Source organism: Catenulispora subtropica, from assembly GCF_039531675.1.
In the GTDB taxonomy this organism is placed as follows: Bacteria; Actinomycetota; Actinomycetes; order Streptomycetales; family Catenulisporaceae; genus Catenulispora; species Catenulispora subtropica.
The window spans coordinates 57,672-111,656 of the sequence record NZ_BAAAQM010000033.1 but is presented as its reverse complement, the minus strand read 5'-3'; the positions used below and the strand labels follow the sequence as shown (position 1 = coordinate 111,656).

Genomic DNA, 53,985 nt, shown 5'->3' with positions numbered 1-53,985 from the left:
GCACCAACCCCGCACCCACCACCTTCACCGTCAACGGCACCGTCTGCAACGGCGCCACGCCGCCGCCCACGACACCCAGCAGCACGCCGACCACGACGCCGACGACCACACCGAGCACGACACCGAGCACGACGCCGAGCACGACCCCCTCCACCACGCCGACCTCCACGCCCCCGCCGACCGGCGCCCCGGCGCTGCATGTCTCCGGCAACCAGCTCCTCGACAGCACCGGCACGGTCTTCACCCCTCATGGCGTGAACCGCTCCGGCGCCGAGTTCGCCTGCGTGCAGGGCAAGGGCATCTTCGACGGGCCGGTCGACGACACCTCGGTCGCGGCCATCGCCGCCTGGAAGGTGAACACGGTGCGGGTGCCGCTGAACGAGGACTGCTGGCTCGGCGCGTCGAACGTGCCGTCCCAGTACGGCGGCGCGACGTATCAGAACGCGATCAAAAGCTTCGTCAGCACCCTGCACAAGCACGGCATGGTCGTCATCCTCGACCTGCACTGGACCGACGGCGTCTACACCGGGCAGTCCTCGGCGTGCTCCGCGGCCACCGCGACCTGCCAGAAGCCGATGCCGGACGCCGCGAACACGCCGGCCTTCTGGTCCTCGGTGGCCGGCGCGTTCAAGGACGACCAGTCCACCGTCTTCGACCTCTTCAACGAGCCCTACCCGGACTTCGCCGCCGGCTTCGACAGCACGGCGGGGTGGACGTGCTGGCAGAACGGCGGCACCTGCAAGGGGATCGACTACCAGGTCGCCGGGATGCAGTCGCTGGTGAACGCGGTGCGGGCCGCCGGAGCGGACAACGTGCTGATGCTCGGCGGCGTGGCGTACTCCAACGACCTGAGCCAATGGCTCCAGCACAAGCCGACCGACCCGCGGAACAACCTGGTGGCGTCGATGCACTCGTACAACTTCAACTCGTGCTCGTCCTCCTCATGCTGGGACTCCCAGGTGGCACCGGTGATCGCACAGGTGCCCGTCGTCGCCGGGGAGATCGGCGAGAACGACTGCGGGCACTCGTACATCGACACCCTGATGGCGTGGCTCGACGCCCACCACACCGGGTACGCGGGGTGGACGTGGAACACGTGGGACTGCTCGCAGGGCCCGTCCCTGATCAGCGCCTATGACGGGACCCCCACGAACTTCGGCGCCGGCTACAAGGCGCACCTGGCGACGTTCTGACCGTCGCGCCCGGAGCGGTACCCCAACCCACGGCGCCGGGTCCACGGCGACCCGGGGCTGTGGGTGGGGTCGCCTAGAGTGCGTCCGGTCGATCAAGTGCCTCTGGTACGGGTGTGGGCACGAACGGACCGTCGATCGCCACTTTCGTGGTGTTCCCGAGACGTTCCAGGTAGCGGACGGGAACGGTCCAGCCAGGCTGCGGCGGGTGCTCGAAAGCCGTCACCCCGGCAACGAATTCGGTGCCGTCCGGACGCAGGATGGCCAGCTGTATCACGTAGAACACATCGGATCTGCGCAAACGGAGACCCCTATGGACTTCCACGCTCAGGACGGAGGCCTGCGCGGATACGCCCTTGCCGCGGATGTGGTGCCGGTTCAGCGCTCGGACAGCCAGGCCCAAGAGAATGACCGCGCCGATGAGAAGCTTTATCCAAGGATCTTGGTTGTTCCCCACAGCGCCCCCTCATGTGCTGTCGCTCGACATTCTCACATCATCCGTACCAGCCCGACGCGACTGAGTCTGTGCCGGCCTTCGGATCTGAGACGTGACAGCCCACTGTTGTGTGACAAGGGCGCTCGGCAGGACCGGTCCTAGTCCGACATAGCAAGCGCGGTCAGCGCGTCGCCGGTCAGCCGCATGGTCGTCCACTCGTCCTGCGAGATCGCGCCGATCGACTTGTAGAAGCCGATCGACGGCTCGTTCCAGTCCAGGACGCTCCACTCCACGCGCGCGTAGCCCCGCTCGTGGGCGATGCGGGCGAGCTCGCGCAGCAGCGCGGAGCCGTGGCCGCCGCCGCGCGCGGTGGGACGGACGAACAGGTCCTCGAGGTAGATCCCGTGGACCCCGTTCCACGTGGAGAAGTTCAGGAAGTACACCGCGAACCCGACGACCTCACCGGTGACGTCGTCCTCGGCCATCAGCGCGTACACCGCGGGCCGCTCGCCGAACAACGCGTCCTGCAGCTGCTGCTCGGTGGCCTTGGCCGCCTCCGGCTCGCGCTCGTAGTCGGCGAGTTCGGCGATCAGCGTGCGGATCATCGGGACGTCGGTCGGGACCGCGGTTCGGATCATGGGGACAGGATAGGCGGACCGGTGCCGAAGCCGTCGGCTCAGCCCTCACCCACACGTGCCACCAGCTCACCCAGCGCGACCCCGAGCGGCGCCTCGATCCGCGCCGCGGCATACCGGTCCCCGCGGGTCGGCCCCTGGTTGACGATCACGACCGGTTTGCCGGCCTCCGCGGCCCGGCGGACGAACCGCAGTCCGGACATGACGGTCAGGGACGAGCCCAGGACCAGCAGGGCCCTGGCCTCGTCGACGAGGGCGCGGCAGCGCTCGACGCGGGGTTTGGGCACGTTCTCGCCGAAGAACACCACGTCCGGCTTCAGGACACCGGTGCCGCAGGCGGTGCAGGCGACCGGCTGGAAGGCGCGGACCGCGCTGTCGGCCAGGTCCACGTCGCCGTCGGGGTTGACCCGGTCCGCGACAGCGGTGAAGGACGGGTTGGCCTCGGTCAGGCGCCGCTCCAACTCGGTGCGGGCGCTGAGGTCGCCGCAGGTCAGGCAGATGACGCGGTCCAGGCTGCCGTGCAGATCGACGACCTCCGGGGCGGTGCCCGCGCGCTGGTGCAGCCCGTCGACGTTCTGGGTGATCACACCGGCCACGTGGCCGGAGGCGCGCAGCGCGGCCACGGCGCGGTGGCCGTCGTTGGGGTGGGCGTCGGACATCGTGCGCCAGCCGAGGTGGCTGCGGGCCCAGTAGCGCTGACGCGCCTCGGCGCTTCCGGCGAAGTCGTCGTAGGTCATCGGCGTGTGCTTGCGGAGGGCCCCGGACGCGCCGCGGTAGTCGGGGATCCCCGACTCGGTCGAGATGCCGGCCCCGCTGAGCACCACGACGCCGCCGTCCGCCACCAGGTCGACCATGGGCTCCAAGCTGGTCGTCCGGGGGAAGTGCTCACCGGTCGGCTCCCAGGTCAGGGTAGGTCTCATGCGCACCACACCACAGTAAGCACCGAACGGCGCCGGTTTCATCCCGTGGCGGAGCGCCATGCCGCAGCTCGACGAAGTAGAAGCGCTCGGTGCCTTCGAGGATGCGGCGGAACAGTCCGGTGCCGATCCGGCGGGGACGGTTGTACGCGGCTCCCGCGGCTCGGGGCCGGGTGGCTAAGCTCCCGCCATGACCTGGCGTCTTCTGGTGGTGGACGATGATCCGGCCGTGCGTCGCGGGCTGCGGCGGGCGCTCGGACTGTCGGGGTTCGCGGTGGAGACGGCCGCCGAGGGCGAGGCCGCGCTGACACTGCTGGCCCAGGGCGGGGTGGACGCGGTGGTGCTGGACGTGTCGATGCCCGGGATGTCGGGAGTCGAGGTCGTGCAGCGGCTGCGCCGGCGCGGTGACGATGTCCCGGTGCTGATCCTGTCCGCCCTCGACGATGTCGCCGATCGGATCGCCGGCCTGGCTGCGGGCGCTGACGACTATGTGGTGAAACCGTTCTCGACCGCGGAGCTCGAACTGCGCCTGCGGGCGTTGCTGCGGCGGGGGCGGCCGGTTCCGCATGGGGTGGCCGCGGCCTGCGGGATCGTGATGGACACGGAGGCCCGCACGGTCACGGCCGGCGGACAGGCGCTGGAACTGACGCGGCGCGAGTTCGACGTCCTGGAGGTCCTGGTGCGCAATGCCGGTGCCGTGCTGACGCGGGACCAGCTGCTGGACCGGGTGTGGGGGTACGACTTCCAGGTGCGCTCCGACGCGGTGGACACCGTGGTCAGCTACTTGCGACGGAAGCTGGAAGGAGACGGGCGGCCACGGGTCCTGCAGACCGTGCGGGGCGTCGGGTTCGCGCTCCGAGGCGATGTGGGCGAGAACCTCGGCGACGGCTCGGCGGAGGGCTGACCATGAAGCTGTCGACCCGCTTCGCCTGGATGTCCGCGGCGACGCTGCCCGTGCTGGTTCTCGCTGCGGGCGCCGCACTGGTCCCGTGGGAGACCGCCGACCTGCGTGCCGAACGCGACGCCCACCTGCACGCGCGCGCCGAGTTGCTCGTGCCGCAGGCCGGGTCGCTGGCCGCGCAGAGCACGGACCCGGGTTCCCGGGTGCGGCAGGCGTTGCAGGCTCCCGACGACTCGGTCGTCATCGCGGCGCGCGGCTCGGACGTCGCCGTCGGCGACACTCCCCCGGCCGCCCGGCTGCCCCTCGCCGACGGCGCGTTCTCGGTCCGGGACGGCGTGCGGACGTGGCGTGGATACTCGGCGTCCGACGCGGCGGCCGGAACCCGGGTCTGGGTCGTCGAGCCGGAGACGGTGCTCACGGCGAAGGTCCGGAAGCTGCGGGGGCGCGTGTGGCTGATGGCGCTCATCGTCTCGCCGGTCACGTTCGGGGTCGGCGCCCTGCTCGGGCGGCGCACCATCAGGCCGCTGACCATCCTTCGCAACCGAGCCGGACTGGTCAGCGCGGGAACCGGCGCGCGCATCGCCTTGCGGACACGGGTCGAGGAAGTCGACGAGGTCGCCGCCGTCCTGGACGAGGCGTTGGCCCGGCGCGACGACCAGGAGCGGCAGACGGTCGAGGCGTGGCAGGCCGCGCGGTCGTTCGCGGCGACGGCGGCGCATGAGCTGCGGACACCGTTGACGGCCGTGCAGGTGGCGCTGGACGTGCTGGAGCACCCGGGAGCCGGGGAGGAGGATCGCGCAGCGGCGCTCGCCGATCTGCGGGAGGCGCACGGTCGGGTGCTGGGCCTGCTCGACGTGCTGCGAGCCCTGTCGCGCGTGGAGCTGACGCGCGCCGAATCGTTCACGGCGGTGGACCTCGCCGAAATCGCGGAAGCCGCGCTGCACGCTGCGCGGGGGCGCCATGCGGAGGTGCGGTATGAGATGCGGGTGGAGGGGGTCGTGGGGGCGGCCGTGATGGTCGGTTGGGGCGACGGCCTGCGGATGGTCGTGGACAACCTGCTGGACAACGCGGCGGTGCACGGCGGCGGGACGGTGACGCTGGGGGTGTGGCAGCGAGGCGACGCCTTCGCTTTGACGGTGGAGGACGAAGGGCCGGGCATCCCCCCGGAGCTGCGGACGCGGGTGTTCGAGCGGTTCAGCAAGGCCGGGTCGAGCCGTGGCTTCGGGCTGGGGCTCACCATAGTGGCGCAGGTCGTCGCGCTGCACGGCGGCAGCGTGGAGGCCGGCGCGACGCCGACGGGACGCGGGGCTCGCTTCACGGTTCGGCTGCCGGCCGGGCCGGTGGGTCCAGCAACGCCGGTGGGTCCGGCAGGCGCGGTGGGTCCGGCAGGACCGGTGCGGCCGTCACAAGGTTTTCCCAAAGTCTCCGCTTAGCGTCGGTCGCGATTCGACCACTGCGAAGGGGGACCACCGTGTCACGCCTGACCGCGACCGCTGCCACGCTGTCGCTGACGTTCATGTTGTTCGCCGGCCAGACCGGTGCCGCCGGCGCCGCCGACGCCTCCGGCACCGGAGACCTGCGCACCGCGGCCGCACACGACTGCCAGCTCATCAAGGATCTGCAGCCCGTCGTCGCCGACCTGCTGGCGACCGTCGACGGGGATGCCACGACGCCGGGTTCGTCCGCGTGGCTGAACGCGCAGGCGGCGCGGGCGAAGGCTGCCGGGCGCACGCAGCTGGCGACGTGGCTGAGTGAGCGTGCGACGCTCCGGCAGGAGCAGGGGACGGTGCTGAAGACGAGGCAGGAGCTGCTCGGCACCGGGTTGTCCTGGTGCACGGCGCACGGGTTCGGGGCGGGGGCGTGATCCCGGTGAAGGGCGCCGTGCGCGGTGCTGCTGTCCTGTGCACCGTCGCTGTGGTGGCAGCTGGGGCGAGCGGGTGTCGGCAGCGGATGGCCGATCGCGGACCCGCGCTGCCTCCTCCGGCGGCCGGGTCGACGGGCCCGGTGGTGTCGTCGGTGCCGACGTCCGCCGGCGCGACCGGCGCGACCGGCTCGACCGGCTCGACCGGCTCGACCGGCTCGGCCCGCTCGACCGGCGCGACCGGCTCGATCAGCCAGCAGGACCTCGACACCCTCAACGGCATCCTCTCCAGCGTCGGCGGGGCCGCCAGCTCGGTGCGCTCGGCCGTCGCGGGCGACTCCGCGTCTCCCCAGGGCTGAGAGGATCGACGTGCGCAAAAGCATCGCCGCCGTGCTCGCCTTCGTGATCCTGTTCACGGTCGCCGGCTGCCGGGCGAAATCGGACGCGTCCTCGGACCAGTCGATCCTGGTCGGTGGCCGCACCCGGACTTTCCACCTCTACCGACCGCGCGACCTGCCGAACCCCGCCCCACTCGTCGTGATGCTCCACGGCGGCTTCGGCACCGGCTCCCAGGCCGAGCAGTACTACGGCTGGGACGCCGAGGCGGATCGGAACCACTTCGCGGTGCTGTATCCGGACGGGCAGAACCACGCCTGGAACACCGGCGGCGGTTGCTGCGGCGATCCGGGACGGCAGGGCACGGACGACGTCGCCTTCATCACGGCGGCGGTGCGGGCGGTCGAGGCCGAGGTCCCGATCGATCCGGGCCGCGTCTACGCCACCGGGATCTCCAACGGCGGGATCATGGCCTACCGGCTGGCGTGCGACTCCGACCTGTTCGCGGCGATCGGCCCCGACTCGGCCACCCAGCTGGGCCCGTGCCCGGCCCCGAAGCCGCTGAGCGTACTGCACATCCACGGCAGCGCCGACACGCGGATCCGCTATAACGGCGGCGAAGGGGACGGCACCGCGCACATCGACGGGCCGCCGGTCCCGACCGTGATCGCGGACTGGCGCACGACCGACGCGTGCGCCCCGCCGACGGTCGCCGTCTCCGGTCCGGTCACCACCTCCGCCGCGGCCTGCGCGGACGGCCGCGCCGTGCAGCTGATCACGATCGCGGGCGCGGGACACCAGTGGCCGGGCAGTCCGCGGCGGCCGGGGCTGGAGGCATTGCTCGGGACGGACGCGCCGTCGACGGCACTGGACGCGACCGACGTGTTCTGGCAGTTCTTCGCCGCCCACCCGAAGGGGGGATGATAGGCCCCTCATCTGCGGGACCACACCCCGGGGGGCCTGCCCGCGGGCCCGTCTCGACCAGGCACAATGGCTCCATGCTCCCCGTCGACGCGGACACGATCCGCCTCTTCCTGCACGTGCTCGCCGCCACCATCTGGGTCGGCGGGCAGGTGACCCTGGCCGCGCTGGTGCCGGCGCTGCGCGCGGCCGGGTCGGAGGTGCCCAAGGCCGCCGCCAACGCCTTCAACCGGATCGCCTGGCCGGCCTTCGCGGTGCTGCTCCTGACCGGGGTCTGGAACATCACGGCCGAACACGACAAGGAGCACGGGGCTTACCAGACGACGCTCATCGTGAAGATGGTGATCGTCGCCGCGTCCGGAGTGACCGCCTACCTGCATGCCCAGGCGACGAGCAAGCGGGCGATGGCGGTGTTCGGGGCGCTGACCGGTCTGACGGCCTTGGGGGCCTTGTTCGTCGGGATCATGCTCGCGGGTTAACCGGCGAGCGCACCCGCCAGCCGGAACACGGCCACCTCCACCTGGTTCTGGGCCTCATCCCAGGCGGCGATCACCGAGCAGCCTTCCTTCTCCAGGCCCCAGAAGGTGAGGGTGTCGGCGCCGACGTAGTACAGGGATGCTTCGCCGGCCTCCTGACAGCCGAAGCCCAGGTGCGCGCGCAGCCCCGGATGCGCGACGCGGGAGAGGTCCTCCTCCCACTCCTCGTCGGGCTCGCCGTCGAACGGGATGAGCGTGCCCGGCCCGTCCCCGGCGCCAGTGGCCGCGCGCATCGCGTCCAGCAGCGAGCCGTCGGAGGCTATGCGCGGGTAGAGCACGTACCAGGAACCCGCCAAGGCCTCGTCGGTCAGGTCCACCGGGTGCCGCGCCAGCAGCGCGCCCAACTCCCGGCCGAGAACCAGCCCCTCCCCCGGCTCACTGGAGGAGAAAGCTGCCGCGCTCAACCCGGCGGCGAACTCGGCCGGCAGAACCGCCGCGCCGTCGAACACGAAGACCGACCCGCTGGCGTCGAAACGCAGCGGAGCCTCACCCTCGTCGTACATGACGACGTTCGCGTCCTCGACCATGAGGCGCCCAGCGAGCGCCTCGGGGTCGACCCACGCGGCATCGGTGGCGAAACCGGTCTCCTTGAGGAAGTTACCCGCCCAGAAGTAGGCGCCGTACACCGCGTCCGGATCGTCCTTGTCCAGCGGACGTCCCAGGAAGGCGCCAAAGCCGTCGGCGAGCACCTGCCGCCAGCTCTCGGTATCGGTCGTGCCGACCGACGCATCACGTGTCATGGCGATGGAAGATATACGACTCGTCCGACAGGGCCGGTGAAGACTGTGTGAACCGTCCTCCGCTCGTGGCCTCGGCCGCGATGGCTCTGGCGCAGACGCTGATCCTCTACGGAGGTATCGCCTTCAGCGTCTCCATGGGCTCTTTCGACTGCGCACGCAGCGATCCCGGCTGGAAACCCCACGGCGACGACCCGGTCCACGACCGGACCACCTTCGTGCGATGAAACGGCGTGAAGCCCCTGGTAGAAGTAGGTCTTGTCTAAGGATCAACTTCATACCGCGGGGCTTTACGTGGACTCTATGGTGACATACGCCGCCGTGCTCGACGTCCGGGAGGAGACGGTGTTCTTCCTGGCCCGACTGCTGTGGCTGCGGCGGGCTGAGCTGGGCACCCGCCGGGGACGGCGGGCTCTTGGCTGTTACCGGCAGGCGGTGCTGGTCCTGCGCTGGTATCTGGACGGCACCCGGATCGCGCAGCTGGCCTGCGACAACGGGATCGGGAAGTCCACGGCCTACCGGGCGCTGCACGAGGGCATCGACGCCCTTGCCGCGGCCGCCCCGGGCTTGCCCGAGGCCATCGCCGCAGCCAAAGCTGCAGGCCACACCCACCTGAACCTGGATGGCACCGTGATCCGCATCGACCGGTGCGCCGCCCCCGGCCCGAACGGCGCGGACCTGTGGTGGTCCGGCAAGCACAAGCACCACGGCGGCAACCTGCAGGTGCTCTCCGACACCGACGGCTGGCCGCTATGGATCTCCGCCGTCCAGCCCGGCCGGGAACACGACACCACCTGCGCCAAGGCCGCGGCCGGTCTGATGCCGGCGCTGGAGCAGGCCGCCGCCGAGCAGATGCCGACGCTGACCGACCTGGGCTACCAGGGCCTGGCCGGACCCGCCCTGCGGATGCCGATCAAGAAGCTCAAAGGCATCGAGCTCAAGGAGGACCAGCGGCAGTACAACCTGCTCGTCCGCGGCGTCCACGCCATCGCCGAGCGCGCGAACTCGCTGCTCAAAACCACCTTCGAAGCCCTGCGACGGGTCAGTGTGTGCCCATGGCGGATCGGCGCGATCGCCAAGGCCGCAATCGTCCTGCTCCCCTCGAACACGGCCGACCACTACCCGCCCGTCACACAACGTGAGACGCAGTTACCGGGAATGGCTCACTGACCGCTGAGTCATCGAGCCCAACCCGGTTGTAGGACACAAACTACGAATATTGATGTGCAACGCAGGGCGTGACCGCGGACCGAGCAGCGCACCGAGGCGGGTGCATTATTGCGCCGCTCGCCCAGATGCACCAGAACACCTCGCGTGAGAAGCTGAAAGTGAGCATTCTCGACGATCGGGGACAGAGATGACCTACGATAACGGCGTCAACTCTCAACATGTCGAGGGTGACGGGACATCTGCGCTGGACACCTCAAAGTACAACCCCAGGAAAATGACGTCCGATGAGCGTACATCGGTCATCAAAGCCGGCGCCCAGTTCACCCGCAAGAGCGACGAACCGTGGCTGCTCATAAGCGGCAGATTCGACTCGGGGGGTGAGCACAGCACAGAGGATTACGTTAAGAACAGCCTTTACGCGGCGTTCGGCTACCCCGCCGAGCGGGATCCTTACCTGACTATAAACGTCGTCCTCGACTCTCCCGGCGGCAGCTTGGACAGCGCTTACACGACCGCCCTGTACCTCTCCGCATACGCCGGAAAGATAGATCTTTACGTCCCCGACAGGGCAAAAAGCGCCAGCACGCTGTTGGCACTGGCTGCCAATACCGTCTACCTATCGCCGTTCGGGCAATTGGGGCCGCTGGACACCCAGATACCGGACCCGCGAAATCCAACCGTTTCCGTGTCCGCGTTGGATTGCTATCAAAGCGTCGACTACGTGCGAACCTTCGGCGCGATGACGATCCAGACCGTCTTCAATGCCCTACTCCACGAGACGAATCGACGACTTCTCGCCATCGATCTCCTGCAGAAGGCATGCTCCTTTGCCGAGAACGCGGTCTCCCCCATGCTCTCGCAGGTCACTGCACTCGACTTCGGGGGATGGGGCCGAAGCCTGAGAATCGGTGAGCATTACGGCAGGAAGCTACTGGAAGCACGAGGAGTGCCACCCGAAGAAGCCGAACACATAGCCAACACCCTAGTGTTCAAATACACTCACCACTTCTTCCCCATCGATTTACGCGAGGCCACGGACATAGGCCTCGACAACGTGGAGCCGATGGAGAAGGAGGTATACGACGGAACGCTGGAAATAGTCCGGCTCTGCAACAACAAAGACTTCGTCGGTTTCATCAGCCCGGAGGAGTCCGACAAGGAGAAGCGCGGCTCCCTGGCCCGAAGAAACCGCGACGGACTCCGGTCGGCTCGAGATGAGACGTTCAGCGATCGATACGAGCTCAGCGATCGATACGAGCACGCACAAGCGGAAGTTCACGTCGGCGAATACTGACCGGACTGGCGAGGTTGGCGATGCAGATGAAGGCGTTCGCGGCCAAAATTGTCGACTCTCTACGACCCAGCCGTCTTCGGCGAAACATGCGCCACAACTGGCCGTATCTTGCGCTCTTCGTGGTCGTCGTGATCCCGCTTCTGTGGATGGCCCTCGCCATTGCCGTCCGCGGCCACATGTTCTCGTTTACCGGCGGCGCGCCGACGCCTGACGAACTCAAGATATTCTTGACGTTCATCGGCGGTGGGCTCGCGACGGCGGTGACCATGTTCGGAGCTCTGCTGACGCGCACGCACAATGCGCGAGAGCGCCGTAGGATGCAGCTCGAAGCCGTGTTGAAAGCTTTTGACTACATGCCGAAGAGGCCCGCCGACCGAATCTCTGGAGCTTTGTCGGCCATGGTGATGCTGGGTCAAAAGCAGGTGGCGCTGAGAGTCCTTGAGGCTGCTTGGAAGAGGGGCGAGGTGGACTCCGAGGCGGCAACATGGGTCTTGGGCCAGATAATGCGTGAGGATCTGGATAGCGACGCCTTCGACCGAGAATATCTTGATCCCAGCGCGGTAGAAGAAGCCTCAGCCCTCCTGCTGATACACGCGGACGAGCTCACCGACCGGAGCCGAGAGCTTACCTATAGTTTCCCAGGCGATATGGATACGAACTGGCAAAGGCAGCTTCCACGGGGAGCCAAGAATAATGTGCTGAAGGCCTCCGCCCGTGTGCTGCTTTCACAGAATCGACAGTGGTGGAGCCCTAAGGGGAGAATGCCATCCTTCCCCACTCGGGTCTGGCTGGACTGCATCAATCACGAATATGACCCGGTTATCCGCTCGTCTGCCGCCGTACTGCTCAAAGCGCTTCGATCCTGTTTCCCGGAGGCGGAGGTGGCAGGCGCGCCCGAGCTTGCGCAGAAGGTGGACGTCGCCTTGCAAAGCCAAAAGGCGCTATCTCGCCATGAAGAAGTTCCGGAAGGGTACACCGTTTTGGCGCAACAGATCCTGAAGAAGTTTAATGCGGATACCGCATGGCAGCAAGAAGCTGGCTACAGGTTTTCGTTGAGCATCTCCTCTTGACCGATGTGTCATTGCGCCCCGACCGAAAGTCGATGTACGCGTTACTCGACACCTATACGGCGGGCAGGGCTACGGCTACGCCGGGGGTGGGAACCTACCGGTGCCGCGCCGCCAGCTCGCTGCGCGACCGCACCCCCAGCTTGCGATACACCGACGCCAAGTGGGTCTCCACCGTGCGAATGCTGATGAACAACCGCGCCGCCACCTCGCGGTTGGTGTGCCCCGCCGCCACCAGATCCGCCACCTGTTGCTCCGTCGGCGTCAGGGCCTCGCCCCCGGCGCCGCGGCGGCCCTTCCCCAGCTCGCCGCGTGCCAGGTCCGCGAACGGCACCGCGCCGGCCGCCTCGAAGCAGTCCAGCGCCGCGCGCAGTGCCTCCCCCGCGCGCGGCCCGTCCTTGCGGCGGCGCTGGATCTGGCCCAGGGCCAGCAGGCTGCGGCCGAGCTCCACAGGGAACTGCGACGCCCGATGAGAGGCGACCGCCTCCTCCAGCGCCCGGGCGGCCGCGTCGAGGTCGCCCTCGGCGCCGAGGGACAGGCCCTCGATGCGCCGGCCGATCCCGAGCAGTGTGGGACGGTTGCCGGCGGTGCCGAGCCGCGTCAGCTCGGCGGCCAGCTCGCGGGCCTCGTCCAGGCGGCCGAGGTTGACCAGGGCCTGGGCCAGGTTGCCCTCGAAGCGGCCGCGGCGGCCGGGTTCGTGGACGCCGGCTTGGCGGGCCTTGGCGAGGGCGGAGCCGAGGATCTCGGCGGCGGCCTCGTCGTCGTTGTCGAGGAGGGCGGCCAGGCCGGTGAGGCTGGCGGTCATGATGCCGCCGCCGGGCAGTCTCTCGATCTGCGGGCGGGTGGTGCCGATGCTGTCGGAGAAGAGGGTGAGGGTGGCCTCGGCGGCGCCCATGCCGACGGGTTTTCCGGCGTCGCTGGAGATGAGCGGGGCGCCGCGGTCGAGGGCGTCGCGGGCGGCGGAGGGGCGGCCGGCCCAGATCTCGGTCAGGGCCAGATGGCCGTAGAGGGAGGCGAGCATGGGTTCGTCGCCGAGGTCCTGGTTGGCGGCGATGGCGGTGTGCAGGGCCACCCGGGAGCGGTCCAGGTCGTCGACGTCCTTGTACCAGGACGCGATGACGTTGTCGGCCCGGTTGCTGGAGACGACGTAGGGCAGCTCGCGTTGGAGCTCGCCGATGCGGTTCATGCGGTCGAAGGCGATGCCCCGTCCGGCTTCCAGGTCGGCGAGCGCCGAGTAGAGCAGGGCGGTGGCCAGAGCGGCGCCGTCGGCTTCGTCCCCGACCTGGTCGAACAGTTCCAGGGAGCGGCGGGCGAGTTCGGCGCGCGGGGTGCCGAGACCGTCGCCGACGTCGGCGGCCAGGGCCAGCACGACGGCGCGCGTGTGGGTGTCCAGTTCGGTGTTGGCGACCAGGGGCGCGACGAAGCCCTCGGCCTTGTGGCGGCCGTCGGCCCACCACGTGGCCTCGACCAGGACCGGCAGGGCCCGCCGACGGTCCTCGACTCCGGTGCGCCACACCTTCTCGGCGCAGGTGCGCGCCTGCTGGTAGTCGCCCGCGCGCAGGTGCAGTTCGCCGGCCACGCGCAGGCGGCGGCAGCGATCGTCCCGGTCGCCGGCGGGCGTGCAGTCGGCGGCGCGCTCGGCCAGTTCGGCCGCCGACCGGACGGCTCCGCGGGCCGCCGCGGAGGTGGAGCCCGCTTCCAGGTAGGCGGCGATCTCGGCGTCCGGTTCGCCCTGCCAGGCCCGCAGGACGTGCCGGGCCCGCAGCTCGGGGTCTTCGACGACGGCCGCGAGCCGCCGGTGCAGAGCCCCGCGGGCGAGCGGCGGCGTGGCGTCCACGACCGCCGCGCTCAGCAGCGGATGGGCGACGCGCAGCCGGCCGGACAGCGCGGCGACGACGCCGGCCGCGACCGCCCGGTCGATCGCCGCGTCCGGGTCGGCCACCGCCGGGGCCAGCACGCGACGGGTCAGGGCGATCGTCGGCTGGTCGAGCATCGCCACGGTGAGCAGCACTTCGTGGACTTCGCGCTCCAGATTGCCCAGGCGGCGTCGCACCAGAGCCGACAGGGAGGCGGGGATCGGCAGCTCGGAGGCGGCGACGGCGCGGGCCCGCCAGGGACCGGGTTCGGCGGCCAGCGCAGCCCCGACCTCCAGCGCCCAGAAGGGATTCCCGCCGGTCTGCTCGGCGATGCGGTCGGCGGCTCCGGTGGGCAGCACCGTCGAGAAGCGGTCGCTGATCAGCTGCCTGATGGGTTCGGAGCCGAGCGGCCCGACGGTGAGGCGTTCGACGGCTTCGAGCGGGATGTCGTCGGCGGCGATGTACTTACGGACGTACGACTCGTCGTCTGCGACACCGGCGGTGCGGTAGGCGGTGAGGATGCGCAGCGCGGCGGAGCCCAGGCGGCGCACGGCGAACCACAGCGCGTCGGTGGTGGGCTCGTCCAGCCACTGCAGGTCGTCCACCGCCACCAGCACCGGCCGCTCCCGGCACAGCCCGCGCAGCAGGGCGAGCGTCCCGGCGCCGACCTCCAGCGGGCCGATGGCGGTGGTGGGCGCGGCCCGCAGGAGCGCGGCCTCGACCGCTGCCCGCTGGATCTGCGGCAGCGCCGCCAGAGTGCTGTCGGGCAGCGATTCCATCAGGTCCATGAGCCCGGCGAAGGACAGCCCGCTCTCCTCGGGGGCGCCGCGCGCCGTCAGCACGGTCCAGCCCGCACCTCTCGCCGCCTCGACCCCGGCCGACCACAGTGTGGTCTTGCCGATGCCCGCCTCCCCGACCAGCACCAGCGCCCGCGCGCCGGCGTCGGGATCGGCGAAAAGGCCGCGCACGGCGGCCAGCTCAGCATCGCGGCTGTAGACGGTGGCGTCCGCCGTCCGCGGTGATTCGGGGCGGGCAGCGGACTGCATGGAAATACTCTACGCAGCGCGGGGCCCCGAATCTCCGTGTTTCCACGGATCCACCCGGGAGGTCTACCTACCCACGGCCGGGCGGTCCGTTTCAGGGGTTTCCCTCAGTGTGCCGTATTGCCCTGCCAAAGCGTGGGACCTGTGCTGTCTTGAGTACCAGATTCCCGTTCGCGTGCAGCTCGTCGGCCGCTGTCACGCCAGCAGCGCCTCGAGCTCCGGAAGCCTGCCGAACAGGTCGGGAAGGCCGCGCACGCCGTTGCGTACGGACTCGTGCGACAGCGCGAGGTCAGGGCCGGTGCTCGCCTCGACACCCGCCAGACACCGGAGGATGTTCCACCTCGTGTGCCCCAGCCAGCCGCCGATCATGAACACGAACCAACTGGGACCCGGGGGCGGCAGCGCTCCGCCCCCTGCGACATAGCCGTCGAGGACTGAGCGGAAGATGGTGGGCTTGACGCCGTCGAAGCCAGGTCCCTTCGCGAGGCTCAGAGCGGTCGAGCCGAGCTCACCGGACAGGTCGAGCAGGCCCGAGAGCTCCCAGTCGAGGATCACCGGCCGACCCTCTCGAGTGAGCAGGTTCCACGGCTGGATGTCCTTGTGGGTCAGTACGACGGGGCCCGGCCGTTCGCAGGTGTCGACGAAGTGCGCGATCGCGAGGAACGTGTCGACCTGAGAGGTGAGGTCGTCGGCCCAGGGCTGTCCGGTCGCCACCGCTCGCGCGGCGAGCTCCGGCCAATCCCGTGGCGTCGGGTCCTCGGCCGGCGCAGGGGGCCACGCGACGTCGAGCGCGTGGAGGCGCGCGAGGATCTCACCGATCTCGAACGCGTACGCCTCCGGCACCGGTGCTTCGGGCACCTTCTCTCCCTCGACCCATCGGTGAACCAGCGTGTCGCGGGCGGCCGAGATCGGCTCCGGCATCGGGATGCCGGCGGCGAAGGCCGCCCGCTCGAACCTGAACACGTCCTCGACACGATAGGGCCAGCGGCGGTCGACGAGGTTCATCTCCTTCACCGCGAACGACCCCTGGTCGGTGTCGAGCCGGTACATCCGGTTGGCGAACCCGCCGTGGACGCGGGTCATCGGCCTGATCGGCGTGCCGAGGTGCGAAAGGTCCATCCGCCACACGCTAGGGGCTGGCAGGTCGTCGACGCACCGGACTTTTCGCCGGGCCTGCCCGCAGAGGCCTGAGCAGTGCCGGGGCCGTATCCAGCTTTCGGAACGTGCAGACAGCCGCCGGAGGAGGTGGTGACGATGGCGCCGATGGTGGGGATGCGCTCGATGGCGTGCGGGTTGCCGCCCGGCACGGCCGACCACAGCAGGCTGCCTGTGCCCTGCGTGCCGGAGGCGGCCTTGTCGATGATGCCGACGTTGCCGCCGGACGCCGCGACCAGCGCCACCTCGCCGAACGCGGCGGTGTTGCGGAACTTGATGTCGGACAGGTTGCTCCACCCGCCGCCGCCCGGCGACCACGCCCACGACGGTGTCCCCCAGGTGGAGGACGGGTTCGAGTAGGGCGGATCGCCGGAATCAGCCTACGCCGACCGCACCGCTCTCACTCCCCGTGCCTCCCGGCCAGCCACACCACGGCATAGGGCCCCACGGTCACGCACCCCGAATCCGGGAGCCAGTCCCATCCGTGCCCGGCATCGGCCGTGACGGCACCCAGGTTCCCGCTCCCGGCGCCGTCGTACTCCGGAGCGTCGGTGTTCAGCACCTCCCGCCACGTCCCGGCCCACGGCAGCCCGACCCGCCAGTCCCGGATCTCGTTCCCCGAGAAGTTCGCGACGCAGACCACCGCGTCCCCGTCGCGGCCGTAGCGGACGAACGAGATCATGTTCGCATCGGCATGAGCCCCTCCCCAGTGCGTCCCGGCGGGGTCGTCCTCGCGCGACCACAAGGGCGCCAGTTCCTGGTAACGCCGGTTCATGTCGACCATCAGGCGCGCCACCCCGTCGCCTTCCTTGGCGCCGTCCCAGTCCAGGCCCCACTGTTCGCTCCACTCCCCCCGCTGGCCGAACTCCCCGCCCATGAACAGAAGCTTCTTGCCGGGGAACGCCCACTGGTACGCGAGCAATCCGCGCAGACCCGCCAACTGCTGCCACCGCGTTCCGGGGAGCTTCCCGGCCAGCGAGCCCTTGCCGTGCACCACCTCGTCGTGTGACAGCGGCAGCAGGTCGTGCTCCATGAACGCGTACGACGAAGGGCGGCGCAGCTCGTCGAAGTGGTACCGGCGGAACACCGGCTCGATGGTCAGGCAGCGCAGGGTGTTGTTCATCCACCCCAGGTTCCACTTCAGGTCGAAGCCCAGCCCGTCGTCCGGCACCGGACGCGTGACGCCGGGCCAGGCCGCCGACTCCTCGGCCGCCAGCACCACCGAGGGGTGCAACCGGTGCAGCTCCATCGTCAGGATCTTGACGAAGTCGACGGCCTCCAGGTTCGTCGTGCCGCCGAAGACGTTCGGCTCCCAGGCGCCGGGCTGCCGCGAGTAGTCCAGGAACAGCATCGAGGACACCGCGTCGACCCGGATCCCGTCGGCGTGGAACTCCTCGATCCAGTACAGCGCGCTGCCGATCAGGAAGTTGCGCACGTGCGGGTGCCCGAAGTCGAAGATGAGGCTGCCCCAGTCGGGATGCTCGCCACGGCGCGGATCAGGGTGCTCATACAGCGGCTCCCCGTCGTAACGCGCCAGGGCCCAGTCGTCCCGGGGGAAGTGCGCCGGCACCCAGTCCAGGATCACCGCGATGCCCGCCCGGTGGAAGGCGTCGATCAGCCGCCGCAGGCCGTCCGGGTCGCCCAGCCGCGCGGTCGGCGCGAAGAACCCCGTCGGCTGATAGCCCCACGAGCCGCCGAAGGGGTGCTCCATCACCGGCAGGAACTCGACATGGGTGAACCCGAGCCCCGCCACGTGCGCGACCAACTGCTCGGCGAGGTCGTCATAGGACAGTCCCGGACGCCACGACTGCAGGTGCACCTCGTACACCGCCATCGGGCGGTTCGGCGACACCCGCCGCCCGTCCCGGTGCCGCGCCATCCACTCCCCGTCGGTCCACGTGTGTGTGGACTCGAACACCACCGACGCGGTCGCCGGCGGAGTCTCGCAGGCGAACGCCACCGGGTCCGCCTTGAGCCGCCAGACCCCGTCGCTGCCGAGGATCTTGTACTTGTAGCGATCACCCGGACGGGCGTCGGGCGAGAACCCGAACCAGTTCCCGTTCTCGTCCCGGGTCAGCTCGACCCCGCGGTGCGGGTCCCAGCCGTTGAAGTCGCCTTCGACGTTCACTTGCCGGGCGTGCGGCGCCCACACGCCGAAGCGGACCCCCTCCGGCTCCACGTGCGCCCCGTACCCGTGCCAGTAGCGCATCTCCCCGGACCCGCCCGCCGACCCGGCGTAGTCCTCGGCGGGCCGTACGGGCGCGCCGATGAAGGCCCTCTCGCCCGGACCGCCCGGACCGCCCAGACCGCCCGGACCACCAGTTCCGCCCGGACCACTCGTTCCGCCCGTTACGCCCACGTCCCGGCCCGCGTTCCAGCTCACGGCAGCAGCCCCGCCGACTCCAACAGGTTCCCCTCGGGGATCAGGATCGGTTCCCGTTCCGGCGCCAGCCGCGTCATGCCGGCCACCTTGCGGTGCCTGGCCTCGGCCGTCACCGCCGCGTACACGCCGGCGGTGGCGTCGGCGACGCTGCTCCAGCCGTACCGGTCGCGCACCATCGCGTGCGCCGCGGTCGCCATGCTCTGCGCCGACGCCCGGTCGCTGATCAGGCTGCTGACGGACTCGGCGAGCGCCTCGGTGTCCCGGGCCCGGAACCTCAGGCCGGTGACGCCCGGCTCGACGATCTCGGCCAGGCCGCCGGTCTCGGACACCGCCAGCGGCGCCCCGGCCGCGGCGGCCTCCAGCGCCACCAGGCCGAAGGGCTCGTAGATGCTGGGCACGACCATCGCGTCGGTGGAGGCCATGGTCGAGGACAGCCCGGGGGCCGGGACGAAGCCGGTGAAGCTGACCTCGCGGTGCAGGCCGAGCTGGCCGGCGGTGGCCTCCAGCTCGCCGCGCTGCGGTCCGTCGCCGGCGATCACGACGCGCAGCCCGGGGTGCCGCCGCCGCAGCTCCGGCACCGCGTGCAGCAGGTGCTGCACGCCCTTCTCGTAGACCAGCCGGCCGGCGAAGCCGATCAGCGGCCCGGAGTCGGCGTAGCGGGAGCGGGACGCGGCGACCTCGGCCGGATCGGGGCGCCAGCGGGGCATGTCGACGCCGTTGGGGATGATCGCGGTCTTGGCCTCGGGCACTCCGAGCAGCGCGTCGACCTCGCGGCCCATGTAGCGGGAGCAGACCAGCACCCGTTCGGCCTCGGAGCCGAGCCAGCACTCGACGGAGTGGATGGCGCGGTTCAGGTCGCCGGGCAGCCAGCCCTGGTGCCGTCCGGCCTCGGTGGCGTGCACGGTGGCCACCAGCGGCACCCGCAGATGGTCCTTCATGGTGACGGCGGTGTGGGTGACCAGCCAGTCGTGCGCGTGCACGAGGTCGAACTCGCCGCCTTCGGCGGCGCTCAGGGCGGCGCGGGTCAGGGTGTGGTTGAAGGCCATGGTCCAGGCCAGCAGGTGCGGGGTGTCGAACGGGATGGCCGGCGGGTCCTCAGGGGCCCGGACCACGCGCACCCCCTCCACGACCTCCTCCAGCGGCGCGCCGGGGGCGTGCCGGGTGGCCACGGTGACCTGGTGTCCGGCCCGGGCCAGGTTCCGCGCCAGCGCGTGCACGTGCCGGCCCAGTCCGCCCACCACGACCGGCGGGTACTCCCAGGACAGCATCAGCACCCGCATCCCGCGGCCGGTGGTGCGGGGTGGACCCGGACGCGCCGCCCGGACCATCGCCATCCCGCGGTTGTCCCTGCTGGTCATGGTCATCTCGCGCGCCGATCCGGACATCAGCCTTGCTCCCCTGTGCTTGTGCGTGGTGGTTCTTGGTGCGTCATGGCGATCTCGGTCCAGCCGCGCAGCGCTTCGGCCACCGACCAGGCCTGGAACGGGCAGCCGGTGGTGGCGTGCGGCGCGGCCCCCTCGCAGGTCTCGGACACCGAGCCGAGGCCGGCCTCGCCGAGGTGGCCGGGCAGGGCGCCGAACACGGCGCGTTCGGTCTCTTTCGGGGCGCCCGCCGCGGCGAGCGCGTCGCGGTAGGGACCGAGCAGCCACGGCCACACGGTCCCTTGGTGGTAGGCCGCGTCCCTTTGCTGCGGGGTGCCTCGGTGGTGCGGTCGGTAGGCCGGGTCGTCGGGCGACAGCGTGCGGAGCCCGAGCGGTGTCGGCAGCTTGCGGCCGAGCACGGCGGCGGGCAGCTGCCCGCGCAGCGGGCCGTACGGGAGGCTGTAGGCGAGCAGTTGGTTGGGGCGCAGCGCGCCGTCGTCGCCGGTGGGGCCGTCGACGATGTCGTAGAGCCCGCCGCCGTCCGGGTTCGGGAACCGGCGCCGGAACGAGGTGACGGCGGCTTCGTAACGCTGCCGGACCGCGGTGGCGTCTCTGCCGATCGCCTTCCACAGGTCGCCGACGGTGCCCAGGGCGTTGATCCACAGGGCGTTGATCTCGACCGCCTTGCCGCCGCGCCCGGTCACCGGGTTCCCGTCGATCCGGGCGTCCATCCAGGTCAGCGCGCAGTGGTCGGCACCCTGGACGAGCAGCGAGTCCGCGGGGTCCACCCGGATGCCGTAGCGGGTGCCGTCCAGATGGGCCCGCAGGATCCGGTCGAGGTCCGGCGCGAGCTCGGCGGCGAGGTCGGCGTCTCCGGCGGCGGCGACGTGGCGCCCGACGGCGTGGACGAACCACAGGGTGGCGTCGGCGGTGTTGTACTCGACCGAGCCGGTGTCGGCGGTGTTGGCGAGCATGCCCTCCGACAGGGTCGCGGCGTAGGCGCTCAGCAGGCGGCGGCCTTCGGCGGCGCGGTCGGCGGCGAGGAACAGGCCTTCGTAGGAGAGCATCGTGTCCCGCGACCAGGTGCCGAACCACGGATAGCCGGCGATCACGTCGGGGGCGGCGGCGCCGGCGACCACGAAGGCGTCGGCGGCCAGCAGAAGCCGGGCGGCGACGGTGTCGGCGCCCTTGGCCTCGATCGCGCGGGCCCGCTCGCGCGCGGCGGCGACGATCCGCGCGGCCGGGGGCGGCACGGCTTCGAGGTCGTCGGCCCAGGCCGTGATCTCCAGGGTCTGGCCGGGCCGGGCCAGATCGGCGGAGAACGATCCCGCGCACCACAGGTCCTCGCGGGCGCCGAGGCCGCGGGCGGCTTCCTCCCGGAGGTGGACGTCGCGGTACCACTGGCCGGCGGCGTGCCATCCGGGGCCGGCGACCCGGTAGGCCTCGTCGATGATCACACCGTCGGCCGTCGCCCGTATGGCCGGATCACCGCCGGCGGCGAAGCGCTCACCGTGCTGATCGCGCCATGTGGCCAGGGCTTCCACGCGCAGCGTCACTGGACCGCCGCTGACCAGGCGGTACACGTAGCCGTACGCCGGACGGCCGGGTACCGCGGCGAGCTCGGCCTCCAGGACCACGTCCCCGGTCCGCCAGCGCCAGCGCGGCAGGCCCTGCTCCAGGTGGAAGCTCTCCAGCAGGGTGTTTCCTGCCGGGGAGACCGCCCCGGAAGCCCATTCGTGGGTCGCCAGGCGGACGTCGGCCCCGGACTCGGCGACCAGCACCGGGTCCAGGGCCGCCAGGCCGACGCGGCGCGCGCTCCCGCCGTTCGCGGCCGCCACTAACAGAGCGTGATACCTGCGGGTCCGCAGGCCGCTGACGGTGCCCATCGCGTAGCCCCCGACGCCGTCGGGGACAAGCCACTCGCGGGCGGCGCCCTCGGACAGGTCGCCGCACAGCCGGGTACCGAAGATGTAAGGGTCGGGGATGGCCACGAGCGCCATGCTCGCAGCCGAGTTGGTCGCGCGCATTTCGTGGACCCTGCTTAGGGTCGAAACGCAAGCGGTCGCCGAGAGGCCTGAGAGACGCGAGGACACGGTGAGCACAGCAGAGCAGGCGCGCCTGGACCAGTGTGGCGACGGGGGCGGCGAGCCATGGCAGGCATGGGGGCCGTACCTGTCGGAACGGGCTTGGGGGACGGTGCGCGAGGATTACTCGCCCGGCGGAACGGCCTGGGACTACGTCCCGCACGACCACGCCCGCTCCCGCGCGTTCCGGTGGAGCGAGGACGGCATGGCGGGCATCTGCGACCTCGAGCAGTTGTTCTGCTTCTCGCTGGCGTTCTGGAACGGCCGCGACCCGATCCTGAAGGAACGTGCGTTCGGGCTGACCGGCGGTGAGGGGAACCACGGCGAGGACGTGAAGGAGTACTGGTGGTACCTGGACTCCACGCCGACGCACTCGTGGATGCGGTGGCGCTATCACTACCCGCAGGACGAGTTCCCGTACAACGACCTGGTGCACACCAACCAGGCGCGGGGCGTCCACGAACCGGAGTACGAACTCGTCGACACCGGGGTGTTCGACGACGACCGGTACTGGCGGATCACGGCCGACTACGCCAAGGCCGGGCCGCGGGACATGTGCATCCGGATCCACGTGGAGAACAAGGGGCCTGACGAGGAGACGCTGCATGTGCTGCCGCACCTGTGGTTCCGCAACAGGTGGTCGTGGGACCTGTCCGGCGGGCGGGAGCCGAAGCCGGCCCTGATCGGCGAGGCCGGGCGGCTGGTCGGCGAGCACCACTCCCTCGGGCGCATCGTGCTGGACGGCGCCGGGGCGCCGGAAGCCCTGGTCTGCGACAACGATACGAACACGCGGCGGCTGTTCGGCATCGACGGCCCGCGCTACCCCAAGGACGGGATCAACGACCACGTCGTGAACGGCGCCGACACGGTCAACCCGGAGCACCGCGGGACCAAGGGCGCGCTGCACTACGTGCTCACGGTGCCGGCCGGCGGGACGGCCGAGATCCGGCTGCGGATGCGGACCGAGGGCCCGGCCGAGACGCCGGTGGGCTCCGCGTTCGCCATGCACCTCGGCAGCGAGTTCGACGAGGCGATGGCGCAGCGCGAGGCCGAGGCGGACGAGTACTTCCGGGAGCTGACACCGGCGGCGTGCACGCCCGACGAGGCGAACGTCCTGCGCCAGGCCGTGGCCGGGATGATGTGGTCGAAGCAGTTCTACCACTACAACGTCTCGCGCTGGCTGGAGGGCGACCCGGCGCAGCCGCCGCCGCCCGAGGGCCGGCGGCACGGGCGCAACGCGCACTGGTGGACGCTGTCGGCGCGCGACGTGATCGTGATGCCGGACCCGTGGGAGTACCCGTGGTTCGCGGCCTGGGACCTGGCGTTCCACTGCGTGGCGCTGGCCCCGGTGGACCCGGCGCTGGCCAAGCGGCAGCTGCTGTTGCTGCTCCAGGAGTGGTACCTGCACCCCAGCGGGCAGATCCCGGCCTACGAGTGGGCGTTCAGCGACGACAACCCGCCGGTGCAGGCGTGGGCGGCGCTGCAGATCTTCCGCATGGACGGCGGATGGGACTACGAGTTCCTGAAGCGGGTGTTCCACAAGCTGCTGATGAACTTCACCTGGTGGGTGAACCGCGTCGACCACGACGGCAACAACGTCTTCGAAGGCGGCTTCCTGGGCCTGGACAACATCGGGCCGTTCGACCGCGACGCCGGCGTGCCGGTCGGCGACCTGCTGGAGCAGAGCGACGGCACGGCGTGGATGGCGATGTACGCGCTGAACCTGATGGACATCTCGCTGGTGCTGGCCGAGCACGACGCGGTGTACCGCGAGATGGTCATGAAGTTCTTCGAGCACTTCGGCCTGATCGCGGCCGCGGCCAACGCGATCGGGCTGTGGAACGAGGAGGACGGGTTCTTCTACGACGTGCTGCGCACCAGGCACGGGAACCACATCCCGATGAAGGTGCGCTCCGTCGTCGGCCTGCTGCCGCTGGTCGCCACCACGTCGGTGCGGGCGGACGCCATGCAGGCGGTGCCGGAGCTGACCAAGCGGGTGCAGTGGTTCTTCGAGAACCAGAGCGACAAGGCCAACCTGCTGATGGGCTGCGTCGACATGAACCAGTCGCACCGGCTGCTGACGATGGTGACGTTCGACCAGCGTCCGCGGATCCTGGCGCGGATGCTGGACGAGGGCGAGTTCCTGTCGGAGCACGGCCTGCGGGCGCTGTCGCGGGTGCACAAGGAGCAGCCGTACCGGCTGAACGTGAACGGCACCGACTACAGCGTCGACTATCAGCCGGGCGAGTCGAACATGTCCATGTTCGGCGGGAACTCCAACTGGCGCGGGCCGGTGTGGTTCCCGGTGAACTACCTGCTGATCGACGCGCTGGACACCCATCAGGACTTCTTCGGGGACGCGATCACGATTCCGTACCCGAGCGGCGCCGAGCGGCAGGCCACGTACGGCGAGATCGCGGACGACCTGGCCGGGCGGCTGGTCGGCATCTTCCTGAACGACAGAACGGGACGACGCCCGGTGTTCGGCGACGTGAAGATCTTCCAGGAGGACCCGGCCTGGCACGACCACATCCCGTTCCACGAGTACTTCCACGGCGACACGGGCGTCGGCCTCGGGGCCGCGCACCAGACCGGGTGGACGGCGCTGGCGATCAACCTTCTGCTGCGCAAGGGCCGGGTCCGGGACAAGCAGGCGTGACAGCGGAGTGGGCATAGACGAGACTCCGCTGCGATCATCAGCCCATGGGGATGATCAACGCACCGGAGTTCGTCGACCGCTGGGCCGCCGCCTGGAACGCGCACGACCTCGAAGCCGTGCTGGCGCACTTCACCGACGACGCCGAGTTCGCCTCGCCGGTGGCGGTGCAGCTGCTGCCGGACAGCGACGGGGTCGTGCGCGGGAAGGAGGCGCTGCGCGCGTACTGGGCGGAGGGGCTGCGGCGGATTCCGGACCTGCGGTTCGAGGTGCTCGGGTACTACGTCGGCGTCGACATGCTGGTCATCAACTACCGGAACCAGATCGGCCGGCTGGTCAACGAGGTTCTGATCCTCGGTGAGGACGGGCTGGTGACGCGGGGGTACGGGACGTACCTGGACGCCGATGGCAATCCGGCGGGCGCGCGTCCCTGACGCGCGCCCGGCTGTCCTGCGAGGTAACCACTTGCGCACGTCGGCAGCCGCGCCCGGGCCTCACCCGCGCCGGTATGGCCTCCGGACACCTCCGCAAGGCCAACGCCGTGCGGCGACCACATTGCTGCTGCGTTAACTCCTTCATACCGTCACCACGACACGTGACCGGCGACACAACGGACCGGCAGATTCCTGATACAGGGAGGTCACAGTGGTGCGAACAAGAAGGTTCACGGGAGCGCGGGGATGGCGCAGACGGCTCGCGGCGGTGGCGGGAAGCACCCTGCTGCTGGCTTCGGTGGGGATCGCGGTGAGTGCCGAGCCTGCTGTGGCGGCGCCGACGCTGACGCAGGTGTCGAACTTCGGGAGCAATCCCGGCGGGTTGAACATGTACAGCTACCTGCCGACGAATCTCGCTGCGAAGCCGGCCGTGGTGCTCGCGCTGCACGGCTGCACGCAGTCGGCGAACGACTACTACGCCGATTCCGGGTGGTCCAAGTACGCCGACCTCTACGGTTTCGCCGTCGTCTACGCCGAGCAGCCGTCCGGGACGGGACTCACCGCCAAGTGCTTCGACTGGGGTGACACGAGCAACGACACTCGGGGCAACGGGCAGGCGCTGTCCGTCTACCAGATGGTGCAGTACGCCGAGGCGCACTACAACGCCGATCCGGCACGTGTCTTCATCACCGGGCTGTCGGCCGGCGGAGGCATGACCGCTGATCTGCTCGCCGACTATCCGGACGTCTTCGCGGCGGGGGCCATCGACTCGGGGCCGCCGGCGCAGTGCACCACCGCCGGGATCACCGACTCGAACTGCACGTCGAACAACAGCAACACCAAGACGCCGCAGCAGTGGGGCGACCTGGTGCGGGCGTCGAATCCCGGATACACCGGGCCCTGGCCACGGGTTCAGGTGTGGAACGGCGCGGCGGACTATCTCGTCAAGCCCGTCGCGATGGACGAGTCCCGCGACCAGTGGACCAACGTGTGGGGCATCAGTCAGACGCCGTCGAGTACGACCACACTCACCGGCAGCACCGCTGAGAGCATCTACAACGACTCCACGGGCAAGCCGGCGGTCGAGACGTTCTCGATCCCGAACATGGGCCACGGCCTGGCGGTGCATCCCGGATCGGCGATCGACAACTGTGGAACGACCGGCGCCTACTTCCTCGACTACATCTGCTCCAGTTACTACTCGATGAAGTTCTTCGGCCTGGACAGCCAGTCGCAGACGCCCCTGCCCGCCCCGACCGGGCTGTCCGTGACCGGTACGACCGACAACTCGGCGTCCCTGTCGTGGAACGCGGTCAGCGGTGCGGCGTCGTACAACGTCTACCGAGGCGGCACCAAGGTCAACACGGCCGCGGTCACGGCCACCTCGTTCACGGATACCGGCTTGGCGGCGGGGACTTCGTACTCGTACACGGTCGCCGCGGTCGACGGCTCCGGGAACGTCGGCAGCCAGTCCGGCGCGGTCACCGCCACGACGAGTGGAACGCCCTCCCAGCTCCCCGCGCCGACCGGGCTCAGCGTCACGGGGACCACGAGCAGCTCGGTGACGCTGGGCTGGAACGCCGTGAGCGGCGCCGCGTCGTACAACGTCTACCGGGGCGGCACCAAGGTCAACGGAGCACCGGTGACCTCGGCCTCTTACACCGACACCGGCTTGACCTCGGGAACGTCGTACTCCTACACCGTCGCGGCCGTCGACTCCGCCGGCACCGTCGGCGCCCAGTCGGCCACAGTCACCGGCACTCCGAGCGCTCCGCTGCCCAACTGCTTCACGACCGACAACGTGTCCCAGAACCTCGCGGGCCGCTCCTACTTCTTCTACGGAGGCGACAGTTACGCCATCGGCTCGAACCAGGACATGGGAAAGTACAGCTCGACCGTCATCAGCAGCCTGCAACAGACGTCCCCCGGCTACTGGATCGTCGTGCCGCACTGCTGACGCGATGAACAGCGAGTTCAGGGCTGACTGACTGGCGGATCCAGGGGGAACGCATGGGCGACGGCGACGACGCCGAAGAACTCCGCCAGCGATTCGACGACGGCGAACCGGGCCTGGATCACACCCAGGCTCGGTTCGCCGGGAAGCCTCTCGGCGTCGTCGCCCGCTCCGGCTATGCCGCGGTGTCCCGCACGGACCTGGCCGACCCCTGGGCCCGCGGCATCTCGGCCGCGAGGGCGTCACGTCGGGAATCTCGACAGCACCTCGACGTTCGTGGTGTAGCCCTCCAGGACGTCCGGGATCGGCTCCAGGCCCAGGCCGGGGGCGTCCGGGACCGCGATGCGGCCGTCGTGCATGGTGATCGGCTGGGTGACGTCGGTCGTGAAGTAGCGTTCCGAGGGGGCGATGTCGGCGGGCAGGGTGAAGCCGGGCAGGGAGGCCAGGGCCAGGTTCGCGGCCTGGCCGAGGCCGGTCTCCAGCATGCCGCCGCACCAGACGGGGATGCTGTGGGCGGTGCAGACGTCGTGGATGCGGCGGGCTTCGAGGTAGCCGCCGACGCGGCCGGCCTTGATGTTGACGACGGCGCAGGCGCCGAGGGCGATGGCGTCGACGGCGGAGCGGGCCGAGGTGATGGACTCGTCGAGGCAGATCGGGGTGCGCAGCATGCGGGCCAGGGTGGCGTGGTCGCGCAGGTCGGCGGCGCTGAGCGGCTGTTCGAGCATGACGAGGTCGAAGGCGTCGAGGGCGGCCAGGTGGCGGGCGTCGGCGAGGGTGTAGGCGGCGTTGGCGTCGGCCTGGAGGGCGACGGTGGGGAAGCGTTCGCGGATCGCGCGCACCGGGGCGAGGTCCCAGCCCGGTTCGATCTTCAGCTTGATGCGGCGGTAGCCCTCGTCGACGTAGGCGCTGACCTCGTCGACCAGCTCGTCGAGCGAGTCGGCGATGCCGACGGACACGCCGCAGTCGACGGCGTCGCGGACCGCGCCCAGGTGGTCCGCGTAGGAGGTGCCGTTGGCGCGCAGCCAGGCGTCCGTCACCGCCATCTCGACGGTGGCCTTCGCCATCGGGTTGCCGGGGACGGCGGCCATCGCCGCGGCGGCCTTGGCCGGGGTGAGGTCGTCGACCGCGGCCACCAGCGGGAGCAGGAAGCGTTTGATGACGTCGGCGCAGCCGTCGAGGTACTCCTCGCAGTAGCCGGGTTCGGGGAGCGCGACGCACTCGCCCCAGCCGTGGCCCTCGGAGGTCTCGGCCCGCAGCAGCAAGATGTCGCGGCGGAGCTCCAGGCCCAGCGAGGTGCGGAACGGCGTCCGCAGGGGCATGTCGATCCGGCGGAGTTCCACGCGCTCGAACTTCATGGCCTCATTCTGTCGCGAACCAGCGCTCCAGTGTGGCAGCACTCTGTATTACGGCGGTACGTGCCGCGTCGACGGAGTCCAGCATGGTGAAGAACCCGTGCACCATTCCCGGGTATCGGGTGATTTCGACGTCGACCCCGGCGTCGGCGAGCCGGGCGGCGTACTCCTCCCCCTGATCGCGCAGCGGGTCGTACTCGGCGGTGATGACGAGCGCCGGCGGCAGGCCGGTGAGATCGGGGGCGCGCAGCGGGGAGGCGAGGGGGTCGGCGGCGTCGGCGTCGTCGGCGAGGTAGTGGCCGCGGTACCAGCCGACGGACCGGTGGTTGAAGAGCCACGGGTCGTCGTGGGCGCGCAGGGACTCGTCGTCGGCGAGCTGGTCGGTGTTGGGGTAGACCAGCAGCTGGCCGGCGAGCCGGACCGCGGGCTCGGTGCGGGTCAGCAGGGCGACGGCGGCGGCGAGGTTGCCGCCCGCGCTGTCGCCGCCGACCGCCAGGCGGGAGGGGTCGGCGCCGAACTCGGCGGCGTGGGCGGCGACGTAGGCGACGGCCTCGTGGCAGTCCTCGACGGCGGCCGGGAAGCGGTGCTCGGGAGCGAGACGGTAGCCGACGGAGATGACCAGGCACCCGGCGGTGTTGGCCAGGCTGCGGCAGACGGCGTCGCAGGTCTCGAGGCTGCCCAGGGTCCAGCCGCCGCCGAAGAAGTACAGCAGGGCCGGGAGCGGCTGCTCGGCGCGCGGCCGGTAGACCCGGACCGGGATCTTGCGGTCGGTGAGGGGCAGCAGGTGGTCGGTGACCTCGTGCACGGGCTCGGGCTCGCCGGCCTCGGCCTGGATCGAGGCGAGGTCGGCGGCGCGCGCCTCGGCGAGGCTGAGGGTGTAGAGCTGCGGGGCGCCGGCGCGGACGCGGCGTTCGCGCATGGCTTGGATCTGGGGATCGAGCGGCATCAGGGCTCCCGGCTGTGGAGGGTGGTGGACGGGGGAGAAAGCAGGGCTCCCAGAGCCCTGATCGTCTCGGTGGCGGCGACGGTTTGGGCGCGGGCGTTGCCGTGGAGGCCGTCGGTGCTGGTGGAGTCCATGGCGGAGGCGATGGGGTGGCGGGCGAGGTCGACGTGGACGGTGCCGAGGTCCGCGGCGATCGCCGCGGTGCGGGCGCCGAGGGCGGCCATCCGTTCGGTGCCGCTGGGGCGCAGCCAGGCCGGCAGGCTGGGGTAGGCGGGGCGGACGAAGATGGAGACGGTGACCACCAGGACGCCTCGGCCTTGGAGGGCGCTGATGATGGCGGCCTTGTCGGCGTCCACGTCGTCGGCGCGGGTCTCGTAGCCGGGCCGGAGGGCGTCGTTCGCGCCGCAGGCGACGAGGGCGAGGTCGGGTGCCCAGGCCAGCGCGGCGTCGAGTTGGCCGGCGCGGACTTCGTGCGCGCGCAGGCCGCGTCGGCCGAGGTTGAGGTACTGGAGGTCGGGCTGGACGGCCGCGAGTTCGGCGGCGACACGGTCGGCGAACGGGAGAGGGCTGTAGCCGGGCACCGGTTCGCTGACGCCCTCGGCGATGCTGTCGCCGAGGACGGCGAACCGGCGCCACGGGTGGCCGTCGAGCAGCTTCCCGGCCTCCCCGGGGTCCAGGCAGTACGGGTCGGCGGCTTCGAGGGCGAAGTCGGTCATGGCCGCCACGGGACCAGGTCGACGCTGAACGGGGCCCGGCCCTCGCAGGCGACGGCCGCCCGGAAGCCCGCGGGGATCCCGGTCCCGAGGTCGAGGACCCGGTAGGCCGACGAGGGGGTCTCGACGACCGCGTGGTCCGTCGTGGGCAGCGGCAGGATCTGGGTCAGCCGCCCGCCGGCAGCCTTCGAGACCGCTTCCTTCCGGGCCCAGAGCCGGGCGAACGTCTCCACCGGGTCGTCGGCTTCGGCCACGCTCTCAGCCTCCTGCGGAGCGAAGTACCTGCGTGCCATGGCGACCACGGCCAGCCCGGGCACGTGGCGCTGCACGTCGACCCCGACGGCACGCTTGTCGGACAAGGCGATCAAGCAGAGCCCCCCGGAGTGCGAGAGATTCACCTCGACCCCGGTCCACCTGCCGTCGAGCTCCGGTTTCCCATGCCGCCCGATCCGCCATGTCAGCTCACCGGGCGGCGCGCCCAGGTACTCCCCCGCGATCCGCCGCACCGCCCCGTGCGCCACGACGAACCGCCGCCGGCCGTCCTCCGTGTCCTTGCAGTCCGCACGCCGCCGCTCGTCGTGGTCCAGCAGCGCGTAGAGGTCCGCGACCCCCCGCGTCGTGACCCGGTCGTCGACCAGCCATGCGGTGACCTCGTTCACGACACCCGGTCCCGCACGAACTTCCCGAGCCGCGCCACGCCCTCCTCGACCTGGTCCGGATCGAGCACGCTGCACGACAGCCGGATCGCGCGCTCGCCCCCGTCCGCCGCGTAGAAGTACCGCATGGGCGTCCACAGCACGCCGTACTCGCGCGCCGACACCTCCAGCAGCGCCTCGTCGGCTTCGAACGGCACGTTCAGCACCGCGAAGAACCCGCCTTCGGGTGCGTTCCAGGTGATCCGCGGGTCGTCGCCGAACTCCCGCGCCAGTGCGGCCAGCAGGGTCCGCAGGTTCCCGCGGTAGTGCTCGGCCTTGCCGCGGTTGGCGGCGCGCAGGCTGCAGCCGGAGTCGATCAGCATGCCGCCGACCACCGCCTGGGCGATCGGCGAGGTGTTGACCGTCAGCATGCTCTTCACGGTGGAGAGCTCGTCGGCCAGCAGCGTGCGGCGGCCGGAGGCGTCGACCACCGGCTGGTCGGCGACCAGGAAGCCCACGCGCGCGCCGGGGAACACCGACTTCGCGAAGGAGCCCAGGTAGATCACGCGGTGGTCGGTGTCCAGCGCTTTGAGAGCCGGCCTCGGCTCGTCGTCGAGCCCGAACAGGCCGTAGGGGTCGTCCTCCAGGATCAGCAGGTCGGCCTCGCGGGCGGCGTCGAGCAGTCGCCGCCGGACCGGGACCGGCATGGACACGCCGGAGGGGTTGGCGAAGTTCGGGACGACGTACAGCGCCCGCGCGCGCCGGCCCGAGGCCCGCACCTCGTGGGCGACCCGCAGCACCGCCTCGGGGTCCAGGCCGCCGGCTGCCTCGGGGACCGAGACGACGTCGACGCCGAGGATCCGGGCCGCGCCGGTGAAGCCGACGTAGCAGGGTTCGACGGCCAGGACCACGTCGTCCGGGCCGGCGCACAGGCCGCGCAGGGCGATGACCATGGCCTCCTGGCAGCCGGCGGTGACCATCACGGCGTCGGCCGGGACCTCGACGCCCTCGTCGGCGGCCAGCATCCGGGCGATCAGGCCGCCGATGACCCCGTTGGTGCGGCCGTACTGCAGCAGCGTCCGGTCGACCTGGGCCGGGGTCAGGCCGCGGCCGGTCAGGTGGTCGCGGTACACGGCCAGGAATCGGTCGATGTCCTGGGCGGTGTAGAACCCGTCGTAGGGCCGTCCCGCCGCCAGCGAGACGGCGTCCGGGAAGCGGGCCGCGACCTCGTTGAGGAAGTTCATCGAGGCCGCCGCCGGGTCGTGGACCGCCACGTGCAGGTCTTCGCGCCGCAGGGAACGCGTTGCCGGCACCGTCTCCACAGCCGTCTTCACAGCCGTCTTCACCACTGTCTCCGCCGCCGTCGCCGCCGTCTCCGCCACCGTCAGGGCTCCATCCGCTCGTCGAACCGCAGCGCACTGCCGTCGATGACGTCCAGGGCCGGCCGTCCGGCCAGCGCCATCGTGTGCGCCAGTTCCTCGGTGGCCAAGTCCAGCACACCGGCCACGCCCCGCGCGCCGCCGACCGCGAGCCCCCACAGCACCGGGCGGCCGAGGAACACCGCCCCGGCGCCCAGGGCCAGCGCCGCGAAGGCGTCGCCGCCGCTGCGCACCCCGCCGTCGAACAGCACCGGGCAGGCGTCGCCGGCCGCGGCCACCACCTCCGGCAGCGCCACCAGGCTCGGCACGGCGCCGTCGAGCTGCCGTCCGCCGTGGTTGGAGACGATCACGGCGTCGGCGCCGTTCTCGACGGCGAGGCGGGCGTCCTCGGCGGTGAGGATCCCCTTCAGGACGATCGGCAGCCGGCTGCGCGAGCGCAGCCACGCCAGGTCCGACCAGGTCGCGGTGGGGTCGATGGACTCCGCCGTGTGGGTGGCCAGGGCCGAGGTGCCGGCCGGGCCGCGGGTGTGGGCCGAGGCCATCAGGGCGGCGTCGAGGTTGACGGCCGCGCAGTCCGGGCGGACGGAGAACCTGTTGCGCAGGTCGCGCCGGCGCCGTCCCATGCGCTGGAGGTCGACGGTGAGGACGAGCGCGCGGTAGCCGGCCGCGGCGGCCCGGTCGATCAGGGCGCTGAGCGCGTCGCGCTGCCGCAGCCAGTAGAGCTGGAGCCACAGCGGACCGGTGGCGGCCTCGGCGATGTCCTCCAGGGTGCGGCTGGCGAAGATGCTGACGGTGTAGAGGGCGTCGGCGGCGCCGGCGCCCCGGGCGGTCGCGACCTCGCCTTCGGGGTGCACCAGGCGGTGGTAGGCGGTGGGGGCGATCGCCAGCGGCGTGCCCACCGACACTCCGAGAAGGCTGGTGCGGGTGTCGCAGACCTCGGTGTCGACCAGGGCTCGGGGGCGCAGCTGGACGCGGGTGAAGGCACGGCGGTTGGCCGCCACGGTGCGCTCGGTCTCGGCGCCGCCGTCGATGAAGTCCCAGACTTCCGGGGTGACCCGCTCCTGAGCGGCGGTCCGATAGTCGTCCAGGCACAGCAGGATCTCAGGGGGCTCGGTCTCCCGTTCGATCCCGGGCCGCGTCGCGGACCGGGTCCGGCCGCCGTGCAGGTCGATCGCCGCTGTGCACAGGAAGCCGAGGTCCGGGTCGGCGTCGGCCAGGACGATGCGGCGGCCCTGGTCCGGGGGCCGGGCGGCATCCCGTTCCAGCACTCCGGCCAGCTCCCACCACACCCCGGTGGTGGGACGGCCGGGCGAGGCGAACGTGACATCGGTGCACGCCGAAAGGCTCTCGGCGTCGCTCTTCAGCACCGAGCCGAGGATCACGGCCTGGGCGTCGTCGAAGTCGTCGAGTTCGGCGCCCGGCCAGGCCTCGGCGGACCCGGCGCGGACCCGGACCGGGCCCGGGCGCGCGACCGCCTCGTGCGCCGCGCCGTCCCCGAACAGCAGCGCGACGCCGGTGTGCCCGGCCGGGACGGCGGCCGGCACGCCGGGGTCGTAGGCGAGCCAGGCCTGCTCCACCACGATCAGCAGCGCGCGCCGGAAGCCGCCGGTGCGCGCGTACTCGCGCACCAGCCGCAGGCCGGTGAACCCGGCGGCGGTGCCCTGGTCGCTGACCGCGAACGCCAGCGGGCCGCCGGGGCACACGTGGCTGAGGTAGGTGGTGGTGGCGCGGCCCGGGGTGATGTCCGGGATCGCGTACGCCATGATCAACAGGTCGACGCCCTCGCCGGCGGGCACCGCCAGCTCGATCAGGGCCTCGGCCATCTCGCCGTAGGACTGGCCGCGCGGGACCAGCGAGCCGGGCCCGAGGGCCAGGCCGTAGGGCTGGAGCAGGTCGGTCAGGTAGGTGTCGAGCCGGGCGGTGTGCTCGTCGTCCAGGGCCAGGCTGGCCGGGCCGGGGAAGGCCAGGCGCACGGCGCGCCGGATGCCCCAGCCGGCGACGGGGTCGGCGGCCGGGCCGGCCGGATCGGTCAGGCCGGTCGGGTCGGCCGGGTCGCTCGGGGCGGCTGGGCCGGTCGGGGCGGTCCGGACGTCCGGCGGAACCGTGGTGTGCACGATGTCGCTACCTCAGCCTCAGTCTTCGTCGATCACGTTGCCGGCGACGTAGTCGGCCAGGGTGCCGACCGTCTCGAAGTGCTCGCGGCCCAGGTCCTCGACGCTGATCTCGATCTCGAGGTTCTCCTCGAGCAGCAGCACGATCTCCAGGGCGCCGGTGGAGCTCATCCCGAGGTCCTCCATCAGGGTGGTGGCCTCGCCGGCGCCGTCGACGTCGCGCTTGAGGACGTCGGGCAGCAGCAGGCAGACGGTGTCCACGACGCGTTCGCGGAACTGCGGGTCGACGGCGAGACTCTGCTCCGTCATGACGGTCCTTTCCCAGGGTTCTGAGGGGTCAGTGTTCGAAGACCATGGCCGAGAACGTCGCCCCGCGGCCGGCGCCGGCCGCGGCGACCACGTAGCGCTCCCCCGGCCGCAGCAGGCCGCGCTCGCCGGCGGTCCGGTAGTTGAGGAAGGCGTCGGCGCAGAACACGTGGCCGTCCGGGGTCACGTTGTCCAGCACCACCTTGGCCAGCGGGAAGCCGATGCGCTTGCAGACCCGCTGCCAGGCCACGATGTTGACGTTGTGCGGGAGCACCAGGCTGACGCGCTCCATGGTCAGCCCGGCTCCGGCGACCGCGGCCAGGATCGCCTCGCCGAGGGCGTCGGAGTAGACCCGCTGGAACTCCATGGCCTGCTCCATCGAGTCGCCGTCGAACTCGCCGTGCAGGTCGACGCTGTAGGAGAGCAGCCGGTCCCGGTCGCCGGACGCGCTGACCAGGCAGGCGGCCGCGCCCTCGCCGAAGAACGAGGTCTCGGGCACCATCTGCGCCTCGCCGGTGAAGGCCTTCTCGCCGGTCATGATCAGGGCCAGGGCGTCGGGGTGGCGCTCGGCGTCGGCGGCCAGCAGCCGGCCGGCGACGTCGATGGCGAGCAGGCCGGAGGCGCAGGCGTGGTGGCCGACGGCGAAGGTCTCGGCGTGCTCCAGCCCGCGCTCCCGGCACAGCTCGCGCAGCGGGTTCAGCGGGTAGGGGGTGACGACCGGGAAGGTGCGCGCGTGGATCACGTAGCGCACGCGGTGCTCGTTGCCCTCCAGGCAGTCCAGGTCGTCGAGGGCGCCGCGGAGCAGGTCCAGCAGGGTGCCGGCGGAGTCGCGGCTGACCGAGCCGAGCTTGTGGTAGCGGCGGAAGACCTTGGTCTGCATGGCGGTCAGGCCGAACCGGTCGGCCAGGTCCTCGATCGGCACGCGTTCCTTGGGCAGGTAGGTGCCGACGGCGGTGAGGGCGGTCACGAGGTCCTGCCTTCCCGGGTCGCGCCGGAGACGGCCTCGGGGGAGGCTCCGTTCTCGGCGGCGTGCCGTTGCCGCATCAGGAACTTGCGGACCTTGCCGGTCGGGCCGAGGATCAGCCGCTCCGGTCCGATCACCAGCACGTCGCGCAGCGTCGCGGCCGCGGCCGCGCTGAGGACGCCGCGCACCGCCTCGGTCCGGTCGGCGTCCGTGTCGGCCCACGGGTGCAGCGTGAGCAGCACGTCGGTGACCACGCCGCCGTCGCCGGGCATGGCCACGACGGTGCAGTCCAGGACGTCGGGGCAGGCCTTGAGGATCTTCTCCTCGGACATCGCCGTGTAGAGCCACTTGCCGTCGCCCAGCGGGACCGCGTCGACCATGCGGTCCACGTGGTAGTAGTAGCCCTCCTCGTCCCGGTAGAGCAGGTCGCCGGTGAGGTAGTACCCGTTCATGCGGTTGCGGTGGGTGGCCACGGAGTCGTTCCAGTAGCCCGGCGACAGCGTCGCGGACTTCATCCCGCACAGTCCCACCTCGCCGACGGGCACCTCGTCGCCCGTGGCCGGGTCGAGGAGTTTGATCTCGGCGAAGTCGTGGGTGCGGCCGACACAGCGGCCGTAGCGCTCGGTGCCGGGGGCGTGGGTGATGTGGAACGCCGAGTGGCCCATCTCGCTGGAGCCGAGTCCGTCGACGAACATCGAGCCGGGCATCCGGCGGGCGCCCTGAGCCGTCGCCCGGTCGTGGGAGCCGGCGGCCACCAGGTGGCGGATGTGCGGCTCGTGGGCGCAGTCGCCGGTGTTGAACCACAGCGACACCGAGTCCACGGCGCGCTTGCTCAGGTCGATGCGGGCCAGCTCGGCCCAGGTGACGGCGAACCCGAACACGCCGCTGGGCCGCCAGCTCTCGATGGCCGCCACCACCGCCTCGCCGTCGTCGGGGCGGGACAGGTAGAGCAGATCCGCGCCGTTGCACAGAGCGTGGTTGAGCGACATGATCCCGGCGGCGTGCGGGGCCGGCAGGGCGTTGAGGATCCGCTCGGTGCCGCGGGCGCGCGGCTTGTTCAGGCGCAGGACCCGGGTGCCGACGAACAGGTTGCCGTGGGTCTGCGTCACCGCGGCCGGCATGCGGGTGGTGCCCGAGGAGTGGGTGATGGCGATCGGGTCCTCGTCGTGGTGCCGGTACGGGGCCGGCGCGTCCGCCGGGTCGCCCGCCCCGGTCCGCGCGGCGTCGTACACGGCGTCCGGGCCGAAGCCCAGCTCCAGGCCGCGGTCGGCCGCGGCGAGCCGCCGCCGGTGCTCGTCGTCTGTGAGCAGCCCGACGGCCCGCAGACGGCGGATGTACTCGGCGGCGACGTCGCCGGGGATGTTCGGGTTCATCAGCGCCGGAATGGCGCCGAGCCAGGTCAGGGCCATGAAGTGGAGCATGCAGTCGGCGGCGGTGCGGACGTACACGGCCACCGGGTCGCGCGGCCCGACGCCGCGCGCGGCGAACCAGGCGGCGCGCGCCGCCACCGCGGTGCGCAGCTCGCCGAGGGTGAGGCCGGCGAAGGCGGGATGGCCGTCGACCTCGGTGTCGAAGGCCATGCCGGGGCCGCCGAGCGGCGCGCCGTGCTCGATGAGCTTGTGCAGGACGTTGCCCGCGCCGAGGGCGGGGTCGGCGGCCAGCGCGGCCCGCAGGCCGGAGACGGTCATGGGGTGCTCTCCTTCGGGGCGCTCAGGAAGGGCCGGAACCGTGCCTCGGTCCCGTCCGGCAGCAGCGTGGCCGGCAGGGGCGGGAAGGCGAACGGAGCCGGGGGGCGGCCGGCGACGACGGTCCAGACCTGTCCGCCGCCGGCGTCGGCGAGGACGGTCAGGGCGGCGTCGGCGACGGTGTCGGGGGTCAGCAGCGGGAAGCGCTGCTTGCGGATCAGGAGCTTGGTGACGCCGAGGATGGCGGTGTCGGTGAAGCCGGGGCACAGGGCGTTGATCCGGACGCCGCGCCGGGCCAGCGTGGGCGCGATGGCGCGGACGTAGGCGAGGACGGCGCCCTTGGTGAGGGCGTAGACCGGGTTGGCCTGCTCGGGGGCGAGGCCGGCGAGCGAGGCGGTGACGAGGATCCGGCCGCCGTGCCGGGCCAGCTCGGCGGTGGCGGCGTCGACGCCGAAGACGACGCCGTCGACGTTCACGGCGAGCACACGCCGGTAGCGGGCCGGGTCCAGCGGCAGGTCCGGCGGCTGGCCGGACTCCACGCCGGCGTTGAGGACCACGGTGTCCAGGCGGCCGAAGTGGTCGACGGCGTGCTCGACCATCGCCTGGTTCTGCTTCAGGTCCGCGACGTCGGCCTCCAGCGCGAGGCCGCCGCAGGCGCGGGCGGTCCGCTCGGCCGCCTCGCCGTCCACGTCGACGGCGACCACGCGGTGGCCGCGGGCGGCGAGCTTGGCCGCCAGCGCGGCGCCGATGCCGTGGCCGGCGCCGGTGACGAGGGCGACGGGGCGGTCCGGGCCGGTGCCGGGAGCCGGGGCCGAGTCGCTCATCGGAACCCTCCCGCCTTGGCCACGGTCTGGATCGCCGTGCGCAGCTGCTCGCGGCTGGGCTGCAGGGCGCGGTCGAGCTCCTCGGCGAACGGCAGCACCGCGCCGTCGGGCCGGGTGACCCGCTTGGGCGGGGCGACCAGGCGCATCTCTTCGGCGGCGGTGGCGAGGATCTCGCCGCCGATGCCGCAGGAGCGGTTGCTGTCGTCGACGACGACCAGGCGGCCGGTGCGTTCCAGCGAGGCCGCCAGCCCCTGCCAGTCGAAGGGGTGCAGGGTGCGGGGGTCGAAGACCTCGACGCTGACGGTGTCCCGCAGTTCCTCGGCGACTTCGAGGGCGTCGTGGACGAGGTGCCCCACCGCCACCACGGTGACGTCGGTGCCCGGCCGGTGGATCCGCCCGACGCCGAGCGGCACCGGGCCGAGCGCCGCCAGGTCGACGTCCTCGCGGCGGCCCATGGCGCCGGCCGGGGCGAAGACCACCACCGGGTCGTCGTCGCGCAGGGCGGTGACCAGCAGGCCGTAGGCGTCGGCCGGAGTGGCCGGGACCGCGGTCTTGACGCCGACGTGCGCGAACAGGCTGTAGGGGTGGTCGGAGTGCTGGCCGGCCCAGCCGTCGCGGGAGCCGGAGCTGGGCACCAGGTAGGTCACCGGCACCCGGGTCTGGCCGCCGGTCATCAGCGAGAACTTGTGCGCCTGGTTGGCGATCTGTTCGAAGGCCAGGAACAGCAGCGCGGGGATCTGGTACTCGATCAGCGGGCGCTGCCCGGACAGCGCCGCGCCGGTGGCGACGCCGGTGAACGCCTGCTCGGAGATCGGCATGTCGAGGACGCGCTCGGCGCCGAAGCGCTTGACCAGGCCCGCGGTCACGTTGGTGACCGCGGCGTGGACGTCCTCGCCGAACACGCAGACCGTGGGGTCGCGGTCCATCTCGTCGGTGATCGCCCGGTTCAGGGCCTTGAGATAGGACAGGATGGTCATCAGGCCACTCCGGCTCGGACGCGGGTGCCGTCGGCGTACAGGTGGTCGAGCGCCGTGGCGGGGTCGGGCAGCGGGGCGTCGAGCGCGAAGCGCACCGCGGCCTCGACCAGCTCCTCGATCTCGGTGTCGATCCGGGCGCGGGTCGCGACCGGGACCCGCGCGCCCTGGATCTCCAGCGGATCGCGGGACCGGCCCTGCTCCACCTCCTCGGGGCTGCGGTAGCGGGGACGCGCGGTGTGCTCCCAGGTGTGGTGCGCGTCGAAGCGGTAGGTGACGCACTCCAGCAGCGTCGGGCCGAAGCCGCCGCGGGCCCGGGCGACGGCCTCGGCGGCGGCGGCGAGCACCGCCTCCGGGTCCATGCCGTCGACGCGCGCGGCCGGGATGCCGAACGCCTCGGCGCGGCCGGTGATCGTCCCGGCCACCGAGTCCTCGGTGCGGGTGGTGGTCGCCCAGCCGTTGTTCTCGCAGACGAAGATCACCGGGGCCGTCCAGAGCGCGGCCAGGTTGAACGCCTCCAGCACCACGCCCTGGCTGACCGCGCCGTCCCCGAAGTAGGTCAGGGCGACGCGGTCGGAGCCGGCGCGCCGGGCCGCCCACGCCGCCCCGGTGGCGATCGGGGCCGCGGCGCCGACGATGGCGTTGGCGCCGAGGATGCCGGCGGAGAAGTCCGCGGCGTGCATCGAGCCGCCGCGGCCGCGGTTCAGGCCGGTGGCCCGGCCCAGCAGCTCGGCCATCATCCGCGCCGGGTCCGCGCCCTTGGCCAGGACGTGCCCGTGGCCGCGGTGGGTGCTGGTGATGACGTCGTCGCGACGCAGCGCCGCGCACGTGCCGGCGGCGATCGCCTCCTGGCCGGTGTAGGGATGGATCCCGCCGAAGATCTGCTTGGCGCGGACCAGCTCCACGGCCCGCTCCTCGAAGCGCCGGATCAGCCGGACCGTGCGGTACAGAGCGGCGGAATCAGGCACGGCCGCTCCCGCTCGGCGCCGCCGCGCGCTCGCCGATCGCCGCGAGGATGCCGTCCCACAGCTTGGTGCGCGCGGCCAGCGCCCGGATGACGGTGGCGGCGCACTCCTCCCACTTGGTGTCGTCGTCGCCGCACAGGTCGGCCAGCATCTGCATGGCCATCGGCGTGTGCTCCTCGCCGTCGACCTCGATGTGCCGGGCCAGGTAGTCGACGAAGGTGTCGAGCCCGCCGACCTCCTCGTTGACCGTGACGACCTGCTGGAACATGTCCGGGATCAGGTCCTCGCGGCCGAAGGCGAACGCGGCGGCCTGGCAGTGCACCGGCGCGGCGGCGATGATGTCCCAGGTCAGGGTGACGAACTCGGCCGACGGCCCGGGCACCCCGGCCTTGGCGATCGCGTGCTCCACCTTCATGCCGGTCCGCAGCAGGGCGATGAACTCCTCCACCACGGCGGTGTCGGCGCCGGCCTGCTCCATGCCGGCGATGTAGAGCTCGAAGTGGCTGATGAAGCCGCCGCGCAGCTCGTCGCTCTCCTCGACCAGGACGATGTCGTTGATCAGGCGGCGGCTGCCGGTAGGGCCGGTCGGCACCCAGGGCAGCTCGACGCAGGTCAGGCTGCGCTGCAGCGACTTGAGCAGGGACATGAAGTCCCAGACCGCGAACACGTGGTGCTCCTGGAAGGTGCGGATCGCCTCCCGGTCGCGCAGCCGCGCGTACAGCGGGTGGCCGACGACCTCGGCGCGCGCCGCGCCGATCCGCTCCTCCAGCCGGTCGATGCCGGGATGGCGCTGTCCCCAGTCGTAACGGGTGGCGGCCATGTCAGTTCCTCCAGAGAACGGGGCAGATGTCGGGGTCGGCGTAGTCGGGGCGGCCGTCAGGGGTCTGACGCACCACCACGTCGTGGTTGTAGGCGGCGAAGCTGCCGTCGCTGAGCGCGAAGCGCTGGAACTCGTTGGCGCCGTCCTGCAGGTGGAAGGAGATCGCCTGGCGCGGCCGGGGGCTCAGGTTCGGGCCGCTGCCGTGGTAGGTGCGGCAGTGGTGGAAGCTCATGTGCCCCTTGGGGATGATCATCGGGATCTTGTGCACCTCGGCGCCGTTGTGCGCCGCGTTCTTGGCCAGCACCCGCTCCAGGTCGGCCTTGTCCCGCTCGGCGAAGTGCTTCACCATCGAGTCCTCGCGGCCGACCTCCTCCCAGAGGTGGCTGCCGTCGACCATGGTGATCGTGCCCATCTCCTCGTCGCAGTCGTGGAACGGGATGAAGGCGGTGAGCATCCGCTCGGAGGTGCACGAGGCCCAGTAGTGCCGGTCGAAGTGCCAGGGCACGACGTTGGTCGGCTCGCCGGCCACCGGCGGCTTGTAGATCAGGGTGCTCTGGAAGACCCGGATCTCCTCGGCCCGCGCGAGCCGGGCGGCGACCGCGCCGATCAGCGGCTTGCACAGGATCTCGGCGATGGCGTCGCTCTCGTAGTGCACGTAGTCGTTGTGGCGCTGCACCGGCCCGTCCTCGGGCTTCCAGGCGGCCAGCTTCGGCGGCCGCACCGGCAGCCGCCGGCTGCGCTCGCCGCCGTAGTAGCGGTCGACCGCGGCGGTCAAGGTGTCGATCTCCTCGTCGGAGAACAGCTTGCCGGTGAGGTACCACCCGCGCTCGGCGTAGGCCTGGACCTCGGCGTCGGTGGGCAGCAGCGCCGCCTCGTCGTCGGTGAGGGCGAACCGCCCCCGCAGCGCGTCGGTTGTCTCGGCTGTCATCTCTGTCCTGCCACTCCCATGTCGACGGATTCGCGCACGTCGGCGAGCTCGCGTTCCTTGGCCGCGTAGAGCGCGGGGATGTTGCTGGTCCCGAAGGTCTTGGCGCCGTGGCGCTCGATGAGTTCCCAGAAGTAGGTCCGCCGGATGTGCATCGACTTGGAGAAGATCTGGTACATCTGGCCCCAGTGGTCGCGGTCGACCAGGATGCCCAGCGGCCGCAGCCGGTCGACCGGCAGGTCGGTGGCGCCGACGCGCTCGCCGAGCACGTCGTAGTAGGCGGCCGGGGTCTCGGCGAAGCCGGCGCCGTTGCCGCTGAAGGTGCGGACCGCGGAGACGATGTCGTCGGTGCTCAGCGCCAGGTGCTGCACGCCGGGGCCGCCGTGCCAGGCCAGGAAGTCGTCGATCTGGCCGCGGTCGCGGCTCATGTCCGGCTGGATGATGGTGAACGTCGCGGCCCCCGACGGGCTCTGCACCACCTGCGAGTACATGCCCTGGGTGCCGACCTCGACGTACTCCTCGAAGATCAGCTTGAAGCCGAAGACCCGCTGGTAGTGCTCGACGGTCGCCTCCAGCTCCCCGGCCGGGACGCAGAACGCCGCGTGGTCGATGGCGCGGACCAGGTCCGGCCCGGTCCCCTCGGCCGAGGCCGGCACCTGCGGCTCGATCGCGCCGGGCCAGAACGCGGTGCCTTCGCGCTGTACGAAGCGGTGCACCACGTCGCCGAAGCCCTCGACGACCGCGGTGGTCACGGTGCCGCCAGGGTTGTCAAGAGCGGCGCGACGCGCGCCGGCGTTGTCTGCGACTGTGCTCTTGGCGACCCGGGGCGGCTCCACCGACCGGGCGCCGGCGGCGACGGCCTGCTCGTAGCAGGCGACCGCGTCCTGGACCGCGAAGGCGATCACCGCGACGCCGTCCCCGTGGCGGGAGACGTAGCCGTCGGCCGGGTGCCCGCCGTTGAGCGCGGAGGTCAGCAGGACGTGGCTGTCCCCGTGGCGCAGCAGCAGGGTGCGCTGGGCGTCCAGGCCGGTCTCCGGGCCTCCGTGGCCGACCACGTGGAACCCGAACGCGGTACAGAGGAAGAACGCGGACTGGCGCGCGTCCCCCACGTAGAACTCGACATGGTCGATGCCGAGGATGTCCATTCCTTCTCGCCTTCCGCTATGCCGTGTGGGTCCGGCGGGTACTGGGCCGGCCATAGACGACGCTGACGTTGTGGCCGCCGAACCCGAAGGAGTTGGACATGACGTGCTCGACGCGGGCCGCGCGGGGGTCCTTGCGGATGTGGTCGAGCTCGCAGTCGGGGTCGGGGTCGTCGAGGTTGTGCGTGGGCGGCAGCCGCCCGGTGTGCAGGGCCTGGATCGCGACCGCGGACTCCACCACGCCGGAGGCGCCGAGCATGTGGCCGGTCACCGCCTTGGTGGAGCTGACCGGCGGGCCGTCCGCGCCGAACAGGGTCCTGATGGCCAGCGCCTCGGCGGCGTCGCCGAGCTTGGTGCTGGTGCCGTGCGCGTTCAGGTAGCCGATGTCGGCCGGCTCCAGTCCGGCGTCCCGCAGCGCCTGCCGCATGCACTCGCGGGCGCCCTCGCCGTCCGGGCGGGGGGTGGTCGGGTGGTGCGCGTCGTTGGTGACGCCCCAGCCCAGGACGTCGGCGTGGGCCGCGGCGCCGCGGGCGTCGGCGAAGTCCTTGCGTTCCAGGACGAACACGCCGGCGCCCTCACCGAGGACCAGGCCGTTGCGGCGGCGGTCGAACGGCCGCGAGGCGCCGGCCGGGTCGTCGGCCCAGCCGCGGGCCAGGGCCCGGGCGTTGCCGAAGGTGTCGGCCAGGGTCGGGAACAGCGGCGCCTCGCTGCAACCGGCGACCACGACGTCGGCCTCGCCGCCGCGCAGCAGCCGCAGCGCCTCGCCGATGGCCTGGCCGCCGGCCGCGCAGGCGGTGCCGCTGGAGGAGACGTAGCCGCGGATGCCGTACTTGATGGCGACGCGGGCCGCGCCCATGTTCGGCAGCATGCCGGGCAGCAGGTAGGGGCTGACGCCCAGGCGGCCCTTCGCGGTGCGCAGCACGACCTGCGCCTCCAGTGTGGCCAGGCCGCCGGTGCCGGACAGGATGACGGCGACGCGGTAGGGGTCGACGTCCCGCTCGATGTCGAGGCCGGCGTCGGCGAAGGCGTCGGCGGCGGCCTGCAGGGCCAGCACGATGTAGCGGTCGACGACCCGCGCCTCGGTGGCCGGCAGCAGGCTCGCGGGGTCGATCGGCGGGCCGAAGCCGCCGACCTCGAGCGAGTCCCCGGCCGGGTGGCCCTCGGGCGGGCGGCGCAGGCCGGAGCGGCCCTCGCACATGGCGGCGTGCACCTCGACGGCGCTGGTGCCGACCGGCGTCACCATGCCCATGCCGGTGACGACGACCTCTGTGTTGGACGTCCCTGTACGGGTCATGGCTGCTGGTCTCCTGGAGATTCCGCACGGAGCAGGACGGCGTGGGCGGCCCCGTCGATGTGCAGGACGAGGGCTTCGTCCGCGTCGCCGTCCTCGATGAGCAGGGCCGCGGCTTCGAGGGCTGAGGCGCGGTCGGCCACGCAGACCACCGGGCCGGTGAGGTTCCAGCGGGCGGCGATGTGGCCGGCGACGGCGTTCGGGACGCTCTGGAAGAACAGCAGCGGGCCGAGGGTGCCGGAGGAGTCGACGGCTTCCGCGACGTGGGCCGCGCTCTCCAGGTCGCCGCGCGCGCTGGCGATGATCACCGCGGTGGCGGAACCGTCGCCTGAGCCGGTGGGACGGCGGCTCAGACAGCGGGCGGCGGTCTCGGCGGCGATCGGGCTGAAGGAGGACACGATGAAGCCGGGCAGCGCGGGCGGAGTCTGATCGCGTTCTGATTCCGGCCACCGGGCCTCGGCGACGACGGCCAGGCCCGCTTCGGTCGCCGGGGCGACCGGGATGACGGCGACCGTGTCGGTCACCGGGGCGACGGCTATCACGGCCGGCGGCTGCGGGGCCGCGACCGTCGAGACCACGGCGGCGTGGTCCATCGTGCTCACGGCGCACCCGCCAGCAGGGCGGTCTCGGTGTCCCCGGAGGCGACGTTCGCGCCGGGCGAGGCGTGGCGGGCCGGCCCCCAGGCGGGGCGGCGGTTCGGGACCTCCGACGGGGCGCAGACGACGTTCGGGTCCGGCGTCTCGCGGGACGACTTCGTGTTCTTGCTCATGGCGCACCTACCAGGAGTGCGGTGTTCGCGCCGCCGAAGGCGACGTTCAGGGTCAGGGCGTGCGTGACGGGGACGGCGGCCGGTTCCAGGACGAGGTCCAGGCGGCAGTCGTCGTCGGCGCCGAGGAACCCGGCGTTGACCGGGAGGCGGCCGGCGCGCAGGGCGGCGATGGTGACGATGAGCTCCAGCAGGGCGCCGGCTTCCAGGGCCTGGCCGTGGATCGACTTGGTGGAACTCACCGGGATCTCGCCGGCGACGGTGCCGAGCGCGGCGTACAGGGCGGCGGTCTCGGCCGCGTCGCTCTGCTTGGTGCCGGAGCCGTGGGCGTTGACGTAGCCGATGTCAGAGGGCTGGAGGCCGCCGCGGTGCAGGGCGTCGGTGATGGCGCGGGCCAGGCCGAGGCCGTCCGGGCGGGGTTTGCAGACGTGGTACGCGTCGCCGCCGCGGCCCCAGCCGGCCAGCCGGGCGAGCGGCTCGGCGGCGCGGGGCGCGCCCGCCGCTTCGAGGACGACGGCCCCGACCGCGTCGCCGAGCAGGAGGCCGCCGCGTCCGGTGCTGAAGGGGCGGACCCGGCCGTCGACGGCCAGCGCGCGGCCGGCGTCGAACAGAGCGTACTGATCCGGCTCGACGAGGTAGCCCGCCGCGACGACGACCCGCTCGGCGCGACCGTGCGCGATGAGCGCGGCGGCGTCGGCGACGGCGGTGCTCGCCGCGACGCACGCCGAGGTGTAGGCGCGGGCCCCGGCCAGGCCGCACCGCGCGGCGATCCGCGCGGCGAAGGCTTCGGTGCCCCCCGACGCGGGCTGCCGGGCGAGGGCGGGGTCGCCGTGGATCGCGAGGAACAGCCGGGTGCCGCCGCGCTCGAAGTCGCAGACCTCGTCGATGACGCGTATCAGCTCCCGCTCGAGATCCGGCGAGCCGAGCGCGGCGGCGGCCACCTTGGCCCGCCGCGTCCCGACGTCGAACCGCTCGACCGGCGCGAACCCGGGCGTGCCCGCGGCCACCGCGGTCAGCAGGGGCTCGACGCCCGCGCCGAACGCGCTGAACACCGCCATCGCGCCGACGACCACCTCGCGGGGGCCGCGCCGCACCCGGGTGCCGCCGATGTTCACGCCGCCGCCCCGTACCCGAGCTCCCGCAGCACCTCGCAGGCGCCGGTCACCGTCGTCATCCGGGCCAGGACGTCGTCGTCCACGCCGAACGGCTTGCCGTAGCGCTCCTCGATCTGGTGGATGAGCCAGGCCAGCTCCAGGGAGTCCACGCTCTCCGGGACCTCCTCGGGGCGGCGCTCGCCGTAGGTCGCGAGCATCTCGACGACCTGCGCGCGGTAGGGCTCGGACACGTCTGCCACGGGTCAGCCCGAGGTGGTGGCGGTGGCGAGCCGGGCTGCGACGGTGGCGCAGAACTCGTCGATGGTCAGGGCGGCGATCTCGTCGAGCTCGTCGTCGCTGAAGCGGATGCCGAACCGCTCCTCCAGCCGGACGCCCAGCTCGGCCAGGGCCAGCGACTCCAGGTCGACGCCGGCCGGGCCCAGCAGGGTGTCGCCGTCGAAGCCGGAGATGTCGTAGTTCATCTCCTTCAGGGCCTCGAACGCGAACGCCTTGATCTCGTCATGCGACGTCATGGGACTCCTCAGTTCCTTCCGTTGCTGGGGACACCGGCGAGCACGCCCTGGTCCCGCACGAGCTTTCCGGTGGCGGTGCGGGGCAGCTTGTCCACCACGTGCCAGGCGCGCGGCCGCTTGTACGCGGCCACCCGCTCGAACAGCCGCTCCTGGACGGCGTCCAGGTCCGCGGACTCCTCCAGGACCACGTAGGCCTCGATCGCCTTGCCGTACACGACAACCGCGCCGGCCACGCCGGGCAGGCCGGCCAGGGTGTGCTCGACCTCGCTCAGGTCGACCTTCAGGCCGCCGACCGAGACCTGCGAGTCGCGGCGGCCTCGGACCCGGACCAGGCCGGTGCCCGCATCGACGCTCCCGGCGTCCTTGGTGTGCAGCCAGCCGTCGGACCAGCGCGCCGGGTCGACCAGGCCGACGTACGGCGAGTGCTCCATCGCGATGTGCAGCTCGCCGTCCTGCTCGCGCACCGTGACGCCGGGCGCCGGGGCGACGGCCGGCCGGTGGGCGCCGAACAGGTCGGTGCCGATGACCCCGAGCTCGGTCATCCCGTACATGTTCCCCAGGCGGATGCCGTAGCGGTCGACGAACGCGTCGTGCACCTGCGCCCGGACCAGCTCGCCGCCGGTGGTCATGCCGGTCAGCTGGGGCAGCCGCGGCGGTTCGGCGACCGCGGCGAGCAGCTCGATGTGGAACGGCACGCCGAGCAGCGTGGTGGGCTCGGGGCCGGCGGCGACCGCGGCCAGGATGGCCTCGGCGGTCATCCGCTCCGGCAGCACCAGCTGCACGCCGGCGTGCAGGCCGTAGAGCAGGCCGCCGACCAGGCCGAGCACGTGCACCATCGAGGCCATCGAGACGATGCGCTCGCCGCCGCGCGGCACGCCGTCGATCTTCAGGTAGCGGTCGATCTCGGCGATCAGGTCCGAGGCGCTGCGCCCGATGGCCTTGGACGGGCCGGTCGAGCCGGAGCTGAGCTGGACCAGCGCGTGCGGGGTGTCGGACGGCCGGCCGCCGGGGTGCGCCACGACCTTCTCGCGCACCTCCTGGAAGGCCCGCAGCGCGCCGCCGCCGGCCTGCGCCACCGACACCACGAGCTCCGGGGCCAGCCGCTCCAGCGCCTGGTCCACCTCGAACGCGGTGAGCCGGTGGTCCAGCAGCGCCGCCCGGGCGCCGATCCGCCAGGCCGCCAGCAGGTTCGCGATGAACGCCAGCGAGGGCGGCAGGCACAGCGCGACCGAGCCGCCGGCCCGCAGCCCCGCGCCGGCCAGCACCGCCTGCCGCTGCGCGACCAGGGTCCGCAGCGCCGCCCGGTCCACCGGCGCGCCAAGCACCAGGCAGACCTGGTCGTCCGGGCCGGCCAGGAGCACCTCGTCGACCCAGCCGGGGTCGGTCGGGATCTGGATCCCCGCCGCCATCGCCGATCACCTCCGCACCGGAAGAGAACAGGGGAAAAGAAAGGAACAAAGAGAAAGGGGAATACTCAGGGGGCCCGAAAAGGCGACCCTTAAGGGATATTCCGAACGCTGCTTTGCGAGCCCCTTCGAAGGGCGCTCCGCAAGCTTTGGCTCTCCGCTGGCCGATCGTCAAGCAGCGCGCCAAGATCCAGTGAAAGAACCAGGTCAGAGCCATGAAATCAACCTCTTGTGACGTGCAAAATTTCAGGATTGACCGTCGTCGAGCCGCCGGGCTAGCGTCTTTGCCGATCGTTCAGCCCTCATATTCGCCTGCATTCATTGGAGCTTGGAGCATTGGTGAAAGCTGACATGAACACGGCGGTCGAGCGCTACTACGACACGACGCTCGACCTGTACGAGGAACTGTGGGGCGAACACGTCCACCACGGTTTCTGGGACGAGGGCGAACGCCCCGGCGCCGACGGCGCGGACCGCCACGAGGCCACCGACCGCCTGGTGCGCGAGCTCGTCGCCTACGCCGGCCTGCCGGAGGGCGCGCACGTGCTGGACGTCGGCTGCGGCATCGGCGGCCCGGCGCTGTACCTGGCCGGGACCCTGGGCTGCTCGGTCGTCGGCGTGACGCTGAGCGCCCAGCAGGCGGCGCGCGCCACCGAGAAGGCGCGCGCGGCGGGCCTGGCCGACCTGGCCGAGTTCCACCAGCTGGACGCCCTGAGCACCGGCTTCCCGGACGAGTCCTTCGACGTGGTCTGGGCCGTGGAGAGCCTGATGCACATCGAGGACCGGGAGGCGTTCTTCGCCGAGGTCCACCGCCTGCTGCGGCCCGGCGGCCGGCTGGCGATCGCCACCTGGTCGGTGCGCGACGGCGCCCTGGACGACGAGGAGCGGAACCTGGTCGACCAGATCCTGAAGCACCAGGTGATGCCGAGTTTCTGCTCGCTGGAGGAGCACGAGCGGATGGCCCTGGCTGCCGGGTTCGCCGAGGTGGCCTCGGTGGACTGGAGCCGCGCGGTGGCCAATTCCTGGGACCCGGAGTTCGCGCTGGTCAAGAAGCCGGAGCAGGGCCGGGCGACGATGGTCGAGCTGGCGCGCGAACGCGGCGCGGACGTGCTCGGGTTCTTCTACGCCGGGCCGCTGATGAAGAAGGGCTTCGACACCGGCGTCATGACCTACGGCGCGGTGCGCGCGGTGAAGCCGGCCGCCACCAGCCCGCAGACGCTGGCCGAGGTGGTCGAGATCCTGCAGACGGTGCTGGACCAGGATGACGCGTGGAGCGTGGGCATCACCGCGGCCACCACTCTGGACGGCGACCTGGAACTGGAGAGCGTGGAGCTGACCGCGCTGAGCCGGGCCCTGCAGGAGCGCTACGGCGACCGGGTGGACCTGGCCGCGCACGTGGCCGGGCTGGGCGTGGACGAGATCATCGCCCTGACCGTCGGCGACGTCGCCGGGTTCGTCACCGCGCGCCGGGACGGCGCGGGCCGGGAGCGGACCGGCGGGGCATGAGCCGCTTCCTGTTCGTCAGCCTGCCGCTGACCGGGCACGTGAACCCGATGGCGGCGGTGGCCCGGACGCTGAGCGCGCAGGGCCACGACGTCGCCTGGGCCGGCTCGGAGTCGTACCTGCGGCCGCTGGTCGGACCGGAGGCGGTGATCCAGCAGATCCCGCTGCGCCCGCACCGGCGCCAGGCCGACCGCGGGATGGCGGCGGCCAAGACCCGGTGGGAGGAGTACATCGTCCCGCACTGCCGGGTCTCGCTGAAGGGCGTAGACAAGGCGGTGCGGGCGTTCCAGCCGGACGTGCTCGCGGTGGACCAGCACGCTGTCGCCGGCGCGCTCGTGGCCCACCGGCACGGGCTGCCGTGGGCGTCGATGGCTGTGACCACCATGGAGCTGACCCGTCCGTACCGCGCGCTGCCGAAGGTGGAGGCCTGGCTCCAGGGCCACCTGGCGGCGATGTGGACGAGCGCCGGCCTGCCCGGCGAACCGCCGCACGATCTGCGGTTCTCGCCGCACCTGCTGCTGGCGTTCACCGGCGAGGCGCTGACCGGGCCGCTGGCCTGGCCGGAGAACGCGGTGCTGGTCGGCCCGGCGCTGGTGCCGCGGCCGCCGGCGCACGACTTCCCGACGGACTGGCTGGACCCCGGCCGGCGGCACGTGCTGGTCTCGATGGGCACGCTCTCGGCGGAGGCCTCCCACGGTTTCTACGAGCGCGCCGTCGAGGCGCTGCGGCCGCTGGGCGAGAAGGTCCAGGCGATCCTGACCACGGACCCGGACTCCGTCCCGGATCCGCCCGAGCACGTCCTGGTGCGCACCCGCGTGCCGGTGCTGGACCTGATGCCGCACCTGGACGCCGTGGTCTCGCACGGCGGGCTGAACACCGTCTGCGAGGCGCTGGCGCACGGCGTGCCGCTGGTGGTCGCCCCGATCAAGGGCGACCAGCCGATCAACGCCGCGCAGGTCGAGGCCGCGGGCGCGGGCCGCCGGGTGAGCTTCGCCCGGGTGCGGCCGGACGCCCTGCGCGCCGCGCTGCTGGCCGTGCTCGACGACCCTTCCCACCGCGCGGCCGCGGCGCGGGTGCGCGCCTCGTTCGCCGCGGCCGGCATCGCCGGCGCGGCGGCCGCCCATCTGACCCGGCTCGCCGAGAGAGTGAGGGAACCCCTTGAAAGTCCTGCGTGACATCTGGCTGATCTTCCAACGCAACATCCTGCTGATGTGGCGTTCGCCGCTGTGGGTCGTGCTCGGCGTCTCCCAGCCGGTGGTGTACCTGCTGCTGTTCGCGCCGCTGCTGAAGCCGGCGCTGGCGCCGATGGGCGCGCACTCGCAGGCCGACGCCTACCGGATCTACGTGCCCGGCATGCTGGTCGCGCTGGCCCTGGCCGGCGGCCTGTACGTGGGCTTCGACCTGCTGCGGGACCTGGCCGCCGGGATCGTCGAGCGGGCCCGGGTGACCCCGGTGAGCCGGGTGGCGCTGCTGCTCGGGCGCTCGCTGCGGGACGTGGTGGTGCTGGTGATCCAGGCGGTCATCATCGTGGTGCTGTCGCTGATCTTCGGGCTGACGGTGGCCATCCCGAACCTGCTGATCGGCTACGGCATCCTGGCCCTGATCTCGCTGACCAGCTCCTCGTTCTCCTACGGCGTGGCGCTGAAGATCAAGAACCCGGCGGTGATGGGCCAGCTGATCAACAACATCGCGCAGCCGCTGATGCTGCTGTCCGGGACGCTGCTGCCGATCGCGCTGGCGCCGCTGTGGCTGCGCGACGCCGCCAACGGCAACCCCTTCAACTGGGCCGTCACCGGCATGCGGTCGCTGTTCACCGGCCACCCGGACGACTCTTCGGTGTGGAAGGCCGCGGTGATGCTGGCCGGCCTGGCGCTCGTCACCATCGCGTGGTCCGGCCGCAAGTTCGCACGCTCGGTCCGCTAAGAAAGGGGGAAGAGACGATGGGCATCATCCAGACCACCGGTCTGAAGAAGAGCTACGAGACCCGCTCGAAGCGCAAGACCACCACGGTCGAGGCCGTGCGCGGGGTCGACCTGGACGTCGCCGAGGGCGAGATCTTCGGATTCCTCGGCCCGAACGGCGCCGGCAAGACCAGCACCCTGCGGATGCTGTCGACGCTGATCCCGCCGGACGCCGGGAACGCCACCATCGCCGGCGCCGACCTGCGCACCGAGCAGGCCAGGGTGCGCGAGGCGATCGGCTACATCGCGCAGGGCGGCAGCACCTACGACGACGCCACGGCGCGCGAGGAGCTGATCCTGCAGGCCCGGATGCACGGCATCAGCAAGGCCGACGCGCAGCGGCGGACCACGGTGGCGCTGGAGGCGTTCCAGCTCACCGAGTACGCCGACCGGCCCTGCAAGACCTACTCCGGCGGGCAGCGGCGGCGCGTGGACATCGCCCTGGGCATCATCCACGACCCCAAGGTGGTGTTCCTCGACGAGCCGACGTCGGGCCTGGACCCGCAGAGCCGCGCGCACATGTGGGACGAGGTGCGGCGGCTGCGCACCGAGGGAATGACGGTCTTCCTCACCACGCACTACCTGGAAGAGGCCGACGCGCTCTGCGACCGCATCGCCATCATCGACGGCGGCACGATCGTGGCCGAGGGCACCCCGGAGGCGCTCAAGCGGGAGATCTCCGGCGACGTCGTGACGGTCGGCGTCGGCGAGGAGTTCGCGGAGAAGGCCTGCGAGATCCTCACCGGCCGGGCCTTCCTGACCGGCGCGGTCGAGACCCGCGACGGCGGCCGGGTGCGGCTGGCGGTCGAGGCCGGCGAGACCGCGGTGCCGCTGGTCATGCGGACGCTGGAGGAGGCCGGGATCGCGACGTCGACCATCGAGGTGCACCGGCCGACGCTGGACGACGTGTTCCTGACCAAGACCGGCCGTTCACTGCGGGAATCATGAGCGGCACCGTCTCCCCCCTCCGCCGCGCCGTGGTCACCGGCGGCGCCGGATTCGTGGGCTCGCACCTGTGCGACCGCCTGCGGGACGGCGGCGCGGCGGTGGTGTGCGTCGACAACTTCCTCACCGGCTCGCCGGAGAACGTCGCGCACCTGGCCGGCGACCCCGGTTTCGAGCTGGTGGTCGCCGACGTCAACGAGCCCTTCGACGTCGAGGGGCCGGTGGACGCGGTGTTCCACCTGGCCTCCCCGGCCTCGCCGCACGACTACGCGCGGCACCCGCTGGCCACCCTGAAGGCCGGCGCGCACGGCACCCTGCACGCGTTGGAGCTGGCGGGGCGCAAGGACGCGCGGTTCCTGCTCACCTCGACCTCCGAGGTGTACGGCGACCCGAAGGTGCACCCGCAGGTGGAGTCCTACTGGGGCAACGTCAACCCGATCGGGCCGCGCAGCCAGTACGACGAGGCCAAGCGGTTCGCCGAGGCGCTGACCGCGACCCATCGCGAGCACCTGGGTTTCGACACCGTGATCGTGCGGCTGTTCAACACCTACGGCCCGCGGATGCGGCCGCTGGACGGCCGCGCCGTGCCCACGTTCATCACGCAGGCGCTGGCGGGGCGGCCGATCACGGTCGCCGGCGACGGCAGCCAGACCAGGTCGCTGTGCTACGTCGACGACACGGTGGCCGGCATCCTGGCCGCGGCCCGCTCCGGGCATCCGGGCCCGATCAACATCGGCAACCCGGCCGAGATGACCATCCTGGAGCTCGCCGAGCGGGTGCGCGACCTGTGCCGCTCGACGGCGCCCACGCGGTTCGTGCCGCGCCCCGGCGACGACCCGGACCTGCGGCGCCCGGACATCGGGCGGGCCGCCGAGGTGCTGGGCTGGGCGCCGGTGGTGGACCTGGACAAGGGGCTGGCGGCCACCATCGACTGGTTCGCCGCCCAGGTGGCGGCGCCTCACACCCCGAGCGCCCAGGTTATGGCAGAACCCCGATAAAGCCGCGGGGACCACAGGCATCCCCCTGACTCACGGACGGTGACCGGCGATGCAGCAGCACACGATCATGGTGCCCTTCTCCGGCGAGGGCTCCGGGACCGAGGAGCTCACCTGGGGCCAGTGGACCATCTGGCGCGCCATGCAGGGCTTCAGCAGCCCGTTCATGATCGGCGGCGCCATGCGGCTGGAGGAGGGCACGACGCTGGAGCACCTCCAGCGGCTGCTGGCCTTCCTCGTCAGCCGGCACGAGTCGCTGCGCACCCGGATCCGCACCGACGCCGACGGGCAGCCGATGCAGGTGCTGTCCGCGTCCGGCGAGATCGGCCTGGAGGTCTACGACCTCGAGGAGGGCGAGGACGCCGCCGAACAGGCCGAGGCGATCCGGGCCCGCTACGAGTTCGAGCCCTTCGACATCGGCGAGGACTGGCCGGTGCGGATGGCGGTGATCCGCAGCGACGGCGTCCCGGACCACTTCGTGGCCATGTACCCGCACATGGTGATCGACGCCTACGGCTTCGACGCACTGGTCGGGGACCTGGAGAACCTGGACCGGGAGACCGGCGAGGTGCTCGGGCCGCGCCGCGGCATCCAGCCCATGGAGCTGGCCCGCAAACAGCGCACCCCGGCGGCGGCCCGGGCCCAGCAGGCGTCGCTGCGCTACTGGGAGCACTGGCTGCGGGAGATCCCGGCCCGCCGGCTGAACGGGCCGCACGAGCCCCAGGAGCCGCGGTGGTGGGACTGCACCTACGACTCGCGCGCCGCGCACCTGGCGGTCAGCGCGATCAGCGCCCGCACCGGCCTGCACAGCGGCCCGATCCTGCAG

The 53,985-nt window shown here is 71.8% G+C and carries 52 protein-coding genes (1 of these 52 cut by a window edge); 21 read left to right on the top strand and 31 right to left on the bottom strand.

The features are described 5' to 3' along the window. Positions 1 to 1,193: glycoside hydrolase family 5 protein (locus tag ABD466_RS26560; RefSeq protein ID WP_344659896.1), on the top strand; the 1,193-nt coding region annotated here is incomplete at its 5' end. 73 nt (positions 1,194 to 1,266) lie between these two features. Here the strand turns inward: ABD466_RS26560 and ABD466_RS26555 are convergent. The 3 genes from ABD466_RS26555 to ABD466_RS26545 form a co-directional block, all read right to left on the bottom strand. Then, positions 1,267 to 1,647: a hypothetical protein gene (locus ABD466_RS26555; RefSeq protein WP_344659895.1), complete on the bottom strand. Its 381-nt coding sequence runs from the start codon at positions 1,645 to 1,647 to the stop codon at positions 1,267 to 1,269. Between the two features lie 137 nt (positions 1,648 to 1,784). Beyond that, a complete protein-coding gene (locus tag ABD466_RS26550) occupies positions 1,785 to 2,264 on the bottom strand; it encodes a GNAT family N-acetyltransferase (protein ID WP_344659894.1) in 480 nt (159 codons plus the stop codon). A 38-nt stretch (positions 2,265 to 2,302) separates the two neighbouring features. Continuing rightward, positions 2,303 to 3,187, bottom strand: coding sequence for an NAD-dependent protein deacetylase (locus ABD466_RS26545; RefSeq protein WP_344659893.1), 885 nt, complete (start codon positions 3,185 to 3,187; stop codon positions 2,303 to 2,305). A gap of 181 nt (positions 3,188 to 3,368) precedes the next feature. Between ABD466_RS26545 and ABD466_RS26540 the strand changes: the two genes are divergently transcribed. The 6 genes from ABD466_RS26540 (at position 3,369) to ABD466_RS26515 (ending at position 7,676) form a co-directional block, all read left to right on the top strand. After that, positions 3,369 to 4,082 carry a response regulator transcription factor gene (locus tag ABD466_RS26540; protein ID WP_344659892.1) on the top strand — a complete coding sequence of 238 codons (714 nt, stop codon included), beginning with the start codon at positions 3,369 to 3,371 and terminating at the stop codon, positions 4,080 to 4,082. Positions 4,083 to 4,084: 2 nt separating this feature from the next. Then, a complete protein-coding gene (locus tag ABD466_RS26535) occupies positions 4,085 to 5,512 on the top strand; it encodes a sensor histidine kinase (RefSeq protein WP_344659891.1) in 1,428 nt (475 codons plus the stop codon). A gap of 38 nt (positions 5,513 to 5,550) precedes the next feature. Next, entirely contained in the window at positions 5,551 to 5,943 is a 393-nt protein-coding gene (locus tag ABD466_RS26530) for a hypothetical protein (protein ID WP_344659890.1), read from the top strand. Positions 5,944 to 6,029: 86 nt separating this feature from the next. Continuing rightward, on the top strand, positions 6,030 to 6,299 hold the full coding sequence (locus ABD466_RS26525; protein ID WP_344659889.1) for a hypothetical protein: 270 nt from the start codon (positions 6,030 to 6,032) through the stop codon (positions 6,297 to 6,299). Positions 6,300 to 6,309: 10 nt separating this feature from the next. Continuing rightward, positions 6,310 to 7,200 (top strand): CE1 family esterase, encoded by an 891-nt coding sequence (locus tag ABD466_RS26520; protein ID WP_344659888.1) that lies wholly within the window; start codon positions 6,310 to 6,312, stop codon positions 7,198 to 7,200. Positions 7,201 to 7,274: 74 nt separating this feature from the next. After that, entirely contained in the window at positions 7,275 to 7,676 is a 402-nt protein-coding gene (locus ABD466_RS26515) for a hypothetical protein (RefSeq protein ID WP_344659887.1), read from the top strand. Here the strand turns inward: ABD466_RS26515 and ABD466_RS26510 are convergent. Beyond that, the gene (locus ABD466_RS26510; protein ID WP_344659886.1) at positions 7,673 to 8,473 is read right to left on the bottom strand and encodes a hypothetical protein; all 801 of its coding nucleotides are present in this window, start codon (positions 8,471 to 8,473) and stop codon (positions 7,673 to 7,675) included. The two genes, ABD466_RS26515 and ABD466_RS26510, sit on opposite strands and share 4 nt — an antisense overlap. A gap of 47 nt (positions 8,474 to 8,520) precedes the next feature. On the opposite strand from ABD466_RS26510, the gene ABD466_RS26505 reads away from it, so the two are divergent. The 4 genes from ABD466_RS26505 to ABD466_RS26490 all read left to right on the top strand — a co-directional run bounded on the left by ABD466_RS26505 (position 8,521) and on the right by ABD466_RS26490 (position 12,004). Continuing rightward, complete coding sequence (locus tag ABD466_RS26505) at positions 8,521 to 8,697, top strand: hypothetical protein (protein ID WP_344659885.1); 177 nt, start codon at positions 8,521 to 8,523, stop codon at positions 8,695 to 8,697. 76 nt (positions 8,698 to 8,773) lie between these two features. Continuing rightward, positions 8,774 to 9,640, top strand: a complete 867-nt coding sequence (locus ABD466_RS26500) for an HARBI1 family protein (RefSeq protein ID WP_344659884.1) — start codon at positions 8,774 to 8,776, stop codon at positions 9,638 to 9,640. 187 nt (positions 9,641 to 9,827) lie between these two features. Further along, positions 9,828 to 10,934: a Clp protease/crotonase-like domain-containing protein gene (locus tag ABD466_RS26495; RefSeq protein ID WP_344659883.1), complete on the top strand. Its 1,107-nt coding sequence runs from the start codon at positions 9,828 to 9,830 to the stop codon at positions 10,932 to 10,934. A 20-nt stretch (positions 10,935 to 10,954) separates the two neighbouring features. Next, a complete protein-coding gene (locus ABD466_RS26490) occupies positions 10,955 to 12,004 on the top strand; it encodes a G protein-coupled receptor family protein (protein ID WP_344659882.1) in 1,050 nt (349 codons plus the stop codon). A gap of 94 nt (positions 12,005 to 12,098) precedes the next feature. Here the strand turns inward: ABD466_RS26490 and ABD466_RS26485 are convergent, their stop codons facing one another. Both ABD466_RS26485 and ABD466_RS26480 read right to left on the bottom strand, forming a co-directional pair. Next, on the bottom strand, positions 12,099 to 14,903 hold the full coding sequence (locus ABD466_RS26485; RefSeq protein ID WP_344659881.1) for an ATP-binding protein: 2,805 nt from the start codon (positions 14,901 to 14,903) through the stop codon (positions 12,099 to 12,101). Between the two features lie 192 nt (positions 14,904 to 15,095). After that, positions 15,096 to 16,019 (bottom strand): phosphotransferase family protein, encoded by a 924-nt coding sequence (locus ABD466_RS26480; protein ID WP_344659880.1) that lies wholly within the window; start codon positions 16,017 to 16,019, stop codon positions 15,096 to 15,098. Between the two features lie 135 nt (positions 16,020 to 16,154). On the opposite strand from ABD466_RS26480, the gene ABD466_RS26475 reads away from it, so the two are divergent. Further along, a complete protein-coding gene (locus ABD466_RS26475; protein WP_344659879.1) occupies positions 16,155 to 16,415 on the top strand; it encodes a hypothetical protein in 261 nt (86 codons plus the stop codon). Positions 16,416 to 16,455: 40 nt separating this feature from the next. Here the strand turns inward: ABD466_RS26475 and glgB are convergent, their stop codons facing one another. Genes glgB through ABD466_RS26460 form a run of 3 tightly spaced genes read right to left on the bottom strand, consistent with a single transcriptional unit; the run spans position 16,456 to position 21,826 of the window. Then, the gene (gene glgB / locus ABD466_RS26470) at positions 16,456 to 18,438 is read right to left on the bottom strand and encodes a 1,4-alpha-glucan branching protein GlgB (protein ID WP_344659878.1); all 1,983 of its coding nucleotides are present in this window, start codon (positions 18,436 to 18,438) and stop codon (positions 16,456 to 16,458) included. Then, positions 18,435 to 19,823 (bottom strand): glycosyltransferase family 4 protein, encoded by a 1,389-nt coding sequence (locus ABD466_RS26465; RefSeq protein WP_425558741.1) that lies wholly within the window; start codon positions 19,821 to 19,823, stop codon positions 18,435 to 18,437. Before ABD466_RS26465 ends, glgB begins: the two co-directional genes overlap by 4 nt. Next, positions 19,823 to 21,826, bottom strand: a complete 2,004-nt coding sequence (locus tag ABD466_RS26460; RefSeq protein ID WP_344659877.1) for an amylo-alpha-1,6-glucosidase — start codon at positions 21,824 to 21,826, stop codon at positions 19,823 to 19,825. Before ABD466_RS26460 ends, ABD466_RS26465 begins: the two co-directional genes overlap by 1 nt. 67 nt (positions 21,827 to 21,893) lie before the next feature. Here ABD466_RS26460 and ABD466_RS26455 point away from each other — a divergent pair, with 67 nt between their 5' ends. The 3 genes from ABD466_RS26455 (at position 21,894) to ABD466_RS26445 (ending at position 26,930) form a co-directional block, all read left to right on the top strand. Continuing rightward, entirely contained in the window at positions 21,894 to 24,542 is a 2,649-nt protein-coding gene (locus tag ABD466_RS26455) for an MGH1-like glycoside hydrolase domain-containing protein (RefSeq protein WP_344659876.1), read from the top strand. 44 nt (positions 24,543 to 24,586) lie between these two features. Continuing rightward, the gene (locus tag ABD466_RS26450; RefSeq protein WP_344659875.1) at positions 24,587 to 24,973 is read left to right on the top strand and encodes a nuclear transport factor 2 family protein; all 387 of its coding nucleotides are present in this window, start codon (positions 24,587 to 24,589) and stop codon (positions 24,971 to 24,973) included. Between the two features lie 268 nt (positions 24,974 to 25,241). Next, on the top strand, positions 25,242 to 26,930 hold the full coding sequence (locus ABD466_RS26445) for an extracellular catalytic domain type 1 short-chain-length polyhydroxyalkanoate depolymerase (protein ID WP_344659874.1): 1,689 nt from the start codon (positions 25,242 to 25,244) through the stop codon (positions 26,928 to 26,930). Positions 26,931 to 27,169: 239 nt separating this feature from the next. Here the strand turns inward: ABD466_RS26445 and menC are convergent, their stop codons facing one another. The 22 genes from menC to ABD466_RS26335 all read right to left on the bottom strand — a co-directional run bounded on the left by menC (position 27,170) and on the right by ABD466_RS26335 (position 47,758). Beyond that, entirely contained in the window at positions 27,170 to 28,282 is a 1,113-nt protein-coding gene (gene menC, locus ABD466_RS26440; protein ID WP_344659873.1) for an o-succinylbenzoate synthase, read from the bottom strand. 4 nt (positions 28,283 to 28,286) lie between these two features. Then, the gene (locus ABD466_RS26435; protein ID WP_344659872.1) at positions 28,287 to 29,225 is read right to left on the bottom strand and encodes an alpha/beta hydrolase; all 939 of its coding nucleotides are present in this window, start codon (positions 29,223 to 29,225) and stop codon (positions 28,287 to 28,289) included. Continuing rightward, complete coding sequence (locus ABD466_RS26430; RefSeq protein ID WP_344659871.1) at positions 29,225 to 29,938, bottom strand: SGNH/GDSL hydrolase family protein; 714 nt, start codon at positions 29,936 to 29,938, stop codon at positions 29,225 to 29,227. Before ABD466_RS26430 ends, ABD466_RS26435 begins: the two co-directional genes overlap by 1 nt. Next, complete coding sequence (locus ABD466_RS26425; protein WP_344659870.1) at positions 29,935 to 30,594, bottom strand: 4'-phosphopantetheinyl transferase family protein; 660 nt, start codon at positions 30,592 to 30,594, stop codon at positions 29,935 to 29,937. The genes ABD466_RS26430 and ABD466_RS26425 overlap by 4 nt, the downstream gene beginning before the upstream one ends. Continuing rightward, positions 30,591 to 31,814: an aminotransferase-like domain-containing protein gene (locus ABD466_RS26420; RefSeq protein ID WP_344659901.1), complete on the bottom strand. Its 1,224-nt coding sequence runs from the start codon at positions 31,812 to 31,814 to the stop codon at positions 30,591 to 30,593. Before ABD466_RS26420 ends, ABD466_RS26425 begins: the two co-directional genes overlap by 4 nt. 140 nt (positions 31,815 to 31,954) lie before the next feature. Further along, a complete protein-coding gene (locus ABD466_RS26415; RefSeq protein ID WP_344659869.1) occupies positions 31,955 to 34,063 on the bottom strand; it encodes an alpha-hydroxy-acid oxidizing protein in 2,109 nt (702 codons plus the stop codon). Between the two features lie 18 nt (positions 34,064 to 34,081). Beyond that, complete coding sequence (locus tag ABD466_RS26410; protein WP_344659868.1) at positions 34,082 to 34,369, bottom strand: phosphopantetheine-binding protein; 288 nt, start codon at positions 34,367 to 34,369, stop codon at positions 34,082 to 34,084. A 28-nt stretch (positions 34,370 to 34,397) separates the two neighbouring features. Next, a complete protein-coding gene (locus ABD466_RS26405; protein WP_344659867.1) occupies positions 34,398 to 35,333 on the bottom strand; it encodes a 3-oxoacyl-[acyl-carrier-protein] synthase III C-terminal domain-containing protein in 936 nt (311 codons plus the stop codon). Further along, positions 35,330 to 37,018, bottom strand: coding sequence for a class I adenylate-forming enzyme family protein (locus tag ABD466_RS26400; protein ID WP_344659866.1), 1,689 nt, complete (start codon positions 37,016 to 37,018; stop codon positions 35,330 to 35,332). Before ABD466_RS26400 ends, ABD466_RS26405 begins: the two co-directional genes overlap by 4 nt. Further along, complete coding sequence (locus ABD466_RS26395; RefSeq protein ID WP_344659865.1) at positions 37,015 to 37,839, bottom strand: SDR family NAD(P)-dependent oxidoreductase; 825 nt, start codon at positions 37,837 to 37,839, stop codon at positions 37,015 to 37,017. The genes ABD466_RS26400 and ABD466_RS26395 overlap by 4 nt, the downstream gene beginning before the upstream one ends. Next, positions 37,836 to 38,816, bottom strand: coding sequence for an alpha-ketoacid dehydrogenase subunit beta (locus ABD466_RS26390; protein WP_344659864.1), 981 nt, complete (start codon positions 38,814 to 38,816; stop codon positions 37,836 to 37,838). The genes ABD466_RS26395 and ABD466_RS26390 overlap by 4 nt, the downstream gene beginning before the upstream one ends. Then, complete coding sequence (locus ABD466_RS26385; RefSeq protein WP_344659863.1) at positions 38,816 to 39,781, bottom strand: thiamine pyrophosphate-dependent dehydrogenase E1 component subunit alpha; 966 nt, start codon at positions 39,779 to 39,781, stop codon at positions 38,816 to 38,818. The genes ABD466_RS26390 and ABD466_RS26385 overlap by 1 nt, the downstream gene beginning before the upstream one ends. Then, a complete protein-coding gene (locus ABD466_RS26380) occupies positions 39,774 to 40,598 on the bottom strand; it encodes a DUF3050 domain-containing protein (protein WP_344659862.1) in 825 nt (274 codons plus the stop codon). The genes ABD466_RS26385 and ABD466_RS26380 overlap by 8 nt, the downstream gene beginning before the upstream one ends. 1 nt (position 40,599) lies before the next feature. Further along, on the bottom strand, positions 40,600 to 41,526 hold the full coding sequence (locus tag ABD466_RS26375; RefSeq protein WP_344659861.1) for a phytanoyl-CoA dioxygenase family protein: 927 nt from the start codon (positions 41,524 to 41,526) through the stop codon (positions 40,600 to 40,602). Beyond that, the gene (gene hppD / locus ABD466_RS26370) at positions 41,523 to 42,668 is read right to left on the bottom strand and encodes a 4-hydroxyphenylpyruvate dioxygenase (RefSeq protein ID WP_344659860.1); all 1,146 of its coding nucleotides are present in this window, start codon (positions 42,666 to 42,668) and stop codon (positions 41,523 to 41,525) included. The genes ABD466_RS26375 and hppD overlap by 4 nt, the downstream gene beginning before the upstream one ends. 16 nt (positions 42,669 to 42,684) lie before the next feature. After that, on the bottom strand, positions 42,685 to 43,959 hold the full coding sequence (locus tag ABD466_RS26365) for a beta-ketoacyl-[acyl-carrier-protein] synthase family protein (protein WP_344659859.1): 1,275 nt from the start codon (positions 43,957 to 43,959) through the stop codon (positions 42,685 to 42,687). Further along, positions 43,956 to 44,549 carry a beta-ketoacyl synthase chain length factor gene (locus ABD466_RS26360; protein ID WP_344659900.1) on the bottom strand — a complete coding sequence of 198 codons (594 nt, stop codon included), beginning with the start codon at positions 44,547 to 44,549 and terminating at the stop codon, positions 43,956 to 43,958. The genes ABD466_RS26365 and ABD466_RS26360 overlap by 4 nt, the downstream gene beginning before the upstream one ends. 5 nt (positions 44,550 to 44,554) lie before the next feature. Continuing rightward, entirely contained in the window at positions 44,555 to 44,725 is a 171-nt protein-coding gene (locus ABD466_RS26355; protein ID WP_344659858.1) for a hypothetical protein, read from the bottom strand. Then, positions 44,722 to 45,780: a beta-ketoacyl synthase N-terminal-like domain-containing protein gene (locus ABD466_RS26350; protein ID WP_344659899.1), complete on the bottom strand. Its 1,059-nt coding sequence runs from the start codon at positions 45,778 to 45,780 to the stop codon at positions 44,722 to 44,724. Before ABD466_RS26350 ends, ABD466_RS26355 begins: the two co-directional genes overlap by 4 nt. A 53-nt stretch (positions 45,781 to 45,833) precedes the next feature. Continuing rightward, a complete protein-coding gene (locus ABD466_RS26345) occupies positions 45,834 to 46,076 on the bottom strand; it encodes a hypothetical protein (protein ID WP_344659857.1) in 243 nt (80 codons plus the stop codon). A gap of 3 nt (positions 46,077 to 46,079) precedes the next feature. Next, positions 46,080 to 46,349: an acyl carrier protein gene (locus ABD466_RS26340; RefSeq protein WP_344659856.1), complete on the bottom strand. Its 270-nt coding sequence runs from the start codon at positions 46,347 to 46,349 to the stop codon at positions 46,080 to 46,082. Between the two features lie 8 nt (positions 46,350 to 46,357). Next, entirely contained in the window at positions 46,358 to 47,758 is a 1,401-nt protein-coding gene (locus tag ABD466_RS26335) for a class I adenylate-forming enzyme family protein (protein ID WP_344659855.1), read from the bottom strand. A 336-nt stretch (positions 47,759 to 48,094) separates the two neighbouring features. On the opposite strand from ABD466_RS26335, the gene ABD466_RS26330 reads away from it, so the two are divergent. The 6 genes in view from ABD466_RS26330 to ABD466_RS26305 are tightly spaced (at most 49 nt apart) and all read left to right on the top strand, a layout consistent with a single transcriptional unit that may run on beyond the window. Then, positions 48,095 to 49,261 (top strand): methyltransferase domain-containing protein, encoded by a 1,167-nt coding sequence (locus ABD466_RS26330; RefSeq protein ID WP_344659854.1) that lies wholly within the window; start codon positions 48,095 to 48,097, stop codon positions 49,259 to 49,261. Further along, a complete protein-coding gene (locus ABD466_RS26325; protein WP_344659853.1) occupies positions 49,258 to 50,433 on the top strand; it encodes a glycosyltransferase in 1,176 nt (391 codons plus the stop codon). The genes ABD466_RS26330 and ABD466_RS26325 overlap by 4 nt, the downstream gene beginning before the upstream one ends. After that, entirely contained in the window at positions 50,417 to 51,181 is a 765-nt protein-coding gene (locus tag ABD466_RS26320) for an ABC transporter permease (protein WP_344659852.1), read from the top strand. Before ABD466_RS26325 ends, ABD466_RS26320 begins: the two co-directional genes overlap by 17 nt. Before the next feature lie 23 nt (positions 51,182 to 51,204). After that, entirely contained in the window at positions 51,205 to 52,167 is a 963-nt protein-coding gene (locus tag ABD466_RS26315; protein WP_344659898.1) for an ATP-binding cassette domain-containing protein, read from the top strand. Beyond that, entirely contained in the window at positions 52,164 to 53,162 is a 999-nt protein-coding gene (locus ABD466_RS26310) for a UDP-glucuronic acid decarboxylase family protein (protein ID WP_344659851.1), read from the top strand. Before ABD466_RS26315 ends, ABD466_RS26310 begins: the two co-directional genes overlap by 4 nt. Positions 53,163 to 53,211: 49 nt before the next feature. Further along, positions 53,212 to 53,985, top strand: the 5' portion of a protein-coding gene (locus tag ABD466_RS26305) for a condensation domain-containing protein (protein WP_344659850.1). It continues 612 nt past the right edge of the window; only the first 774 of its 1,386 coding nucleotides appear in the window; its start codon is at positions 53,212 to 53,214; its stop codon lies off the right edge, out of view.

Excerpts from the sequence above, each read along its gene's own strand:
- ABD466_RS26550 (WP_344659894.1), bottom strand. The coding sequence starts at position 2,264 with ATGATCCGAACCGCGGTCCCGACCGACGTCCCGATGATCCGCACGCTG.
- ABD466_RS26540 (WP_344659892.1), top strand. The coding sequence starts at position 3,369 with ATGACCTGGCGTCTTCTGGTGGTGGACGATGATCCGGCCGTGCGTCGC.
- ABD466_RS26535 (WP_344659891.1), top strand. The coding sequence starts at position 4,085 with ATGAAGCTGTCGACCCGCTTCGCCTGGATGTCCGCGGCGACGCTGCCC.
- ABD466_RS26525 (WP_344659889.1), top strand. The coding sequence starts at position 6,030 with ATGGCCGATCGCGGACCCGCGCTGCCTCCTCCGGCGGCCGGGTCGACG.
- ABD466_RS26515 (WP_344659887.1), top strand. The coding sequence starts at position 7,275 with ATGCTCCCCGTCGACGCGGACACGATCCGCCTCTTCCTGCACGTGCTC.
- ABD466_RS26510 (WP_344659886.1), bottom strand. The coding sequence starts at position 8,473 with ATGACACGTGATGCGTCGGTCGGCACGACCGATACCGAGAGCTGGCGG.
- ABD466_RS26500 (WP_344659884.1), top strand. The coding sequence starts at position 8,774 with ATGGTGACATACGCCGCCGTGCTCGACGTCCGGGAGGAGACGGTGTTC.
- ABD466_RS26495 (WP_344659883.1), top strand. The coding sequence starts at position 9,828 with ATGACCTACGATAACGGCGTCAACTCTCAACATGTCGAGGGTGACGGG.
- ABD466_RS26490 (WP_344659882.1), top strand. The coding sequence starts at position 10,955 with ATGCAGATGAAGGCGTTCGCGGCCAAAATTGTCGACTCTCTACGACCC.
- ABD466_RS26485 (WP_344659881.1), bottom strand. The coding sequence starts at position 14,903 with ATGCAGTCCGCTGCCCGCCCCGAATCACCGCGGACGGCGGACGCCACC.
- ABD466_RS26480 (WP_344659880.1), bottom strand. The coding sequence starts at position 16,019 with ATGGACCTTTCGCACCTCGGCACGCCGATCAGGCCGATGACCCGCGTC.
- ABD466_RS26475 (WP_344659879.1), top strand. The coding sequence starts at position 16,155 with ATGGCGCCGATGGTGGGGATGCGCTCGATGGCGTGCGGGTTGCCGCCC.
- ABD466_RS26465 (WP_425558741.1), bottom strand. The coding sequence starts at position 19,823 with ATGTCCGGATCGGCGCGCGAGATGACCATGACCAGCAGGGACAACCGC.
- ABD466_RS26460 (WP_344659877.1), bottom strand. The coding sequence starts at position 21,826 with ATGCGCGCGACCAACTCGGCTGCGAGCATGGCGCTCGTGGCCATCCCC.
- ABD466_RS26450 (WP_344659875.1), top strand. The coding sequence starts at position 24,587 with ATGGGGATGATCAACGCACCGGAGTTCGTCGACCGCTGGGCCGCCGCC.
- menC (WP_344659873.1), bottom strand. The coding sequence starts at position 28,282 with ATGAAGTTCGAGCGCGTGGAACTCCGCCGGATCGACATGCCCCTGCGG.
- ABD466_RS26435 (WP_344659872.1), bottom strand. The coding sequence starts at position 29,225 with ATGCCGCTCGATCCCCAGATCCAAGCCATGCGCGAACGCCGCGTCCGC.
- ABD466_RS26430 (WP_344659871.1), bottom strand. The coding sequence starts at position 29,938 with ATGACCGACTTCGCCCTCGAAGCCGCCGACCCGTACTGCCTGGACCCC.
- ABD466_RS26420 (WP_344659901.1), bottom strand. The coding sequence starts at position 31,814 with ATGAACTTCCTCAACGAGGTCGCGGCCCGCTTCCCGGACGCCGTCTCG.
- ABD466_RS26410 (WP_344659868.1), bottom strand. The coding sequence starts at position 34,369 with ATGACGGAGCAGAGTCTCGCCGTCGACCCGCAGTTCCGCGAACGCGTC.
- ABD466_RS26400 (WP_344659866.1), bottom strand. The coding sequence starts at position 37,018 with ATGACCGTCTCCGGCCTGCGGGCCGCGCTGGCCGCCGACCCCGCCCTC.
- ABD466_RS26395 (WP_344659865.1), bottom strand. The coding sequence starts at position 37,839 with ATGAGCGACTCGGCCCCGGCTCCCGGCACCGGCCCGGACCGCCCCGTC.
- ABD466_RS26390 (WP_344659864.1), bottom strand. The coding sequence starts at position 38,816 with ATGACCATCCTGTCCTATCTCAAGGCCCTGAACCGGGCGATCACCGAC.
- ABD466_RS26380 (WP_344659862.1), bottom strand. The coding sequence starts at position 40,598 with ATGGCCGCCACCCGTTACGACTGGGGACAGCGCCATCCCGGCATCGAC.
- ABD466_RS26375 (WP_344659861.1), bottom strand. The coding sequence starts at position 41,526 with ATGACAGCCGAGACAACCGACGCGCTGCGGGGGCGGTTCGCCCTCACC.
- hppD (WP_344659860.1), bottom strand. The coding sequence starts at position 42,668 with ATGGACATCCTCGGCATCGACCATGTCGAGTTCTACGTGGGGGACGCG.
- ABD466_RS26365 (WP_344659859.1), bottom strand. The coding sequence starts at position 43,959 with ATGACCCGTACAGGGACGTCCAACACAGAGGTCGTCGTCACCGGCATG.
- ABD466_RS26360 (WP_344659900.1), bottom strand. The coding sequence starts at position 44,549 with ATGGACCACGCCGCCGTGGTCTCGACGGTCGCGGCCCCGCAGCCGCCG.
- ABD466_RS26355 (WP_344659858.1), bottom strand. The coding sequence starts at position 44,725 with ATGAGCAAGAACACGAAGTCGTCCCGCGAGACGCCGGACCCGAACGTC.
- ABD466_RS26350 (WP_344659899.1), bottom strand. The coding sequence starts at position 45,780 with ATGGCGGTGTTCAGCGCGTTCGGCGCGGGCGTCGAGCCCCTGCTGACC.
- ABD466_RS26340 (WP_344659856.1), bottom strand. The coding sequence starts at position 46,349 with ATGACGTCGCATGACGAGATCAAGGCGTTCGCGTTCGAGGCCCTGAAG.
- ABD466_RS26335 (WP_344659855.1), bottom strand. The coding sequence starts at position 47,758 with ATGGCGGCGGGGATCCAGATCCCGACCGACCCCGGCTGGGTCGACGAG.
- ABD466_RS26325 (WP_344659853.1), top strand. The coding sequence starts at position 49,258 with ATGAGCCGCTTCCTGTTCGTCAGCCTGCCGCTGACCGGGCACGTGAAC.
- ABD466_RS26310 (WP_344659851.1), top strand. The coding sequence starts at position 52,164 with ATGAGCGGCACCGTCTCCCCCCTCCGCCGCGCCGTGGTCACCGGCGGC.